At 64.2% G+C, this 56,266-nt stretch carries 55 protein-coding genes and 2 pseudogenes (2 of these 57 running past the window's edge); 47 read left to right on the forward strand and 10 right to left on the reverse strand.

The window, feature by feature from the left end:
• Window positions 1-107, reverse strand: the 5' end (the start) of a protein-coding gene (locus tag P6U27_RS17085; RefSeq protein WP_122403095.1) for a lyase. Its footprint begins 871 nt before the window's first position; the window shows 107 of its 978 coding nt (coding positions 1-107); the start codon lies at window positions 105-107; its stop codon lies beyond the left edge, outside the window.
• A 174-nt stretch (window positions 108-281) separates the two neighbouring features.
• Here P6U27_RS17085 and eno point away from each other — a divergent pair, with 174 nt between their 5' ends.
• From eno to P6U27_RS17170, 17 genes and pseudogenes are all read left to right on the forward strand, one after another.
• Window positions 282-1,565, forward strand: a complete 1,284-nt coding sequence (eno, locus tag P6U27_RS17090; protein WP_122406648.1) for a phosphopyruvate hydratase — start codon at window positions 282-284, stop codon at window positions 1,563-1,565.
• Between the two features lie 34 nt (window positions 1,566-1,599).
• Window positions 1,600-2,733: a zinc-binding dehydrogenase gene (locus P6U27_RS17095; protein ID WP_122403096.1), complete on the forward strand. Its 1,134-nt coding sequence runs from the start codon at window positions 1,600-1,602 to the stop codon at window positions 2,731-2,733.
• Window positions 2,734-2,849: 116 nt separating this feature from the next.
• On the forward strand, window positions 2,850-3,848 hold the full coding sequence (locus P6U27_RS17100; protein WP_122403097.1) for an MBL fold metallo-hydrolase: 999 nt from the start codon (window positions 2,850-2,852) through the stop codon (window positions 3,846-3,848).
• A gap of 197 nt (window positions 3,849-4,045) precedes the next feature.
• On the forward strand, window positions 4,046-4,597 hold the full coding sequence (locus P6U27_RS17105) for an NADPH-dependent FMN reductase (protein ID WP_122403098.1): 552 nt from the start codon (window positions 4,046-4,048) through the stop codon (window positions 4,595-4,597).
• A 96-nt stretch (window positions 4,598-4,693) separates the two neighbouring features.
• Window positions 4,694-5,011 carry a septum formation initiator family protein gene (locus tag P6U27_RS17110; RefSeq protein WP_122403099.1) on the forward strand — a complete coding sequence of 106 codons (318 nt, stop codon included), beginning with the start codon at window positions 4,694-4,696 and terminating at the stop codon, window positions 5,009-5,011.
• Between the two features lie 310 nt (window positions 5,012-5,321).
• Window positions 5,322-5,543, forward strand: a pseudogene (locus P6U27_RS17115) (sigma-54-dependent Fis family transcriptional regulator); the annotation flags it as partial.
• Window positions 5,541-5,615: a helix-turn-helix domain-containing protein gene (locus P6U27_RS17120; protein WP_407194452.1), complete on the forward strand. Its 75-nt coding sequence runs from the start codon at window positions 5,541-5,543 to the stop codon at window positions 5,613-5,615. The pseudogene P6U27_RS17115 and the gene P6U27_RS17120, both read left to right, overlap by 3 nt.
• Before the next feature lie 250 nt (window positions 5,616-5,865).
• Window positions 5,866-7,383 (forward strand): aldehyde dehydrogenase, encoded by a 1,518-nt coding sequence (adh, locus tag P6U27_RS17125; RefSeq protein WP_122403101.1) that lies wholly within the window; start codon window positions 5,866-5,868, stop codon window positions 7,381-7,383.
• A gap of 302 nt (window positions 7,384-7,685) precedes the next feature.
• Entirely contained in the window at window positions 7,686-8,708 is a 1,023-nt protein-coding gene (gene pdhA, locus P6U27_RS17130; protein ID WP_122403103.1) for a pyruvate dehydrogenase (acetyl-transferring) E1 component subunit alpha, read from the forward strand.
• Window positions 8,709-8,737: 29 nt separating this feature from the next.
• The gene (locus P6U27_RS17135; RefSeq protein ID WP_122403104.1) at window positions 8,738-10,129 is read left to right on the forward strand and encodes a pyruvate dehydrogenase complex E1 component subunit beta; all 1,392 of its coding nucleotides are present in this window, start codon (window positions 8,738-8,740) and stop codon (window positions 10,127-10,129) included.
• A 3-nt stretch (window positions 10,130-10,132) separates the two neighbouring features.
• The gene (locus tag P6U27_RS17140) at window positions 10,133-10,435 is read left to right on the forward strand and encodes a DUF5076 domain-containing protein (protein WP_122403105.1); all 303 of its coding nucleotides are present in this window, start codon (window positions 10,133-10,135) and stop codon (window positions 10,433-10,435) included.
• Between the two features lie 2 nt (window positions 10,436-10,437).
• Window positions 10,438-10,890 carry a nucleoside deaminase gene (locus P6U27_RS17145; protein ID WP_122403106.1) on the forward strand — a complete coding sequence of 151 codons (453 nt, stop codon included), beginning with the start codon at window positions 10,438-10,440 and terminating at the stop codon, window positions 10,888-10,890.
• A 62-nt stretch (window positions 10,891-10,952) separates the two neighbouring features.
• Window positions 10,953-12,308 carry a pyruvate dehydrogenase complex dihydrolipoamide acetyltransferase gene (locus P6U27_RS17150; protein ID WP_122403107.1) on the forward strand — a complete coding sequence of 452 codons (1,356 nt, stop codon included), beginning with the start codon at window positions 10,953-10,955 and terminating at the stop codon, window positions 12,306-12,308.
• A gap of 9 nt (window positions 12,309-12,317) precedes the next feature.
• Window positions 12,318-12,551, forward strand: coding sequence for a hypothetical protein (locus tag P6U27_RS17155; protein WP_027574345.1), 234 nt, complete (start codon window positions 12,318-12,320; stop codon window positions 12,549-12,551).
• Window positions 12,552-12,568: 17 nt separating this feature from the next.
• Window positions 12,569-13,990, forward strand: coding sequence for a dihydrolipoyl dehydrogenase (gene lpdA, locus P6U27_RS17160; protein WP_407194319.1), 1,422 nt, complete (start codon window positions 12,569-12,571; stop codon window positions 13,988-13,990).
• A 64-nt stretch (window positions 13,991-14,054) separates the two neighbouring features.
• Window positions 14,055-15,296 (forward strand): threonine synthase, encoded by a 1,242-nt coding sequence (locus P6U27_RS17165; RefSeq protein WP_122403109.1) that lies wholly within the window; start codon window positions 14,055-14,057, stop codon window positions 15,294-15,296.
• Window positions 15,297-15,495: 199 nt separating this feature from the next.
• A complete protein-coding gene (locus P6U27_RS17170; RefSeq protein WP_122403110.1) occupies window positions 15,496-16,467 on the forward strand; it encodes a tripartite tricarboxylate transporter substrate binding protein BugD in 972 nt (323 codons plus the stop codon).
• Between the two features lie 47 nt (window positions 16,468-16,514).
• On the opposite strand, the gene P6U27_RS17175 is transcribed toward P6U27_RS17170, so the two are convergent.
• The 3 genes from P6U27_RS17175 to P6U27_RS17185 form a co-directional block, all read right to left on the reverse strand.
• On the reverse strand, window positions 16,515-16,901 hold the full coding sequence (locus tag P6U27_RS17175) for a response regulator transcription factor (RefSeq protein ID WP_122403111.1): 387 nt from the start codon (window positions 16,899-16,901) through the stop codon (window positions 16,515-16,517).
• An 87-nt stretch (window positions 16,902-16,988) separates the two neighbouring features.
• Window positions 16,989-17,660, reverse strand: coding sequence for a response regulator transcription factor (locus P6U27_RS17180; protein ID WP_244607990.1), 672 nt, complete (start codon window positions 17,658-17,660; stop codon window positions 16,989-16,991).
• Complete coding sequence (locus tag P6U27_RS17185) at window positions 17,657-19,642, reverse strand: PAS domain S-box protein (RefSeq protein ID WP_122403112.1); 1,986 nt, start codon at window positions 19,640-19,642, stop codon at window positions 17,657-17,659. Before P6U27_RS17185 ends, P6U27_RS17180 begins: the two co-directional genes overlap by 4 nt.
• Window positions 19,643-20,186: 544 nt before the next feature.
• Here P6U27_RS17185 and P6U27_RS17190 point away from each other — a divergent pair.
• The 3 genes from P6U27_RS17190 (at window position 20,187) to P6U27_RS17200 (ending at window position 21,387) form a co-directional block, all read left to right on the forward strand.
• Window positions 20,187-20,396: a hypothetical protein gene (locus P6U27_RS17190; protein WP_244607991.1), complete on the forward strand. Its 210-nt coding sequence runs from the start codon at window positions 20,187-20,189 to the stop codon at window positions 20,394-20,396.
• A gap of 443 nt (window positions 20,397-20,839) precedes the next feature.
• Window positions 20,840-21,028 carry a hypothetical protein gene (locus P6U27_RS17195; RefSeq protein WP_122403114.1) on the forward strand — a complete coding sequence of 63 codons (189 nt, stop codon included), beginning with the start codon at window positions 20,840-20,842 and terminating at the stop codon, window positions 21,026-21,028.
• On the forward strand, window positions 21,025-21,387 hold the full coding sequence (locus P6U27_RS17200; RefSeq protein ID WP_122403115.1) for a hypothetical protein: 363 nt from the start codon (window positions 21,025-21,027) through the stop codon (window positions 21,385-21,387). The genes P6U27_RS17195 and P6U27_RS17200 overlap by 4 nt, the downstream gene beginning before the upstream one ends.
• Before the next feature lie 75 nt (window positions 21,388-21,462).
• Here the strand turns inward: P6U27_RS17200 and P6U27_RS17205 are convergent, their stop codons facing one another.
• The gene (locus P6U27_RS17205) at window positions 21,463-23,652 is read right to left on the reverse strand and encodes a lytic transglycosylase domain-containing protein (RefSeq protein ID WP_122403116.1); all 2,190 of its coding nucleotides are present in this window, start codon (window positions 23,650-23,652) and stop codon (window positions 21,463-21,465) included.
• 280 nt (window positions 23,653-23,932) lie between these two features.
• Between P6U27_RS17205 and P6U27_RS17210 the strand changes: the two genes are divergently transcribed.
• The 5 genes and pseudogenes from P6U27_RS17210 to P6U27_RS17230 form a co-directional block, all read left to right on the forward strand.
• On the forward strand, window positions 23,933-25,669 hold the full coding sequence (locus P6U27_RS17210) for an adenylate/guanylate cyclase domain-containing protein (protein ID WP_122403117.1): 1,737 nt from the start codon (window positions 23,933-23,935) through the stop codon (window positions 25,667-25,669).
• 122 nt (window positions 25,670-25,791) lie between these two features.
• A complete protein-coding gene (locus P6U27_RS17215) occupies window positions 25,792-25,968 on the forward strand; it encodes a hypothetical protein (protein ID WP_164937104.1) in 177 nt (58 codons plus the stop codon).
• 151 nt (window positions 25,969-26,119) lie between these two features.
• The gene (locus P6U27_RS17220) at window positions 26,120-26,332 is read left to right on the forward strand and encodes a hypothetical protein (protein ID WP_407194320.1); all 213 of its coding nucleotides are present in this window, start codon (window positions 26,120-26,122) and stop codon (window positions 26,330-26,332) included.
• 200 nt (window positions 26,333-26,532) lie between these two features.
• Entirely contained in the window at window positions 26,533-26,790 is a 258-nt protein-coding gene (locus P6U27_RS17225; RefSeq protein WP_122406651.1) for a hypothetical protein, read from the forward strand.
• Window positions 26,791-26,855: 65 nt separating this feature from the next.
• Window positions 26,856-27,188: pseudogene (locus P6U27_RS17230) on the forward strand (TonB-dependent receptor domain-containing protein); the annotation flags it as partial.
• A gap of 844 nt (window positions 27,189-28,032) precedes the next feature.
• Here P6U27_RS17230 and P6U27_RS17235 read toward each other — a convergent pair.
• Window positions 28,033-29,118, reverse strand: coding sequence for an IS4 family transposase (locus P6U27_RS17235; protein WP_407194321.1), 1,086 nt, complete (start codon window positions 29,116-29,118; stop codon window positions 28,033-28,035).
• 261 nt (window positions 29,119-29,379) lie between these two features.
• On the opposite strand from P6U27_RS17235, the gene P6U27_RS17240 reads away from it, so the two are divergent.
• From P6U27_RS17240 to P6U27_RS17255, 4 genes are all read left to right on the forward strand, one after another.
• Window positions 29,380-30,036 carry a transposase gene (locus tag P6U27_RS17240; RefSeq protein WP_407194453.1) on the forward strand — a complete coding sequence of 219 codons (657 nt, stop codon included), beginning with the start codon at window positions 29,380-29,382 and terminating at the stop codon, window positions 30,034-30,036.
• Window positions 29,997-30,338 carry a transposase gene (locus P6U27_RS17245; RefSeq protein WP_244608010.1) on the forward strand — a complete coding sequence of 114 codons (342 nt, stop codon included), beginning with the start codon at window positions 29,997-29,999 and terminating at the stop codon, window positions 30,336-30,338. The genes P6U27_RS17240 and P6U27_RS17245 overlap by 40 nt, the downstream gene beginning before the upstream one ends.
• A gap of 609 nt (window positions 30,339-30,947) precedes the next feature.
• Window positions 30,948-32,669: a dihydroxy-acid dehydratase gene (gene ilvD, locus P6U27_RS17250; RefSeq protein ID WP_122403120.1), complete on the forward strand. Its 1,722-nt coding sequence runs from the start codon at window positions 30,948-30,950 to the stop codon at window positions 32,667-32,669.
• Window positions 32,656-33,483 (forward strand): tetratricopeptide repeat protein, encoded by an 828-nt coding sequence (locus tag P6U27_RS17255; protein WP_122403121.1) that lies wholly within the window; start codon window positions 32,656-32,658, stop codon window positions 33,481-33,483. The genes ilvD and P6U27_RS17255 overlap by 14 nt, the downstream gene beginning before the upstream one ends.
• A gap of 18 nt (window positions 33,484-33,501) precedes the next feature.
• Here P6U27_RS17255 and xth read toward each other — a convergent pair whose 3' ends face one another.
• Window positions 33,502-34,299, reverse strand: a complete 798-nt coding sequence (xth, locus tag P6U27_RS17260) for an exodeoxyribonuclease III (RefSeq protein ID WP_122406652.1) — start codon at window positions 34,297-34,299, stop codon at window positions 33,502-33,504.
• Window positions 34,300-34,434: 135 nt separating this feature from the next.
• On the opposite strand from xth, the gene P6U27_RS17265 reads away from it, so the two are divergent.
• Window positions 34,435-36,759, forward strand: a complete 2,325-nt coding sequence (locus P6U27_RS17265; RefSeq protein WP_129145814.1) for an ATP-binding protein — start codon at window positions 34,435-34,437, stop codon at window positions 36,757-36,759.
• Between the two features lie 4 nt (window positions 36,760-36,763).
• Here P6U27_RS17265 and erpA read toward each other — a convergent pair whose 3' ends face one another.
• Complete coding sequence (erpA, locus tag P6U27_RS17270; RefSeq protein WP_024342679.1) at window positions 36,764-37,093, reverse strand: iron-sulfur cluster insertion protein ErpA; 330 nt, start codon at window positions 37,091-37,093, stop codon at window positions 36,764-36,766.
• 110 nt (window positions 37,094-37,203) lie between these two features.
• Between erpA and P6U27_RS17275 the strand changes: the two genes are divergently transcribed.
• The 12 genes from P6U27_RS17275 to surE all read left to right on the forward strand — a co-directional run bounded on the left by P6U27_RS17275 (window position 37,204) and on the right by surE (window position 49,223).
• Window positions 37,204-38,412: a deoxyguanosinetriphosphate triphosphohydrolase gene (locus P6U27_RS17275; RefSeq protein WP_122403123.1), complete on the forward strand. Its 1,209-nt coding sequence runs from the start codon at window positions 37,204-37,206 to the stop codon at window positions 38,410-38,412.
• Between the two features lie 9 nt (window positions 38,413-38,421).
• Window positions 38,422-40,212, forward strand: a complete 1,791-nt coding sequence (gene argS, locus P6U27_RS17280) for an arginine--tRNA ligase (RefSeq protein WP_160118823.1) — start codon at window positions 38,422-38,424, stop codon at window positions 40,210-40,212.
• A 140-nt stretch (window positions 40,213-40,352) separates the two neighbouring features.
• Complete coding sequence (locus P6U27_RS17285; protein WP_407194454.1) at window positions 40,353-41,903, forward strand: SPOR domain-containing protein; 1,551 nt, start codon at window positions 40,353-40,355, stop codon at window positions 41,901-41,903.
• Window positions 41,904-41,949: 46 nt separating this feature from the next.
• Entirely contained in the window at window positions 41,950-42,978 is a 1,029-nt protein-coding gene (gene nagZ, locus P6U27_RS17290; protein WP_129145816.1) for a beta-N-acetylhexosaminidase, read from the forward strand.
• Window positions 42,975-43,814, forward strand: a complete 840-nt coding sequence (locus P6U27_RS17295; RefSeq protein WP_028179491.1) for a ScpA family protein — start codon at window positions 42,975-42,977, stop codon at window positions 43,812-43,814. The genes nagZ and P6U27_RS17295 overlap by 4 nt, the downstream gene beginning before the upstream one ends.
• Window positions 43,815-43,835: 21 nt before the next feature.
• Complete coding sequence (gene scpB / locus P6U27_RS17300) at window positions 43,836-44,600, forward strand: SMC-Scp complex subunit ScpB (protein WP_162500266.1); 765 nt, start codon at window positions 43,836-43,838, stop codon at window positions 44,598-44,600.
• A gap of 165 nt (window positions 44,601-44,765) precedes the next feature.
• Window positions 44,766-44,999: a twin-arginine translocase TatA/TatE family subunit gene (locus tag P6U27_RS17305; RefSeq protein WP_018642198.1), complete on the forward strand. Its 234-nt coding sequence runs from the start codon at window positions 44,766-44,768 to the stop codon at window positions 44,997-44,999.
• A gap of 89 nt (window positions 45,000-45,088) precedes the next feature.
• On the forward strand, window positions 45,089-45,583 hold the full coding sequence (tatB, locus tag P6U27_RS17310) for a Sec-independent protein translocase protein TatB (protein ID WP_122403127.1): 495 nt from the start codon (window positions 45,089-45,091) through the stop codon (window positions 45,581-45,583).
• Window positions 45,580-46,392: a twin-arginine translocase subunit TatC gene (tatC, locus tag P6U27_RS17315; RefSeq protein ID WP_122403128.1), complete on the forward strand. Its 813-nt coding sequence runs from the start codon at window positions 45,580-45,582 to the stop codon at window positions 46,390-46,392. The genes tatB and tatC overlap by 4 nt, the downstream gene beginning before the upstream one ends.
• Window positions 46,393-46,591: 199 nt before the next feature.
• On the forward strand, window positions 46,592-47,923 hold the full coding sequence (gene serS, locus P6U27_RS17320) for a serine--tRNA ligase (protein ID WP_122406654.1): 1,332 nt from the start codon (window positions 46,592-46,594) through the stop codon (window positions 47,921-47,923).
• A 61-nt stretch (window positions 47,924-47,984) separates the two neighbouring features.
• The gene (locus P6U27_RS17325; protein WP_122403129.1) at window positions 47,985-48,347 is read left to right on the forward strand and encodes a hypothetical protein; all 363 of its coding nucleotides are present in this window, start codon (window positions 47,985-47,987) and stop codon (window positions 48,345-48,347) included.
• 108 nt (window positions 48,348-48,455) lie between these two features.
• The gene (gene surE / locus P6U27_RS17330) at window positions 48,456-49,223 is read left to right on the forward strand and encodes a 5'/3'-nucleotidase SurE (protein WP_162500267.1); all 768 of its coding nucleotides are present in this window, start codon (window positions 48,456-48,458) and stop codon (window positions 49,221-49,223) included.
• Window positions 49,224-49,225: 2 nt separating this feature from the next.
• Here the strand turns inward: surE and P6U27_RS17335 are convergent, their stop codons facing one another.
• On the reverse strand, window positions 49,226-49,597 hold the full coding sequence (locus tag P6U27_RS17335) for a response regulator (RefSeq protein WP_407194322.1): 372 nt from the start codon (window positions 49,595-49,597) through the stop codon (window positions 49,226-49,228).
• Window positions 49,598-49,827: 230 nt separating this feature from the next.
• On the opposite strand from P6U27_RS17335, the gene P6U27_RS17340 reads away from it, so the two are divergent.
• Window positions 49,828-50,478: a protein-L-isoaspartate(D-aspartate) O-methyltransferase gene (locus tag P6U27_RS17340; RefSeq protein ID WP_122406655.1), complete on the forward strand. Its 651-nt coding sequence runs from the start codon at window positions 49,828-49,830 to the stop codon at window positions 50,476-50,478.
• A 109-nt stretch (window positions 50,479-50,587) separates the two neighbouring features.
• Window positions 50,588-51,967 carry a peptidoglycan DD-metalloendopeptidase family protein gene (locus tag P6U27_RS17345; RefSeq protein ID WP_122403132.1) on the forward strand — a complete coding sequence of 460 codons (1,380 nt, stop codon included), beginning with the start codon at window positions 50,588-50,590 and terminating at the stop codon, window positions 51,965-51,967.
• Window positions 51,968-52,122: 155 nt separating this feature from the next.
• Here P6U27_RS17345 and P6U27_RS17350 read toward each other — a convergent pair whose 3' ends face one another.
• Entirely contained in the window at window positions 52,123-53,115 is a 993-nt protein-coding gene (locus P6U27_RS17350) for an ATP-binding protein (protein WP_122403133.1), read from the reverse strand.
• A 182-nt stretch (window positions 53,116-53,297) separates the two neighbouring features.
• Here P6U27_RS17350 and yajC point away from each other — a divergent pair, with 182 nt between their 5' ends.
• The 3 genes in view from yajC to secF are tightly spaced (at most 47 nt apart) and all read left to right on the forward strand, a layout consistent with a single transcriptional unit that may run on beyond the window.
• Entirely contained in the window at window positions 53,298-53,666 is a 369-nt protein-coding gene (yajC, locus tag P6U27_RS17355) for a preprotein translocase subunit YajC (protein WP_027576227.1), read from the forward strand.
• Window positions 53,667-53,713: 47 nt separating this feature from the next.
• A complete protein-coding gene (gene secD / locus P6U27_RS17360) occupies window positions 53,714-55,318 on the forward strand; it encodes a protein translocase subunit SecD (protein ID WP_122403134.1) in 1,605 nt (534 codons plus the stop codon).
• An 11-nt stretch (window positions 55,319-55,329) separates the two neighbouring features.
• A protein-coding gene (secF, locus tag P6U27_RS17365) for a protein translocase subunit SecF (protein ID WP_122406656.1) crosses the window boundary here: on the forward strand, window positions 55,330-56,266 show its 5' portion. 83 nt of this gene lie beyond the right edge of the window; 937 of the gene's 1,020 nt are visible here — the first part of the coding sequence; the start codon lies at window positions 55,330-55,332; its stop codon lies beyond the right edge, outside the window.

Here is a 56,266-nt window from a genome sequence, read left to right on the forward strand (position 1 = left end):
CCGGGGCTGATAGGATAATATTTTGTTCGGAACGGGGCTTCCTGCGCAAAACCTGGGCGGATCGCGAGCAGGGCGGCACTCGAAGCAAGAAACTGGCGGCGATTCATGGCGTTACCCCGACTGTTTCAGATTGAGGTTGGACGCGCGGACCAGATGCGGTCGAGCATAAGCTGAGCCGCTTCACGCGTCAGTCGAGGAGGCTCGTCCAAGCGTTCACATTTGCTTGCAGCCCGTGTAAGACCCGCGGCACCGATCAGCCCTAACGAACGGAAGTGGACATCATGACCGCCATCATCGACATCATCGGCCGCGAAATTCTCGATAGCCGGGGCAATCCCACCGTCGAGGTCGATGTCGTGCTGGAGGATGGTGCGCTCGGCCGCGCCGCGGTGCCGTCCGGCGCCTCCACCGGCGCGCACGAGGCGGTGGAACTGCGCGACGGCGACAAGGCCCGCTATCTCGGCAAGGGCGTGACCAAGGCGGTCGGCGCCGTCAACGGGGAGATCTTCGAGGCCCTGAGTGGCCTCGATGTCGAGCAGCAGGCCCAGATCGACCAGATCATGATCGACCTCGACGGCACGCCGAACAAGAGCCGGCTGGGCGCCAACGCCATCCTCGGCGTCTCGCTCGCCTGCGCCAAGGCGGCCGCGAACTCGCTCGACATGCCGCTCTACCGTTATGTCGGCGGCACCTCGGCGCGCCTCCTGCCGGTGCCGATGATGAACATCATCAATGGCGGCGTGCATGCCGACAATCCGATCGACTTCCAGGAGTTCATGATCCTTCCGGTCGGCGCATCCTCTTTCGCCGAAGGCCTGCGTTACGGCGCGGAGGTGTTCCACACGCTGAAGTCCGAATTGAAGAAGGCCGGCCACAACACCAATGTCGGCGACGAGGGCGGCTTTGCCCCGAACCTGCCGTCGGCCGACGCCGCGCTCGACTTCGTCATGAACGCGATCGGCAAGGCCGGCTTCAAGGCGGGCTCCGACATCGTGCTCGGCCTCGACTGCGCCTCGACCGAGTTCTTCAAGGACGGCAAGTATGCCTATGAAGGTGAGGGCAAGACTCGTTCGATCTCGGAGCAGGCGAAGTATCTTGCAGACTTGGTCGCGCGCTATCCGATCGTGACCATCGAGGACGGCATGTCGGAAGACGATATGGACGGCTGGAAGGAGCTTACCGACCTCATCGGCAAGAAGTGCCAGCTGGTCGGCGACGACCTGTTCGTCACCAACGTCAAGCGCCTCGCCGAAGGCATCAAGGCCGGGCGCGCCAACTCGATCCTGATCAAGGTCAACCAGATCGGCACGCTGACCGAGACGCTGGCCGCCGTCGAAATGGCGCACAAGGCCGGCTACACCTCGGTGATGTCGCACCGCTCCGGCGAGACCGAGGATTCCACCATCGCCGACCTCGCAGTCGCCACCAATTGCGGTCAGATCAAGACCGGCTCCCTTGCGCGCGCCGACCGCACCGCCAAATACAACCAGCTCCTGCGCATCGAGCAGCAGCTCGGCAAGCAGGCGCTCTACGGCGGCAAGACGGCACTGAAGGCGCTGGCATAAGCCGGCGCTTCAACACGGACAGGGGAGGATCGACATGAGCGACGGCAAGACCGGACTGCAGTTGCGTTCGCTGCTCAAAAAGAGTGGCGAGCTGGAATTGTCTCTCGTGAATGTCCCGACGCCGGAGCCGGCCGACGATGAGGTCGTGGTTCGCGTCGAAGCCTCCCCGATCAACCCCTCAGATCTCGGACTTCTGATCGGGCCGGCCGACATGTCGGCCGCCCAGGCCTCCGGCACGAAGGAGATGCCGGTCATCACCGCCAAGATGCCGGAGGCGGCGATGCGGATGATGGCGGCCAGGTTCGATCAGTCATTGCCGGTCGGCAACGAGGGCGCCGGTACGGTGATCCAGACCGGATCGTCCGATGCCGCGAAAGCGCTGATGGGCAAGACGGTGTCGATGATCGGCGGTGCGATGTACACGCAATATCGCGTGCTCAAGGTCCGCGATGTCATGGAGCTGCCGGCGGGCACCACGGCCGTGGACGGTGCGTCCTGGTTCGTCAATCCGCTGACTGCGCTCGGCATGACCGAGACGATGCGGCGGGAGAACCACAAGGCGCTCGTGCACACGGCCGCCGCCTCCAATCTCGGCCAGATGCTCAACAAGATCTGCATCAAGGACGGCATCGGCCTCGTCAACATCGTCAGGAGCAAGGAGCAGGCCGACATCCTGCATAAGATCGGCGCCAAATATGTCGTGGATTCCAGCGCGCCTGGTTTCATGGACGATCTCACCAATGCACTTGTCGAGACCGGCGCCACCATCGCCTTCGATGCCATCGGCGGCGGCAAGCTGGCGGGCCAGATCCTGACCGCGATGGAAATTGCAGCCAACAAGACTGCGAAGGAATACAGCCGATACGGCTCCAACGTGTACAAGCAGGTCTACATCTATGGCAGCCTCGACACGCGCCCGACGGAGCTGAGCCGCTCGTTCGGGCTGAGCTGGGGCGTGGGCGGCTGGCTGCTCACGCCGTTTCTTCAGAAGATCGGTCCGGCCGAGGTGGGCCGCCTGCGCCAGCGCGTGGCGTCCGAGCTGAAGACCACGTTCGCCAGCCACTACACCAAGGTGGTCTCGCTTGCCGAGGCGCTCGATCTCGCCAACGTCGCGGTGTACGCCAAACGCGCCACCGGCGAAAAATTCCTCATCAACCCAAACAAATAATGGTGACGGGCGACGGCACGTCACCGAAGGAAAGTCTTGCCTTCTGAGCGAGGCGGGAGATTATTCCGCCGCCATTTGAAGCGGAAAACCGCTAGGCGCTCAGAAGGGACATTTCCATGACCGATCTCAATCGTCGTCACCTGCTCGCAGGCGCCGCCGCCATGGGTGCGGCTGCCGTGACCGGGCTTCGCCCAACCGTTGCCAATGCCGCAGTGCCGCAAGCCGGCACGCAGGCCCCGGGCTTCTACCGCTACAAGGTTGGCAGCTTCGAATGCACTTCGATCAACGACGGCGCGCGCACCTTCCCGATGCCGGACAAGTTCGTCGTCAACGTGCCGAAGGAAGAAGCCGCAGCAGCCGGCGAGGCGGCCTACATGCCGAAGGGCATGGTCACGGTGCCGTTCAACCCGCAGCTCGTCAACACCGGCTCCAAGTTGGTGCTGATCGATACCGGCAACGGCGTCGCCAATCTCGAGCCGAGCAAGGGTGCGGTCGGCCGCACGCTGCAAAACCTGCAGGCCGCCGGTGTCGACCCCAAGAACGTCGATATCGTGCTGCTGTCGCATCTGCACCCTGACCACACCAACGGCATCCGTTTGGCCGACGGCGGGCTGGCCTTCCCGAATGCGGAGATCATGGTGCCGGGCAAGGACTGGGAGTTCTGGACCAGCGAGGACAACGCCGCCAAGGCCGAGTCCAATCCGATGATGAAGAACTACTTCGCCAACGTGAAGAAGACCTTTGCCGGCCTTGAATCCAAGGTCACCAAGTACGAGTGGGGCAAGGAGGTCGCGCCCGGCATCACCTCGATCGCGACGCCGGGTCACACGCCCGGCCACACCTCCTTCGCGGTCGCATCTGGCGATGCCAAGGTGCTGATTCAGTCCGACGTCACCAACATCCCGGAATTCTTCCTGCGCAATCCGGACTGGCACGTGATGTTCGACACCGATCCCGCGCTGGCGCAGGCGACGCGCCACAAGTTCTACGACATGGCGGCGGCGGAGAAGGCCACCGTGATCGGCTTCCACTTCACCTTCCCATCGGTCGGCCATGTCGAGAAGGACGGCGCCAAATATCGCCTGATCCCGTCGGCGTGGAATCCGACGATCTGACCGCGGTTGAACCCTGGTGCGAAAGGTCGGGCCGCCGCTTGGCGGCCCGATTGCTTCGGATCGCTTCCGCCGGAATGGGGACCAATTTCCAGAAACACAGCGTTTCCAAATCAAGCCAGTTCATGCACTTGCATCTATTGGCCCTGATGATTTAAGTGCTTTCGCGGCATTCCCGCTCAAGCTCTCAAGGACACTCAATGGCCTACAACATCGTCACGATCGCCGGCAGCCTGCGCAAGGACGGTTTCTCGCTCAAGATCGCCAATGCGCTCGCCAAGCTCGCGCCTGGCTCGCTCAAGCTCGAGGTGATCACGCCGGCGGGCATCTCGTTCTTCAACCAGGACCTCGAGGGCGCGCCGCCCGCGGACTGGCTCGCATTCCGCGAGAAGCTCCAGAAGTCGAACGGCGTCCTGTTCGTCACACCCGAGTACAACCGCTCGATCCCGGGCGCTCTCAAGAACGCCATCGACGTCGCCTCGCGGCCCTATGGCAAGAGCTCGTTGCTCGGCAAGCCGGTCGGCATCATCTCCAACTCGCCGGGGCCACTCGGCGGCGTCAGCGCGGCCAAGCATCTGCAGAACATCCTGCCGGGCATCTCCGGTCCGGTTCTCCAGCAGCCGGAAATCTATCTCAACGGCGTCGGCGACGCCTTCGATGCGGACGGCAACCTGACCAAGGATTCCCTCAAGACCGTGCTGCAGCAGTACATCGATGCTTTCGCCGCGCATGTGGCGAAGAATCAGGGCTGAGCACTCACTCTCTCCGTCAAGGCCGGGCTTGTCCCGGCCGTCCACGTTCTTGGGGCAATTAGCACTCCCTTAACCAACCTGTCCCATCTTCCCGGGATGGTCTCCCGCGCCCGCCTGAAATCGATCCTGACCGGTCTTGCCCTCTATGCGATGGCGGCGGCGATCGTCGGCTATTTCGGCGTCAACGCCTATACCGGCAAATACGGCCTCAACGCCCGCCAGGAGCTCGATCAGGAGATCATCGCACTGACCAGCGAGCTGGCCCAGCTCAAGCGTGAGCGCGCCAGGAGCGAGCAGCGGGTGTCGCTGCTGCGGTCCGAGAAGATCGACCCGGACATGCTGGACGAGCGGGCGCGCTTCCAGCTCGACTATGTCAATCCGCGCGATCTCGTTCGGATGATCCCGGCGAACTAAAGCGCGACGAGATTTGGATGAATCGTCATCGCGCTTTAGCTTGTTGTTTACGCATGATCTTTCCGGAAAACCGCTTCGCACTTTTCCTGATCATGTTTTAGCGTATCCGCAGCTTTCGAAACCGCCACCGAAAGCCGCTGAACCGATCCCGTGCTCTTTGCTCCTGCGAAGGTCGTAAGCCCGGAACCGGGCGGACGCCTTGACGGCAGCACGGTCGCTGGCACATGGCTTCTGTGGCGTCTGCCGAAGTTGACGCGGATCAACCGGGCAGCACCGGCACGTTCTAGACTGCCATCCGGAGGAAACAGTGATGAATGGGTCAATGCCCCGGCATCACGCGGCCCGCGTCGAGGCCGCCATCGCGTCTGGCCAGGCGGCTCGGTCCGCGCTCGTGGCCTCGTGGTGCCGTTCCTCCAGATTGCATCATCTTGATCCGGGCGGCCGCACCGCGCCGATGCGGCTGACCGAAGCCGAGCTGCGCCAGGCGCGCGAGCGCATCGCGCCGCTTCTGGCCGCCGCGCAAGGCGCGATGGCCGCCAAGGCTCTCGGCGTCAGCCGCGCCACATTGCACCGGAAGCTGAAGCGGTTCGAGCTGAACCACTGAGCCGCTGCTTCTCAGCCGCCATTGCGGTGTCGAGCCGGTGGCTCGAAACGCAGGTCTCGTGCCCCGGACGCAGCGCAGCGCGTCCGGGACACGATGGTGATGCCTAGCCCATCACTGTCGCAGAACTGCGACAGGTCCGCTCCGCGATCGCGTCCGCCCGGGCTGACAGAGAACGCCTCCCGCATCATCGTCGGCGCAAGTCGCGGGTCACGCGACGACAAGCGCAAACAGCAAACATCGGGAGTGATCAATGAACAAGGTGGAATTCCTCGGCGTCACCAAAGTTCCCTTTGCCGAACGCTACGACAATTTCATCGGCGGTAAATTCGTCGCGCCGATCTCGGGCAAGTATTTCGACAACGCCTCGCCGCTGACCGGCCAGGTCGTTTGCAAGATCGCGCGCTCCGACGCGCAGGACGTCGAGGCGGCGCTCGATGCGGCGCATGCCGCCAAGGCCGCCTGGGGCCGCACCAGCGTCGCCGAGCGCGCCGCGATCCTGAACAAGATCGCCGACCGGATGGAGGACAATCTCGAGCGTCTCGCCATCGCCGAGACCTGGGACAACGGCAAGCCGATCCGCGAGACCCGCGCCGCCGACCTGCCGCTCGCGATCGATCATTTCCGCTATTTCGCGGGCGTCGTGCGCGCCCAGGAAGGCTCGATCGGCGAGATCGACCACGACACCATCGCCTATCATTTCCACGAGCCGCTCGGCGTGGTCGGCCAGATCATTCCCTGGAACTTCCCGCTGCTGATGGCCTGCTGGAAGCTCGCGCCAGCGCTCGCTGCCGGCAATTGCGTCGTGCTCAAGCCCGCCGAGCAGACCCCGGCCTCGATCATGGTCTGGGCCGAGATCATCGCCGACCTGCTGCCGCCTGGCGTGCTCAACATCGTCAACGGTTTTGGCCTCGAGGCCGGCAAGCCGCTGGCGTCCAGCCCGCGCATCGCCAAGATCGCGTTCACCGGCGAGACCACGACGGGCCGGCTGATCATGCAATACGCCAGCCAGAACCTCATTCCGGTCACGCTGGAGCTCGGCGGCAAATCGCCGAACATCTTCTTCAAGGACGTCACGGCGGAAGACGACGACTTCTTCGACAAGGCGATCGAAGGCTTCGTCATGTTCGCGCTGAACCAGGGCGAGGTCTGCACCTGTCCGAGCCGGGCGCTGGTCCACGCCGATATCTATGACCGCTTCATGGAGCGGGCGCTGAAGCGCGTCGCCGCGATCAAGCAGGGCGATCCGCGCGATGCCACCACCATGATCGGCGCCCAGGCGTCTAGCGAGCAGCTATCCAAGATCCTCTCCTATATCGACATCGGCAAGCAGGAGGGCGCCAAGGTGCTCGCCGGTGGCGGACGCACCCAGCTCGGCGGCGATCTCGCCGGCGGCTTCTACGTTCAGCCGACCGTGTTCGAGGGCCACAACAAGATGCGCATCTTCCAGGAGGAGATCTTTGGTCCCGTGGTTTCGGTCACGACCTTCAAGACCGACGAGGAGGCACTCGCGATCGCCAATGACACACTCTACGGCTTAGGAGCCGGCGTCTGGAGCCGCGATGCCAATCGCTGCTACCGCTTCGGCCGGGAGATCCAGGCGGGTCGCGTGTGGACCAACTGCTACCATGCCTATCCCGCGCATGCGGCCTTCGGCGGCTACAAGCAGTCGGGCGTCGGGCGCGAGACCCACAAGATGATGCTCGACCACTACCAGCAGACCAAGAACCTCCTGGTCAGCTACAGCCCGAAGAAGCTCGGCTTCTTCTGATCGGGAATGCCGCACGCATGAGGCCGTCGTGCCCGGGCTTGTCCCGGGCATCCACGTCCTTCGTGCCGCGGGGCAAGGCGTGGATGGCCGGGACGAGCCCGGCCATGACGCTATCGAGGCGAATCCGCACGCGCACCCTGGCGCGCATAGATTTGTTGCCCGATCAGCGCCAAAGATTTTCCATTATTTCGATCACGTTGCAGTGCGGCATAATGAAAGTCGTGCGATGCCGCCGCGGTGCTTTCCAAGGGCGTTTGACTTGGGTTAGAGAGGGCGAAAGTTTTCTCTGACCCGGAATTCCTATGGCCGCACCCAAGAAAGCCGCCGCAAGCACTTCACAGGACAAGTCCGACGGCGGTTCGCCACCGGAATTCACCAGGGAGCAGGAGCTCAAGGCGCTCCGCGACATGCTCCTGATCCGGCGGTTTGAGGAAAAGGCCGGCCAGCTCTACGGCATGGGCGCGATCGGCGGCTTTTGCCACCTCTATATCGGCCAGGAGGCCGTGGTGGTCGGCATGCAGATGGCCCTGAAAGAGGGCGATCAGGTCATCACCGGCTATCGCGATCACGGCCACATGCTCGCCACCGGCATGGACGCCAACGGCGTCATGGCCGAGCTCACGGGCCGCCGCGGCGGCTATTCCAAGGGCAAGGGCGGCTCCATGCACATGTTCAGCAAGGAGAAGCACTTTTACGGCGGCCATGGCATCGTCGGCGCCCAGGTCTCGCTCGGCACCGGTCTTGCCTTCGCCAATCACTATCGCGGCAACGGCAATGTCAGCGTCACCTATTTCGGCGACGGCGCGGCCAACCAGGGCCAGGTCTATGAGAGCTTCAACATGGCGGAGCTCTGGAAGCTGCCGGTGATCTACGTCATCGAGAACAACCGCTACGCCATGGGCACCTCGGTCTCGCGCGCCTCGGCGCAGCAGGATTTCTCCAAGCGCGGCGTCTCCTTCAACATCCCCGGCAAGCAGGTCGACGGCATGGACGTCCGCGCCGTCAAGGCCGCGGGCGAGGAGGCGGCGGCCTGGTGCCGCGCCGGCAAGGGGCCCTACATCCTGGAGATGCAGACCTACCGCTATCGTGGCCACTCGATGTCCGATCCTGCAAAATATCGCACGCGCGAGGAGGTCGAGAAGGTCCGCCACGACCAGGATCCGATCGAGCAGGTGCGCAACCGCCTGTTGGCGGCCAAGGTCAGCGAGCAGGACCTGAAGGCGATCGACGCCGAGGTGCGCGACATCGTCAACGCCTCTGCCGATTTCGCCCAGCATGATCCCGAGCCGGACGCCGCCGAGCTCTGGACCGACGTTTACCGCTGAACGCGCGCAAGCTTTCTTTTGGAGAAGATATGCCAATTCAAGTGCTGATGCCCGCGTTGTCGCCCACGATGGAGAAGGGCAACCTCGCCAAATGGCTGAAGAAAGAGGGCGAGACGATCAAGTCCGGCGACGTCATCGCCGAGATCGAGACCGACAAGGCGACGATGGAGGTCGAGGCGACCGATGAGGGCACGCTCGGCAAGATCCTGATCCCCGAGGGCACCGCCGACGTCGCGGTGAACACGCCGATCGCGACCATCCTCGCCGACGGTGAGAGCGCTGCTGATCTTGCCAAGGCGCCGGCCCCCGCCAAGCAGGAGAAGGCTGCCGAGTCGGCGCCGCCTGCGGCGGCCAAGGCCGAAGTGCCGCAGCCCAAGGCTGCGCCGTCTGCACCGCAGGCCGTCGCCGAGCCCGATCCGGAAGTGCCTGCCGGCACCGAGATGGTGACGCAGACGATCCGCGAAGCGCTGCGCGACGCCATGGCCGAGGAGATGCGCCGCGATCCCGATGTGTTCGTGATGGGCGAAGAGGTCGCCGAATATCAGGGCGCCTATAAAGTCACCCAGGGATTGCTCCAGGAGTTCGGCGCCAGGCGCGTGATCGACACGCCGATCACCGAGCACGGTTTTGCCGGTGTCGGCGTCGGTGCCGCGATGACGGGCCTCAAGCCGATCGTCGAGTTCATGACCTTCAACTTCGCCATGCAGGCGATCGACCAGATCATCAACTCCGCGGCCAAGACGCTGTACATGTCCGGCGGCCAGATGGGCTGCTCGATCGTGTTCCGCGGGCCCAACGGTGCCGCCGCGCGCGTCGCCGCGCAGCACAGTCAGGACTACTCGGCCTGGTACTCGCATATTCCGGGCCTGAAGGTGATCGCGCCATATTCGGCCGCCGATGCCAAGGGTCTGCTCAAGGCTGCGATCCGCGATCCCAACCCGGTGATCTTCCTCGAGAACGAGGTGCTCTACGGTCACACCGGCGAAGTGCCCAAGCTCGACGATTACGTGATCCCGATCGGCAAGGCGCGCATCGTGCGTTCGGGCAGCCACGTCACCATCATTTCCTGGTCGAACGGCATGACCTATGCGCTGAAGGCGGCCGACGAGCTTGCCAAGGACGGCATCGAGGCCGAGGTGATCGACCTGCGCACGCTCCGTCCGATGGACACCGAGACCATCATCAACTCGGTGAAGAAGACCGGCCGCGCCGTCACCGTGGAAGAAGGCTGGGCGCAAAGCGGCGTCGGCGCCGAGATCGCCGCGCGCATCATGGAGAACGCCTTCGATTATCTGGATGCGCCGGTCGCGCGCGTCGCCGGCAAGGACGTGCCGATGCCCTATGCCGCGAACCTGGAGAAGCTCGCGCTGCCCTCGGCGGCGGAAGTCGTCGAGGCCGCCAAAGCCGTCTGCTATAGGTAGACCATGGCGGGCCCCAGGGAGCAGCCACTGCCGCCGGACGTCATGACCCGCGAAGACGCGGTCGAGATCCTGCGCGTGTTCGTGCTGGACGGCGGGCTGTCGATGGCGTTCCAACGCGCCTTCGAGGAGCCCGACATGTGGGGCCTCCTGCTGGTCGATCTTGCCCGCCACGCCGCGCGCGCCTATGCGCGCGAGAGTGAATACACCGAGGAGGACGCGCTGAATCGGATCCTCGACATGTTCCAGGCGGAGATCGAGCGTCCCACCGACACCGGCACCACGACGCCGCGCGGCAAGGGGCACTGACCGTGGCGATCGAATCCTATCATTACGATTTCATGCTGGAGGCGATTCGCGAAGCGGAGGCCTCGATCGCGCAAGGCGGCCTGCCGATCGGCGCGGTGCTGACGCGCGACAACAAGATCATCGCCCGCGGCCACAACAACCGTGTTCAGGAGAACAACGTGATCCTGCACGGCGAGATGAGCTGCCTGCGCGAGGCCGGTGCGATCAAATTCCACGATACCGTCATGTACACCACGCTGTCGCCATGCTCGATGTGCGCCGGCGCGCTGGCGCTGTTCAAGGTCAGGCTGGTGGTGATCGGCGAATCCGTCACTTTCCCCGGCTCCAAGGACATCCTCGACAAGTTCGGCATCCCCTGGATCGATCTTGCCGACGACCGCTCCATCACCATGATGAAGAATTGGCGTTCCATCCCAGCCAATGAGCGCCTGTGGCAGGGCGACATCGGCAACTAAACCTGGTCTGTTCGTCTCCGCTGTCGGAAACGACGTTTTGCAAAGTTCTTCTTGAGGTCAGCATGCCCATCAACATCCTGATGCCCGCTCTCTCGCCGACGATGGAGAAGGGCAACCTCGCCAAGTGGCTGAAGAAGGAGGGCGACAAGGTCAAATCCGGTGACGTCATCGCCGAGATCGAGACCGACAAGGCGACCATGGAGGTCGAGGCGATCGACGAGGGCACGATAGCCAAGATCCTGGTGCCCGAAGGCACGCAGGACGTCCCGGTCAACGACGTGATCGCGGTGCTTGCCGGCGAAGGCGAGGACGTGAAGGCCGCGGGCGCTGCGAAGCCGACCGCCTCGGCTGCACCTCCCAAGGCCGCTGAAGCACCTGCTGCGGCGCCGGCGCCGGCACCTGCTCCGGCCGCACCGAAGGCGGCGCCGGCACCGGCCGCCGCACCGGCCCCGCAGGCTGCAGCTGCCGCCGTGCAGGGCAATGGCCATGGCGGCCGTGTGTTCTCATCGCCGCTGGCGCGGCGTCTCGCCAAGGAAGCCGGCATCGACGTGGCGATGGTCACCGGTACCGGCCCGCACGGCCGCGTGGTCGCGCGCGACGTCGAGCAGGCCAAGTCCGGCAAGGGCCTCAAGGCACCCGCCGCGGCGCCGTCGGGTGCGCCCGCGATCGCGCCGACCATGTCGGACAAGCAGATCCTGTCGCTGTTCGAGCCGGGGTCCTACGACATCATCCCGCATGACGGCATGCGCCGGACGATTGCCCAGCGTCTGACCGCATCGATCCAGAACGTTCCGCACTTCTATCTCACCATCGACTGCGACATCGGCAAGCTGCTCGCTGCCCGCGAGGAGATCAACGCCGCCGCGCCGAAGGACAAGGAGAAGAAGCCGCTCTACAAGATCTCGGTCAACGACTTCGTCATCAAGGCGATGGCGGTCGCGCTGCAGAAGATCCCGAACTGCAATGTGAGCTGGACCGAAAGCGGCATGGTCAAGCATCACCATTCCGACGTCGGCGTTGCGGTCGCGATGCCCGGCGGCCTGATCACGCCGATCATCCGGAAAGCGGAGACCAAGACGCTCTCGACCATCTCCAACGAGATGAAGGATTTCGCCGCGCGCGCACGTTCCCGCAAATTGAAGCCCGAGGAATACCAGGGCGGCACCACCGCCGTCTCCAACCTCGGCATGTACGGCATCAGCCACTTCACGGCCGTGATCAATCCACCGCATGCGACGATCCTTGCGGTCGGCACCAGCGAGGAGCGCCCCGTGGTGCGCGGGGGCAAGATCGAGATCGCGAACATGATGAGCGTGACCTTGTCCTGCGATCACCGCGCCATCGACGGTGCCCTCGGCGCCGAGCTGATCGGTGCGTTCAAGCAGCTGATCGAAAACCCCGTGATGATGATGGTCTAGAGCCGCCGCATGACGACGCGCTGGCCCTGGATATCGATGCTGCTGTCGATCATCATCCTCGTCAGCCCGCTCGGCACCGGCGTTCTGCGCGACGCCTTCTTCAGCGGCGAGCTGCTCTCGCGCAGCATTGCCCAGCCGATCGTCTTCATCGGTCTTGCGATCCTGATCTCGATCTGCGTCATCGAATGGCTGGTCAGGTCGATCATTTCAAAACGCCGCTCCGGCGGTGCAACGACCTCTTGAGTTGAACGGGAGCCGACATGGCCGATACATCCTTCGACGTCATCATCATCGGCTCCGGTCCCGGCGGCTATGTCACCGCGATCCGCGCCGCGCAGCTCGGCCTCAAGACGGCAATCGTGGAAAAATCCTATCTCGGCGGCATCTGCCTGAATTGGGGCTGCATCCCGACCAAGGCGCTGCTGCGTTCGGCCGAGATCTACCACTACATGCAGCACGCCAAGGATTACGGCCTCTCGGCGGAGAAGGTCTCGTTCGATCCGAAGGCCGTGGTGCAGCGCTCGCGCGGCGTCTCCAAGCGGCTGAACGACGGCGTCGGCTTCCTGATGAAGAAGAACAAGGTCAGCGTGATCTGGGGCGCCGCCTCGATCGACGCGCCCGGCAAGGTCACCGTGAAGAAGTCCGATGTCGAGGGTCCGAAGGGGGCGCTGGGCGAGGGGACGTATCAGGCCAAGCACATCATCGTCGCGACCGGCGCCCGGCCGCGCGTGCTGCCCGGCCTTGAGCCTGACAAGAAGCTGGTCTGGACCTATTTCGAGGCGATGATCCCGGAGCGGATGCCGAAGTCGCTGCTGGTGGTCGGCTCCGGCGCGATCGGCATCGAGTTCGCTTCGTTCTTCCACACCATGGGTAGCGACGTCACCGTGGTCGAGGTGCTGCCGCAGATCCTCCCCGTCGAGGATGCCGAGATCGCAGGTCTTGCGCGCAAGCGCTTCGAGAAGCAGGGCATTAAGATCATGTCCTCGACCAAGGTGACCAAGCTCGAGAAGAAGGCCGACAGCGTCGTCGCCACCATCGACGACGGCAAGGGCAAGCCCGTGACGACCGAGTTCGAGCGCGTGATCTCGGCGGTTGGCGTCGTCGGCAACATCGAAAATCTGGGACTCGAAAAGCTCGGCGTCAAAACCGATCGCGGCATCATCGTGGTCGACGGCTACGGCAAAACCAACGTTCCCGGCATCTACGCCATCGGCGACGTCTCCGGTCCCCCGATGCTGGCCCACAAGGCCGAGCATGAGGGCGTGATCTGCGTCGAGGCGATCAAGGGCCTCAATCCGCATCCCATGGACAAGAACATGATCCCGGGCTGCACCTATTGTCATCCGCAGGTGGCCTCCATAGGCCTCACCGAAGCCAAGGCGAAGGAGAGTGGCCGCGAGATCCGCGTCGGCCGCTTCCCCTTCGTCGGCAATGGCAAGGCGATCGCGCTCGGCGAGGACCAGGGCCTCGTCAAGGTGATCTTCGACAAGAAGACCGGCCAGCTGCTCGGCGCCCACATGGTCGGCGCCGAGGTCACCGAGCTGATCCAGGGCTACGTGGTCGCCATGAACCTGGAGACGACGGAAGAAGAGCTGATGCACACGGTGTTCCCGCATCCGACCCTGTCGGAGATGATGAAGGAAGCCGTGCTGGATGCGTACGGACGGGTGTTGAATATTTGACCGAGCGCCACCGCCGTCGTTGCGAGCGAAGAGAGCTGTTTGCAGAATAAGAAGGAAATCACCCATGCACGACAACGACAACCTCACCATCGAACGCCCGACCTTCGTCACCCATCTCGAATGCGCGATGGAAGGCGATCATTACGCGGCCGACCAGGTCCACAACCTCTCCAAGGCCGGCAAGCCGCTGCTCGTGCGCTACGACCTCGCCGGCGTGAAGAAGGCGCTGACGAAAGACGCGCTTGCCCAGCGGCCCGGCGACATGTGGCGCTACCGCGAGCTGCTGCCGGTGCGCAAATGCAAGGACATCGTCTCGCTCGGCGAAGTCACGACGCCCTTGATCCGGTTGCCCAAGCTCGGCGCAAAACTCGGTGGCGGCGAGATCATCGTGAAGGACGAGGGACGGCTGCCGACCGGCTCGTTCAAGGCGCGTGGCCTGGTGATGGCGGTGTCGATGGGCAAGGCGCTCGGCATCAAGCACATGGCGATGCCGACCAACGGCAATGCCGGTGCGGCGCTGGCGGCCTATGCGACGAGCTGCGGCATCAAGACGACGATCTTCTGCCCGGCCGATACGCCCGAAGTGAATGTCAGCGAGATCGAGCTGCAGGGCGCGACCGTCTACCGCGTCAATGGCTATATCGACGATTGCGGCAAGATCGTCGGCGAGGGCAAGGCCAAGGTCGGCTGGTTCGACACCTCGACGCTGAAGGAGCCATACCGCATCGAGGGCAAGAAGACGATGGGCCTCGAGCTCGCCGAGCAGCTCGGCTGGGACGTGCCCGACGTGATCTTCTATCCAACCGGCGGCGGCACCGGCCTGATCGGCATGTGGAAGGCCTTCGACGAGCTCGAGAAGATCGGCTTCATCGGCTCAAAGCGCCCGCGCATGGTCGCGGTGCAGGCCTCCGGCTGCGCGCCGATGGTGCGGGCTTTCGAGGCCGGCACCGAGCATGCGACGCGCTGGGAGGACGCCCACACCATTGCGTCGGGCATCCGCGTGCCGCAGGCGATCGGCGATTTCCTGATCCTGCGTGCAGTCCGCGAGAGCAAAGGCTTTGCCATCGCAGTCGACGACGACAAGATCTCGTCGGCGCTGAGCGAGGTTGCTCGCGAGGAGGGGCTTTTGCTGTGCCCCGAGGGCGCGGCCACCTATGCCGCTTACAAGGAGAGCCTTGCCGATGGTCGCGTCAGCAAGACCGACCGCGTGATGCTGTTCAACTGTGCCACCGGTCTGAAATATCCGCTGCCGCCGGTCACCCGCACGCTCGATCGCCACAAGCCGATCGATTACTCGCAGTTCTGACTTGCCTCTTCCTCTCCCCGTTCTCACGGGGGCGCGACGAGTTTCGCTCGCGCTGGGAGGGTTGGGGTGAGGGGCCTGTCTCCGCGAATGAGATCTTCGTGAGATCTGAACCCCCTCATCCGAATTGCTTCGCTTCGACCTCGCCCCGCAAGCGGGGCGAGGGGAAGAAAAACAAAACGACATCGCTGGGGAGAAGACAATGAAGAAGGCCGTCTGGGCTGCACTGATTGCTGTTCTCGCTGTGACCGGTGCCGCGCGCGCCGATGACTATCCCTCCCGTCCCATCACCATCATCGTGCCCTTCGCGGCCGGTGGGCCTTCGGATGCCATGGCGCGGGTGCTTGCCGAGCGGATGCGGGTGACGTTGGGGCAGCCGGTGGTGATCGAGAACGTCACGGGCGCGGGCGGCTCGATCGGCGTCGGCCGCGCCGTGCAATCGCCGCCGGACGGCTACACCATCTCCTTCGGCCACCTCGGCACCCATGTGGCCAACGGTGCCGTCTACAAGCTCAAATACGACCTCGTCGCCGACCTCGAGCCGGTGGTGCTGCTGCCGAGCAATCCGATGATCGTGGTCAGCAAGAACGCGGTGCCCGCGACCTCGCTGAAGGAGCTGTTGGACTGGCTGAAATCACGACCGTCGCCGCCGACTGCCGGCACCGCCGGTGCAGGCTCCGGCAGCCACATCGCCGGGGTTTATTTCGAGAGCGTCTCCGGCATCAAGCTGCAATACGTGCCGTATCGCGGTACTGCGCCCGCGCTGAACGACCTTATCGCCGGCCAGATCGATATCATCGTCGACCAGACCTCCAACTCCATCAACCAGGTCCGCGCCGGCACCATCCGCGCCTACGCCATCACAGACGACAAGCGCCTGGCCTCGGCACCGGAGATCCCGACCGCGGCGGAGGCGGGCCTCAAAGGCTTCACCATGACGCTGTGGTCCGGCATGTGGGTGCCGAAGGGGACGCCGAAAGAGATCGTGGTCAAGCTCAACGCCGCGGCCGTGGAGGCGCTGAACGATCCCGCGGTGAGGAAGCAGCTCGAAAACCAGGGCCTGGAGATGACACCGAAGGATCAGCTCACGCCCGAAGCACTTGGCACTCGCCAGCAGGCCGAGATCGCAAAATGGTGGCCGATGATCAAGGCGGCGAATATCAAGGTGGATTGAGGCGCGCGTCGTCAGGTCATCCAAACTCGGCGCTGACGGCCAGGCGATCATTGCGTGGATTCGTCGCCTGCTGCCAGCGCCACCTCCAGGCATTTCATCAGATCCGACGCGTTGAACGGCTTGTCGAGAAAGCAGGTTGCCCCGGCTTTGTGTGCACGCACACGTACGCTCTCGTCCGGGAACGCCGTGATCAGGATGAAGGGCGTCGCGGATCCCTGCGCGCGCATCTGCGTCAGCAGATCGATTCCACTCGTCACCGGCATCTGCACGTCCGCAATCACGCACGAGGTGCCGTGCGAGTCGGCCGAAGCCAGAAATTCGTGGGCGGAAGCGAATGTGTGTACGTTGTAACCGCGTGACTTCAGCAGATTGTTGATCGCGGCCCGCACGTAGGGGTCATCATCAAGCACTGAAATGACCGAGGGGACTGACAAGACGTCTGCTCCTTTCCCGGGAATACGCTTGCCGTCGCTGCGGCCACATTCAGGGTGGGCCCGCCAGACACCATTGGAAACTCATACTTAGGTTTGTATGTCGGATTTGTTTGGCCGAATCCCGAGCGCCTCGCTCATTCTCACCAGGTCGGCCAGCGATTTCGCGCCCATTTTCCGCATGATCTGGCCGCGGTAAATTTTGACGGTGATTTCCGCCAAACCGAGCTGGGCGGCCACTTGCTTGTTCATCAGGCCGGACGTCACCAGCGACAATACGTCTCTTTCCCGCGAGGACAATGACTCGAAGCGCGATCTGACGGTCGAGACCGTCCTGTTGAGGTCGCGTCGCTTGCGGTCTCGCTCGATCGCGGCCTGGACCGCGTCCAGAATGTCCTGGTCGCGAACCGGCTTGGTGAGGAAGTCGATCGCGCCGCTCTTCATGGCCCGAACGGTCATCGGAATATCACCATGGCCGGTGATGAAGATGATCGGCGTGTGGATATTTGCCTTGGCAAGATCGGCCTGCAGGTCGAGACCGCTAACTCCCGGCAGGCGGATGTCGAGCACGAGGCAACTGGGGACGTCTGGCGGCTTGGCCTGCAGGAGTTGCGGCGCAGAGCCGAATGCTTCGACCTTGAGGCCCACCGATTCGAACAGGTTGGTGAGCGCGCGGCGCATGGACGCGTCGTCGTCGACGATGAAGACGATCGGCTGATCGCCATCCTCCCCGGGCGGCGAAGATTGCGCGCGCTCGGTCACGATGCGTCCTCGCGATGCAGCGGCAGGGTGATCTGAAAAGTCGCTCCGTGCTCCTGGTTCGGCATGGCGGAAAGTCGCCCGCCATGGGCCTCGATGATCGAGCGGCAGATCGACAGGCCCATGCCCATGCCGCTGGACTTCGTGGTGAAGAACGGCATGAACAGGCGGTCCATCGCCTGTTCGTCGATGCCGGCGCCGCAGTCGGATACGCTCACCAGCACCGCGCCATTGTCGTCGGTCGCTGAACGGATCGCCAGCTCGCGCGGGCGGTCATCGATGCCTTCCATGGCCTCGATCCCGTTCTTGATCAGGTTGATCAGGACCTGCTGCAATTGAATTCGATCGCCAAAGATCCTGGGCAGTGTCGACGACAGCTCCATGCGAACCGACACGGCGTGGCTGGCCATCTCGCGCTGAACGAGCGCCACAGCCTCGCGCACGACCGCGCCGGCGTCGAGCGGCGCCATCTCGATATCGGAACGCTTGGCGAGCGCCCGAACGTGACGGATCACGTCGCTGGCACGCTTGCCATCCTCGATGATCCACTCCACGGAGCGGCGGGCCGCCTTGAGGTCGGGTGGACTGCGCTGCAGCCAGGCGAGGCAGGCGTCGGCGTTTGCAATCACGGCGGCGAGCGGCTGATTGATTTCGTGGGCAATGGACGCGGTCAGCTCACCCAGTGTCGTGACGCGTGTGACATGGGCGAGCTCGGCCTGGGCCTTGCGCAGTGCGTCTTCGGCCTGATCGGCCCGGATGGCCGCGGTCACGTCGGTGCAGACGCCACGATAGCCCAGGAAAGTGCCGTCGGCGTCGAAGAACGGCTTGCCGCTGGTCCGGACGTAGATCGGCTGACCGTTGCGGTCTTTGCTGCGATATACCAAGTCGCGGAACGGGATATGGGCATCGAGCGCCGCCCGATGTTGTCGCCATTTTTCGGGTTCGAGATCTGCGTCCGGAGCGATGTCCCAACGCGTCAATCCAATCAGGCCGGCGGGGGCGGTGTTTGTATCGGAGTGTTCCGATATCCGAGTAACCCGATGGTCCGGCCCCGTTTCCCAGAACCAGTCGGAGGCGGTTTCGGCGTAATCGCGAAAGCGCTGCTCGCTGTCACGAAGGCGGCGCTCCGCCTCTTTGGTCGCCGTGATGTCGGTCACCGATCCGACGAATTCCAATTGACCGCTCGCATCTCGCGTGGCCCGAGCCACCGCTCGGACGTACTTGATGGAGCCGTCGGGCATCACGAGCCGGTATTCGTGATCGTAATCCTTTCCCTCTCGGGCGGCCCGAGCCGTAGTCTGTTGCACTGCGAGCCGGTCGTCCGGATGGATCCGCGCGAGCATGAACGAGATCTTTGGCTTGGTTCCCTCGTCGCATTGAAAGATGCGGTAGGTCTCCTTGGACCAGGTGATCTCGCGGGTTGCGGCCTTCCAGCCGAAACTGCCGGTGTGGCTCAATTCCTGCGCCTGGGCGAGATAAGCCTCGCTCTGTCGCAGCGCATTCTCCGCTTCCTTGCGCTCGGTGATGTTCTCGCAGGCGACCAGCACGATTGGCCCGCCATTCGCCCGCAGCATGGTCTTGGCGTTCTCGCGCACCCATAGCACCGAACCGTCCTTGCGAACCTTCCGGATTTCCCAGGTGTGTGACTGATCAACAGTCTCAAGGCACAGCGCGATGCACGCGCGGACAGTAGCGCGATCTTCCTCGAAGAAGACATCCAGCACCGATCGGCCGATCAACTCCGCGGGCGTATAGCCCAGCTGCGCGGCGCCAAACGTGTTCACGTTCATGACAGTTCCGGCCGGGTCGACCATGAAGTACATGACCGGGTTGTGCTCGAAGACTTGCTGCCACTGCTTGACCGCTTCCAACAGACCGGCGTCACCGGGCTCAACGCGCGGCTTGGCAGTAACAGTGTGCCTGACACAGCCGACGAGGTATTGCGCGGCTGACTTCCCGAACGCTACTGCCCGGCCCGGCTTCATCGCAGACGCTCCCGGCGCTCTCTGCGTGAACGCAAGTAGAGCACGTTGCCGCCGAAGGAGCAATTCCAGCCAAAGTCGGACGGGCGGTCGCGACGGTCGTTGGAGTGGACTGCTCACCACCTTGTCCATTGCGGCGCATCAAGCATGCCGCGCCGGGCAGATTTTTCGCGGTGACGCTGCAGCCCGCGGGCCGTGCGCCGTCTCGTTGAATGCGAGGGCGGAGGCGGTGCGAGAGTCCATCCGGGCAAGTACGGGACAAACCTAGGTATAGCTTCTCCAATCCTAGTCATGTCGGCGATTTACTTCCGTACAATTGAGCGCTTCGTGCCGGGCGGACTAGCCTCGTGACCATCGGGAATGTCGACCACCAATCGCAGCGGTCGTACGGGTAGCGGGCTCAGACCTACGGGGCCGAAGCCTCTCACCGACCTGCAGCGACCGGGCACGAGGCCGTTCATTTCTCGAGAGGCAGCTGCGATCGCGGCAATTTACGACCCATGCGAGGTCGAACTGACAAAAGCGAGAGCAACAGAGGGAGAGAACAATGTGCGATACATCGGTAATTCCTGCGCGTCGCCCATCGGAGTTCGAGCGCTGCTCTTCGGTCAACGGCTGTGCGGTGTGCGGCGGCAAGTTCGGCCTGATCCGCCACTATTCGTGGCGTACCGCGCTCTGCTCCAAGAAGTGCGTCGATCGCTTCCGCACACGCCGCGAACGTGACCGCCGGTGGTTGTTCCAGGCTCAGGTCGCCTAAGGCTGAATTGGAGAGCTGACGTCGTTCCGAAGGTCTGATCCGGGAGCCCGTGCGTTGAACCGCCCATGCAAGCTCTTGTGCTCGATGGCTCTCCTCGGCTCCATTGCGGCGGTCCAGGCACAGGAGACGGAACACGGCGCCGCTCATCGCCAGCACCCGCCCCAGGACCAGGCGCTGCACGAAAAATTCTACTCGACCTGGCACATGCCGGACAATCCGAGCCTCAGTTGTTGCAACAGCGCCGACTGTTATCCGACCGACATCAAATACGTCGACGGTCAGATCTATGCCCGGCGCCGGGAGGACGGGAGATACATTCTGGTCCCACCGCAAAAGGTGGAGCGAAACAGGGATAATCCGGACGGCCGAAACCATCTTTGCGCTCCACCACCCGCACTGTCTCCGCTCGACAGCGTTTACTGCTTTGCTTTGGGAGGTGCCACATGAGATTTGCGTTCGTCCTCGTGAACGGCCGGACCCCGTTCCGGCAGACCTGGTGCATGCAGTGCCGCGAGCCGATCAGCGGCGGCTATCTCCGCGAGATCGCGACCCGGCTGCCTTACTGCGACCATCAGTGCTATGCGCTGTTCTGCGAAGCGCTCGCGAAAGATGGCGTGAGAGCGGCGTCATGAAGTTCGTGGTGGTCAATCACGAGCCCCCGTTGCACGCGGCCACGTGCAGCACATGCTCGCGGTCGCTCCGCTCCAGCTATGTCCGGCATGCGCGGACGCAGCGCCGTTACTGTGACTACGATTGCTACCGGCGCGACGAGCTCGTCACGTTGTTGATGCAATGGTCGGTGCCTCGGCGGACCGAGCCGTCTGCCGGCAACGTCGAGCTCACAGCCGGCAACATGATCGAGACGTTGGCGGTCCTGAGTGCCGTCTGGTGCTGGAGCTGCACGATCAACGCCTGGACCTTCGCGAGAGCCTTGACCGGCGCATATTTGGACGGTCGCGATCTGATCACGATGGGAGGAGGTGACACCTAGCTGCGCGGCTGCACTCGCGTGGAAGCCGCAGCACCCTATCCTTGCAGGCGGTGCGTCCAGCCCCGGCGGCGCCGACTAGGGAGCGGGTGCTGCGGCAGCCGCGGGTGCCGTTACACCGGCCTCGTGCGTAACCACGCGCTGGTCGCTCTTGCCGGCGACCAAGCCGCTGCCCTCGAACCTTGCGCGGTAGACCTGCACGTTCTCCATCACGCGCTGGACGTAGTTGCGGGTCTCCGACAGCGGAATGCGCTCGACCCAGTCGACCGGATCGACATTGGGATCCCTGGGATCGCCGCGCGCCTGCACCCATTCGCGCACCCGGCCGCGGCCGGCATTGTAGCCGGCAAAGGCCATGATCTGGTTGCCGCGATATTCCGACAGAAGCGCGCTGAGCTCGGCCGCGCCCATCTGCGTGTTGTAGACGGGATCGGAGACCATCCTGTCCCAGTCATAGGTGAGGCCGAACCGTTTGGCGGTGTCGCGGCCGGCTTCCGGCGTCACCTGCATCAATCCGACGGCATTGGCCGGCGACTTGTCGCGCTGATTGAACGAGCTCTCGGTGCGCGCCACCGAATAGATCACGCTGGTCTCGATCGCGGGCGCGACCTGCTTGTGCTCGGGGATGCCGATGGTCGGGAAGGCGTAGTGGTCGAGCGCGAACCCGCGCGCCAGCGCCGATTTGCCGACCTCCAGCATCACGCGCGCATCGTTGCGCCGGCCGGCAAGCTCGGCGAGCGCTTCGAGCGCCACGACGTCGGTGCTCTCCTGGGCAAAATCCTCGGCGTAGTAGAACGCCACGTCGCGCTCGCCGATGGCGTAGAGCATGTCGGCCGCGCGCACGCGCTCGTCCGTTGGCTGCGTATCGGCCGAGGCCAGCACAGGCGAGGGCGGACGCAGCTCGATCCGGTCGAGGCCGAGCTTTGCGCGGGCGAGCTGGCCGTAATAGGCCGTCTGATAGCGCGCCGCCGCCCGATAGCTCATGCGCGCATCGGCCGTCGCGCCCATGGCCTCGGCGGCGCGGCCGCGCCAGTAATGGGCCCGCGACAGCGCGATCGGATTGACCGAACCTTCGTCGATCGCGGCGAAGTGCACCATCGCCGTCTTGGGATCGTCGAGATAGCGCAGCGCGATCCAGCCGCACATGAAGTGGTAGTCGATGCGGTAGACTTCCTTATCAGGCACCGCGGCGGTGCGCACCACATCATAAGCAGTCTTGAACTTGCCCTGGTCGAGCAGCTTGCGCGCGAGCAGGCGACGCTCGCGCCACCAGGCGTCGGTGTCCTGGGCCGCCAAGGTGTCGGGCGCGGCGGCGAGGATCACCTCGGCAGCGTCGTCGATGCGGTCCTTCTGGAGGTGCCATTGAGCGCGGCACAGCACGTAGCCGAGATCGCGGCGCGCGTCGGCGGAGACGTCATCGAGAAAGTCCTTGGTCTTGCTCGCCTTGCCGGTGACCGCCGCGCAGGCCTTGACGATCGCGAGCGCATCCTCACCGAGCCGTTTGGCCGCGCGCCTGGCGCCGGCATAGTCCTTGGCGCCGAGACGCTTGTCCATGCGGGCCCGATGATCGTCCGCCGTGAGGAGATCGCGGAACGCCTCGTAGGCGTCCTCCTCGCTGCGCTCCGATAATTCGTCCATGCGCCAGGCGTCGCGCACGAGCCGTGCAGCCCTGTCGGTCTCGCCTTCGGTGAGCAGCACGCGAGCGAGTGCGAACTTGCCCTTGGCGCTGGTCGGCCGGTCCATCGTGAACTTGTGCACGGTGGCGGCGTCAAGCTTCTCCTGCCACAGCCGCGCCTCCGCGCGCCGGCGCAAGAGCGCGCTGCTTGGCCAGTCCGGATTGGCGGCGAGGAAGGCGGCGTAACGCTTGAAATTCGCGGTGCTCTCGGAATGGCGCAGCATGAACCAGTCGGCGAGCTTCTGTCCGGCGGGGTCGGCGATGCGGTCGCGCGCTGCGCTCGCGTCATCCGTCTTGCCCTTGCGCGCGAGATCGATGGCATCCTTCAGCGCGGCGAGATCGCCGGTCAGCGGCGGCGCTGCCGGCTTGTCCGCGGGCTCGTCGACCGTCTTTTTCGGCTTGCGCTTGGCCTCGGCGTGCTTGCCGCGTCGCGCTTTGCCGTCGGAGGCATGGCGGTGCTTGCCGGCTTTCGCCTCATGCGCCTTCTTCGGCGCGGAGGATTTTTGACTGCTCTTCGCCGCCAGTTGAGTAGGAAGGAAGGCCATCGCGGCCACGGCAACGACACACGCGAGCGAGCGTAGGCACTGGTTCATTCGATGGTCCCCCTGCGAAACCACTACAAACCAAGGTCCGCGACGACATGCGGCTTGCGAATCAACGATGCATCAGCGTCGTGTCGCATCCTCAAGCTGTCGCAACAATGCGGCAAAATACGGATTGGAACTGGGGAACTTCCGAAATGGCGGAAGAGGGGTTGTGTCTTTAATCTTCGTTAACGATTGGGCGGGACGTCAGGACGGCGCAGATTGCGCGTGTTCCCACAGCTAAATCCGTGTATGAGTTCCCTCGCTCGTCCTTTTGGCCTCCGCGCCTATGCCGATTTTCAACCAGTCGATCCGGCGCAAGATCGTCGGCATCGCCCTCGGATTGATCGTCCTGATGCTGGTCACCTCGGTCCTGTCGATGGTGATGTCGAGCCAGGTCGGCGTCCTCCTGGCCGAGCTCACCAACCGTTACATCCCGGCCTACAGCCATCTGGCGCGTGCCAATATTCGCTCGCTCGAGCGGGGGCTGGCGTTGCGGCGGATGATCATGACCAGGATGGAGGCACCGTCGGACGAGGAGGCCTACGCGGCGCGCGTTCGCGATTTCGAGGTCTCGGACCGCAAGATCGAGGAGGAGGCGGAGGCCGCGCGCAAGCTGATCAACGCGATCATCGACGACCCCAGGACGTATTCCGACAATGCTGCGCTGGGGCGTATCGATATCCGCATCGAAACCGCCGTCGCTGAGTTGCGCCGCGACCTGAGTGAGGACCATGCGAAGCTCCTCAAGCAGGTCGACGCGAGGCAGATGACCGAGGCCCGCGGCACGCTGGAGCACATCGACGTGCTGCGCGACCAGTTCAACCGGAAGATCGATGCGATCCGCTCCGACATGCTGACGCAGGTCTTCTTCTCGACATCGCAGGTGATCAGCCGCCAGCATCAGGCGATCATCGTCTCGGGCATCGTGACCTTGCTCGCGGCGATCGTCGGATTTGTCTTTGCGCTGCTGGTGAGCAGCGGCATCACGCGCCCGGTACGGCTGCTGCTGGCCGGCACCCGCGAGGTCGAGGCGGGCCGGTTCGACAAGCCCATCACCGTCTCGACGCAGGACGAGATCGGCGAGCTCGCCGCGGCCTTCAACCGCATGATCGAGCAGCTGCGCCGCAACGAGCGTATCCGCGAGACCTTCGGTCGCTACATCGACCCGAAGGTGGTGCAGGGTCTGATCGACCGGCCGGAGGTCGCCATCGACGGTGAGCGCCGGGTGATGACCATCATGTTCTGCGACATGAGCGGCTTCACCTCGATGAGCGAGGGCATGACCCCGCGCGGCCTCGTCAAGGTGATGAACCACTATTTCACCGTGATGTCCGCTCCCATCAGGAGCAATCGCGGCGTCATCGACAAATATATCGGCGACGCCATCATGTCCTATTGGGGCCCGCCCTTCATCGAGGAGGACGAGCAGGCGCTGCTCGCCGGCCTTGCCGCCGTCGAGATGGCCGACCAGGTGCCCGCGCTGCAGAAGCAGCTGCCGGATCTGCTCGGCATCCGCGCCATGCCGGCGCCGTGCGATCTGCGCATCGGCATCGCTACCGGCGAGGTCCTGACCGGCAGCATCGGCTCCGAGCTGATGATGAGCTTCACCGTGATGGGCGACGCCGTGAATCTCGCCGCGCGGCTCGAGGCAGTCAACAAGGTCTACGGCACCCGCATCCTGATCTCGCAGCCGACTGCGGATGCGATTGGATCGCGGCTCGAATTGCGCGAGATCGATCGTCTGGCGGTCGCGGGTCAAAGCGCGCCGCAGGCGATCTTCGAGGTGATGGCGAAACCGGGCGCGCTTACCGATGCGCAAGTGAGCCTGCGCAGGCACTATGCCAAAGGTCTCGCCGCCTATCGTGCCCGGCGCTTCGACGAAGCCCGTGCCGCCTTCAACGCGGCACTCGAGGCGGTGCCTGGTGATGGCCCGTCGCGCGCGATGCTCGGCCGCATCACCCGGTTTGCGGCCAATCCGCCGGATGCCAATTGGGATGGCGCCTGGCGGCTGGAGCAGAAATAGCCACGCCTCCGGTCCGGCATGCCGGGCCGGAAAAAAAGATGCTAGTTCATAACGATGTTCGCCGTGACCTATTTCCCGGGCTTAGGTTTGACGTCCCTCAGGCGTCTTATGGGGACACGCCGATGACACATCTCGAGGACAGGCTCGAACGGTTCGAGACGCTCACCGCCGAATGCGAGCTGATTGCCAAGCTCGCCACCGACAGCACCAAGCGCGAGTTCTATTTGAGGCTCGCGGAGCAGTACCGCCAGCTGGCGGGAGATATGCGGCAAGCGATCGCGACCAGGGCTGCGGCCTAAGCCGTCTGCAATCCGTTCTTAACGTTTGGCGCGCATCCTTGAAGCATGCGGGCGTCGCTGAATCGGCGACGGCTCGTGGTGGGAAGGCCGGGGCTCGTTGCAATGCAGCGTGCCTCGCGAGTGTCGTTGCCATGCCTGATAGGGCAATCCCATGCGCCTCGTTGCAGTGGTCATATTTGCGCTCATGACGGCGGCCTGCGATCAGGAGCAGGACATCACCGGCACGACGAATTCGACCTGTCCGATGCGGAACTACAGTTACAATCCACGCGACATGAACCAGTGCGTCAGCGCCTGCAAGGCGTGCGACCGCGGCACGACGGTCACCTGCACGACCTCCTGGACCCTCAAGGGAGCTCGCTGAGCGGAACCACCTGCTTTGCAGGGATCGCAACCGCGCGAAGAGGTTGCTGAAGTCGCAGCGCCACTCGCCCACGAGACTTGACGCTTGCGGATGCGGGAACCGATAGCGACCCGAGGTCAAAGGCTGGCGGTGCTTGGACACCGGAACGATTCACATGAATTAATCATTGAATGGGGCGGGCAGGCGCGGAGTCCGATGGAATGGGTATGCTCGATCCAGGTCGATTTCTGGTGTCGTGCTCGCATTGCGATGCCTGGCCGATGGCGGCCAATGTGAAGCGGACGAGCTGGTCTGCGTCCCCGCACGAGGTCCGCTTTGTCTGCACGCGCTGCCGCCGCGAGGAGACCGCGATCGTCTCCGCGTCCGGCGAATTGACGCCTGTCAAACGCGTCGATGTCCCGCCACACGATGTCGCTGTCGCCTGGGCCCGGGCCCAGCGTTTGCGCGGGCGGACCTGAGCGGCCGGCGGCGCCTCGGGACGTCGGGGGCGGGCTGTGGATCAGAGCGGGCGGACTGCACTGTCAATCCGATCCTGTTCTACAACACCAATCTCGATCCGACCCGCCGTTATGGCTCGGAGACCAGTGTCTCCTATCGCATCAACGATGCAGTGCTGGTGCGTTCCGGCGTGGCCTATATGCGAGCTGTCTTCCGCGAAGGCAGCTGGGCAGGCAACGACTTGCCGCTGGTGTCGCGCTACACCGCAAGTGCAGGCGTCACCTGGAACATCTGGCAGAATTACCTTGTATTCGACGCCATCGCCCGCTTTTGGTGCGAGCGCCGCATGGACAACGATCAGGCGGGAACGCAGAAGCCAATCCCTGCGGATGGCACGATCGACCTCAAGCTCAGTGGTCGCTGCTCGTCGTCACCGGTGCCTGGCTCGTGAACCAGACGATCGGCTTCAGCGCGTTCTACGCCATCGTTGCCTGTATCGCTTCTCTGTCAACCCACGGGCGCGAAAATATTCCACTTTACCGAAATTCGGAATTGGCGTATGTATCGCCCATCCCGGCTCATTCTCGAGGGGCGATCATGGAGGTCGTCATTGTCGCGAGCCGGGCTTGCGGTGGACGCAGCAGCGTCGTGTACGAGATGTCAAGGGCAGGGCGGATTGCTCTCCGTGAGCCCGAGGCTTCGTGCGGACGAGCGGCGCTGTCAGGTTCGTCGCGTCAGCATTTCGGTGGCAACGTGCACAACGCCGTCGAACCCTGTGGCGCCAACGAGCCGTGCGTACGGCAAAACCGTGTGGTCCTGGCCGTCGTTGCTACGGTCAAGCGCTTGCGGATGCGGCAGTCGCGTCAACCGGCGCGGCTGCCGGTGAATTCCGCGAGCGTGAGGGAGGCCAGAAGGAATTCGGCTCCCGGGAGAGCGCGGCATAAGCCGTCCGACCATCGCGCAGGGAAGGCCGAGTGATTGGCACCACCTGTATGCTGCTGTGCGGTCTCCTTTGCGCGTGCTTTTCGCGCAGCAGACCGCGGGTGCGAGGTCAGCACCCGGTCTTCCCCATAGGCGTTAAGGTAGCGCGAGCATCGATTGATACGGACGTTTTCGAGGAGGCTCGCGCAGGTGCCGCCCAAGCGCTCGCTTTCTGCGGCGAAAGCAACGGATGGTTGGTTGTGGAATGATCGCTTGTAGCAAGGATGCAACGAGTTGTTGCAAAACACGCCAAGCGCCAGGTGCCGTCAGGCGGCCTGCGTTCAGCGGGGAGAGTCCTCGAAGTCGCGGGCAAGCGGCTCGAGCAGCAGGATGATCAAGAGGTGTGCCAGCAAGTAGGGCTTGGCGGAGCGCGGATCGGTTCCAGGTGGCGTCTTGAGACCAATCAGACTCTTCAGTCGCTTGAAGCCAAGTTCGATGCGCCATCGCAGTCGATAGAGCGCGAGTACATCCTTGGTGGAGAACTCGTCCCGCGCGAGCGACGTGACCAGAATGACCCAATCCGCGGCTTCCAGAGTTTCTTTGGAGATGACGCGGTTTTCGTCTTGTGCGTCGCGCCGGGCTTTACGGCGCGAAGCCGCGACTGCACCGGCGGGCTTCTTGACTGCGACCAGACGCATAGCCAGAGGCGCACCGTCCTTGCGTTTGATCCAAATCCTCCGATCGATCAGTCCGTGCGCCTTCGCCGCACGCAATTGGGCCATCAGATCGAACGCAAGGCCTTTGGCATCAAGCCAACGTGCGTTCTTCCAGCCCGCTCGGATCAAAACGTCTGCCCCGGCGTCGCGCACAGCGGCGATGCGGTCAGGTTGTAGATAAGCGCGGTCAGCAATGCGGATCTCGTTCTTGACCACCGGTATCCGGTCAAACGTTTCGCCTTCTTGCTGATCTGTCAGCTCGAAGTGACCAAAGCGCTCATATGGCAGATCGAATGCACTATGAACGCGCCAAAGCTCACTGTTCCTGCGCGCAGCCGGTCCTGCCTGAGGCACTGTCGTCGCATCGATAATGCGGATCAGGCGGCCTCGGCTCGCTTTCGGGGCTGCCGCAGCGAGCAAGCCCTCCACCAGCACTGCAAACCAATCGCCACATTGACGCAGGCGATAGAACAACGCCACGCTGCTGAGGTCGGCAAGGCCAACAGAAGCGGCCCACGCGGCTGTCGATCTCAACCCTCTTTCACCCAGACAATAGGCCAGCATCAGCCGAAGTAACGACACCGCATCTGGAATTTGGCGCCGCCGCACGAAAGCCTTCGTCTGGCGCGCACTTATTTCAAGCTGCGCAGCCCCGCCGAGCTGCGTAACCACTCTCGTCCAGTCCTCGTTCAGAAGCGATTCGTCTGCCATCCCGCCTTGGAATCACGTGTGATTCCAACACTCAAGAACAAACTTAACGCCTATGCGGCCTTCCCTGCGCCCTTGTGTCCCGAAATCTGCCAGAATGTGGCAACGGGCGGTTGGATCAGAACCGCCCGTTGCCGGAACTGAGCCCGTTGCGCCCAAAGGCGACAGAGCCTGCTAAAGAGCAAGGGACAGCTCCGGTGTCTTCCTGAACCCGAACAGTTGCAAGGGCTGCGAGCCCGTACCAGGCAAGGAAGGGAGTGGATGATGACACAAGACGATCTGGTTGTCGTCGGCATCGATGTCGCTAAAGACAAGATTGATGCGTGCATTCGGACCGTAACGGAGCGGAAGACTTGCCCAACAACCGCGGCGGGGCGACGGAGCTTGATTGCATGGCTTCGCAAGCATCAGGTCGGCAAGGCAGTGATGGAGGCAAGCGGCGGCTACGAGCGGGTATGGGCCAAGGCGTTGCGCCAAGCAGGGCTGGAAGTACGGATCGTCGATCCCAAACGGGTTCGCCACTTTGCGGAATCGGCGGGACGCCTTGCGAAAAATGACAAGATCGACGCGGAGATGATCTCCTGGTTCGCCGAGACATTCGGCGAGGCTCCCAGCCAAGTCGACAATCCCGCTCACGAGGAGATGAAGGCACTGGTGAAGGGACGCCAAGGCCTGCTTGACGTCAGGGCTCGCCTGGAAATGCAGAAGGAGCATGAGGCGCCGGCCCTTGTTCAGAGGCTCGCGCGCGTCTTCTTAAGAAGCTGGCTGACGAAATCGCCGCGCTCGAGACCGCGATCGCGGCGACGATCAAGACAACGCCGGACTTTGCCAAACGTGCCGAGATCATCCAGAGCGTACCAGGCTTTGCTGAGGGGACCGCAATGGCGCTGCTTGGAGGACTACCGGAGCTGGGGCAGGTGAGCGACGAAGTTGCCGCCGCGTTGATGGGCGTTGCTCCTTATGACGACGATAGCGGCAAACGTCGAGGTGAACGCTGCATCAAGGGTGGCCGCCGCTGGGTGCGAAATGCCCTCTACATGCCCTGTGTCGGTGCCGCAACGCTGAACAATCCGGTGTTCAAGGCCTTCTACGAACGGCTGATTGCCAAGGGCAAGCCGCCAAAGGTCGCGATCGTCGCCTGCATGCGCAAGCTGATCATCATCCTCAACACCATGATCGCGCGCGGCGAGACGTGGGATCCGAAGAAATACAGGGTGGCCTGACGAGCGCGCCTATCTCGCGCTCGGACCTCGGCCGAGCGCATGCAAAGCCAACAGACCGGTGAGCGGACGGGGTCAAGGCCGTCAGCCGCCGCAGGCGGGGGCGCGCCAGCGCCAGCCTTGAGGCCGGCCGATCGCCGGGCTACTTCGCCACAGTTGCTCTTGGACAAGAGCGGCGAGAGATGACGCAAAGCTCGGGCGAATTGAGCCGCGAGGACGCGAAGGCATGTCTGCGATTCGAAAGTGCTGAAGTTTATGAGGCGATTGCCGGTTGGTGCGCGCCTCCTTGGCCAAGCCTGGTGTGCTATTCCTTCCGAAAGATCCTGAGTTGTGGATTGCCATTGCTATTGCGGTATTTAGGTAGCGAGCTCCGTGTCTTCCCGGTAACGATTGTTCCTCTTGAGCAACACCCATCCCGGATTTAACCCTCACCGCCGGCGGTTCGCATGGCCGCCGCTTTTTGGCCACACCCGAACATGAATAAGATCACTCTAATGTTTTAAAGGGTAGCGGCGGCGGTCTTCGAAGGCGACGAGAAAATCCCAAGGTCGATTCAAATCTTGGCTCTGATTTTTCGGGTCTGAAAGGGTTGGCCGGGGAAGACTGGTTGCGATGAACGCCAAGACCGACAAGCAGAGGCTGCCGAGCCGTCACGTGACGGAAGGTCCTGCGCGCGCGCCGCATCGGTCCTATTTCTACGCCATGGGTCTGACGACCGAGCAGATCCACCAGCCCTTCGTCGGCGTCGCCTCGTGCTGGAATGAAGCCGCTCCCTGCAACATCGCTTTGATGCGCCAGGCCCAGGCGGTGAAGAAGGGCGTGGCATCGGCCGGCGGCACCCCGCGCGAATTCTGCACCATCACCGTCACCGACGGCATCGCCATGGGCCATGACGGCATGCGCTCGTCGCTGCCGTCACGCGAATGCATCGCCGATTCGGTCGAACTGACCGTGCGCGGCCACGCCTATGACGCGCTGGTCGGCCTTGCCGGCTGCGACAAGTCGCTGCCGGGCATGATGATGGCGATGGTCCGCCTCAACGTGCCCTCGATCTTCATCTATGGCGGCTCGATCCTGCCCGGCAACTTCCGCGGGCAGCAGGTCACCGTGCAGGACATGTTCGAGGCGGTCGGCAAGCACTCGGTCGGCGCCATGTCGGACGAGGACCTCGACGAGATCGAGCGCGTGGCCTGCCCGTCGGCGGGCGCCTGCGGCGCGCAGTTCACCGCCAACACCATGGCGACCGTCTCCGAGGCGATCGGACTCGCGCTGCCGTACTCGGCCGGTGCCCCGGCGCCTTACGAAATCCGTGATGCGTTCTGCATGACCGCGGGCGAGAAGGTGATGGACCTGATCGCGCAAAATATCCGGCCGCGCGACATCGTCACTCGCAAAGCTTTGGAAAACGCGGCTGCCGTGGTCGCGGCTTCCGGCGGCTCGACCAATGCTGCGCTGCACCTACCGGCGATCGCTCACGAGGCCGGCATCAAGTTCGACCTGTTCGACGTCGCCGAAATCTTCAAAAAGACACCATATGTCGCGGATTTGAAGCCGGGCGGCCGTTATGTCGCCAAAGACATGTTTGAAGTAGGTGGCATACCGCTTCTGATGAAGACGCTGCTCGACAACGGCTTCCTGCACGGTGATTGCCTTACCGTCACGGGCCGCACGATCGCCGAAAACCTCAAGAGCGTGAAGTGGAATCCGCACCAGGACGTGGTGCACCCGGCAGACAAACCCATCACCGTGACGGGCGGTGTGGTCGGTCTGAAGGGCAATTTGGCGCCAGAAGGTGCGATCGTGAAAGTCGCGGGAATGTCCAACCTCCAGTTCACCGGTCCGGCCAGGTGCTTCGACCGGGAGGAGGATGCGTTCGAGGCGGTCCAGAACCGCACCTACCGCGAAGGCGAAGTCATCGTGATCCGCTACGAGGGGCCGAAGGGCGGTCCCGGCATGCGGGAAATGCTCCAGACCACTGCGGCGCTGACCGGCCAGGGCATGGGCGGCAAGATCGCGCTCATCACCGACGGCCGCTTCTCCGGCGCCACCCGCGGCTTCTGCATCGGCCATGTCGGGCCGGAGGCGGCGGTCGGCGGCCCGATCGGGCTGCTCGAGGACGGCGACATCATCGAGATCGACGCGGTCGCCGGTACCCTTAACGTAAAATTGAGCGACGCCGAACTCGCTCAGCGCAAGACCAAATGGAGCGCTCGCGCGACTAACCACACGTCGGGTGCTCTCTGGAAATATGCTCAGCAGGTTGGACCAGCGGTCGGAGGGGCAGTGACCCATCCGGGCGGCGCGCACGAGAAACAGTGCTATGCGGACATCTAGGCGTGCCATAGTTGCGTTTATGTTGGGGGCGGCTGCGCTGGCCGCGCCGGCGTTCGCCTTCGACGGCGCGCCGGTCAATCCGAAGGACGCGACCATCCCGGTCGTGACCACCCTGCCGGGCGCTGCGGGTGCGGTGCGCGCCAAGGTTCCGCCGGCGGTCGCAGCCCAGGAAACCTCGCTGAGCGCACTGCAATATGCTGCCGAGGGTGGCCACCCCATCGCACAGTGGAAGCTCGGCCGCATGTACGCCAACGGCGACGGCGTCGCCCAGGACGATTTGCGTGCCTTCGAATATTTCAGCCGGATCGCCAATGCGCATGCCGAGGACAGCCCGTCGGCGCCGCAGGCGCAGATCGTGGCCAATGCCTTCGTCGCGCTCGGCCGCTACTATCTGGCCGGCATTCCGAATTCGAAGATCAAGGCCGATCCTGACCGCGCGCGGGAGATGTTCTCGTATGCCGCATCCTATTTCGGCAACGCGGACGCGCAGTACGACCTCGCCCGCCTGTACCTGAAGACCCCGGACGCCTCGCGCGAGGACTTCCGTTACGGTGCACGCTGGCTTGGCCTCGCCGCGCAGAAGGGCCAGCACCAGGCCCAGGCACTGCTCGGTCAGATGCTGTTCAACGGCGACCGCCTGCCGCGGCAGGCCGCGCGCGGCCTGATGTGGCTGACCCTGGCGCGCGACAGCGCAGGCGCCGAAGAGACCTGGATCAAGGAAAGCTACAACCGCGCCTTCGCCAAGGCCTCCGACGACGACCGCGCCATGTGCCTGCAAATGCTGGAACAGTGGGTGCAGGGCCGCCGGGAATAGCTCCACGATGAGGCGGCTTCACGCCGCCTCAAGATCCAGATCCGCCCACACCGGCACGTGGTCCGACGGCTTCTCCCAGCCGCGCACATAACTGTCGATGCCGACATTGGCGAGCCGGTCTGTGGCCTGCGGCGACAGCAAGAGATGGTCGATCCGAAGGCCCTGGTTCTTCTGCCAGGCCCCCGCCTGATAGTCCCAGAAGGTGTAGAGCCCGGGCTCGTCGGTCACGGCCCGCAGGGCGTCGGTCAGGCCGAGGCCGAGCAGGGACTGAAAGCTCTCCCGCGTCTCCGTCTTGAACAGGGCGTCCTCCGTCCAGGCGGCCGGATTGTGCACGTCGCGGGCATGCGGGATGACGTTGAAGTCGCCTGCGAGGATCAGCGGCTCCTCAGCCTTGAGGCGCTCTTTCGAGTAGTCAAGAAGCCGCGACATCCATTTGAGCTTGTAGGGATATTTGTCGGTCCCGACCGGGTTGCCATTGGGCAGGTAGAGACAGGCGATGCGCAGCACGCCAGACTTTAGCGTCACCACGCCCTCGAGGAAGCGCGCATGGGCGTCCTCGTCGTCGCCGGCGAGGCCCGACTTGGTCTCGTCGAACCTGAGCTTAGAGAGCAGCGCAACGCCGTTGAACGTCTTCTGCCCATGCGTGACGACATTGTAGCCGAGCGCCTCGATCTCCAGCCGCGGAAAGGCCTCGTCGACGCATTTGATCTCCTGCAGGCAGACGATGTCGGGCTGGCTCTCTCTCAGCCAGGTCAGGAGCAGATCGATCCGCTGCCGGACCGAGTTCACGTTCCAGGTGGCTACTCTGATGGGCATGTCGGCAGGCTCCGGACCAAGGGCCATGGTTAGAACAAACTGCAAACGCGCCCGTCAAGGACGCCGCAAAATCTCCCACAAAATTAACCCGGTCTAAGCGGGCGGTGGGCCATTGATCGTCAATAGGTTCCGCGGATGGGATGGCCGGACAAGTCGATGATACGAACTCAGCCGCGTGACGGCGTGATCGGCGCGTTCCTGTATTGGCTCGGCGGCTTCGAGATCGAGGACGGCCTGACCGCCGATCTCAGCGAACGGCAGATGCGGCGCATCCGCGCCAAGCAGATCGACGCCGTGACGCGGCTGATCCCGGTGACGATGGCGGTGACGATGCTGAACGTCGCCATCGTGCTGATCCTGCTCTGGGGCAGGGGCTGGAATGACTTCCTCGCCATCTGGGGCATGACGCTCGCGGCCACCGCCTCGCTCGCGGTGCGCGCGTGGCACAAGTCGCATCAGAGCCCACCCCAGGGAGCCTCGCCGCGCGTGGCGCGGCAAATGCTGCGGCAGGCATTTTTCGTCGCCGCGATCTGGAGCACGCTGCCGCTGGCCCTGTTCAGCCGCGCCGAGCCGACCAGTCAATTGATCCTGGCCTGCCTGATGGTCGGCATGATGTCGGGCGGCGCCTTCACGCTCTCGACCTTCCCGCGGGCGGGCCTCGTCTATCTCGCCACCATGACCGTCGCCTGCGCCGGCGCGCTGCTGCTCTGCGGCACCGGTCCGTATCTCGTGACCGCGGTGTTCCTGCTGCTGTTCGCGTTTTTCATGGCGCGCAACATCGTCTCGCAAGGCAATCTGTTCTTTGGCAACCTCAAGGCCCAGCTCGAACTCGAGCGCCAAACCGAGATCATCTCGCTGCTGCTGAAGGATTTTCAGGAGAATGCCGGCGACTGGCTGTGGCAGACCGATGCCGACGGGCATCTGATCGACGTGCCCCAACGCTTCGCGGATGTCGCGCAGCTGCCGCTACCGCTGCTCAGGGGCTCGCATTTCGCAGACGTGCTCGAGATGCTGTGCCCGGGGGACAAGAGCGCAGCCTACAACATCATCGGCCTGATGGAGCATGCCGAGCCGCTGCACGAGATGAACCTCAAGGTCGTGGCCGGCGGCGAGGCGCGGCTGTGGTCGCTCACGGCAAAGCCGGCCTATGATCGCGAGGGCCAGTTCCTCGGCTATCGCGGCTTCGGGCGCGACGTCACCGAGCGTTGGCGCGCGGAAAAGGCCGAGGCCGAGAGCCGCGCCAAGTCCGACTTCCTGGCGGTGATGAGCCACGAGATCCGCACGCCCATGAACGGCGTGCTCGGACTTGCCAGCATGCTGCTGGAGACAAAACTCGATCCGGAGCAGCGCGAGGCCGTCACCACGATCCGCGAGTCCGGCGACAATCTCCAGCGCATCCTCAACGACATCCTCGACCTGTCCAAGCTCGAGGCCGGCCGCTTCCAGTTCGAGGTGATCGACTTCGCCCCGCAGGCGCTGGTCGAGACGGTTGCGACCGTGGTGCGCGCGAGCGCCAAGGGCAAGGGGCTATCCGTCAAGGTCGAGCTCGATCCGACCCTGCCGCCGACGCTGCGCGGCGACGTCGCGCGCATCCGCCAGGTGTTGCTCAACCTCGCGTCCAACGCAGTGAAGTTCACCGACGAGGGCGAGGTGACGATATCAGTCATCTGCCGGGCGCGCCGCGACCTGCTGGCGACCGTCGAATGGACCGTGACCGACAGCGGCATCGGCATCGCCCCGGAAAAGCTCGGCCTGTTGTTCAGCGACTTCGCCCAGGCCGATGCCTCGATCAGCCGCCGCTTCGGCGGCACCGGCCTCGGCCTTGCGATCAGCAGGCGCATCATCGAGCAGATGGGCGGCACCATCGGCGTCACCTCGACGCCGGGCGAGGGCTCGACCTTCCGCTTCACGCTGGTGCTGCCCTGGAGCCATGCGCAGGCATCCGATCAGGCGGGCAGGCGCGACGAAGCCGACGATCTCAAAGCCCGGATCGCCGGCTTCGACCGGCCGCTGAAGGTGCTGGTCGCGGAGGACGATGCCGTGAACCGCATGGTCGTCAGCAAGATGCTGGGCTCCTTCGACGTCGAATTGAGCGTCGTCGCCGACGGCGCCGAGGCCGTCGCAGCGGCATCCCAGGACAATTACGATGTCGTGCTGATGGACGTGCGCATGCCCGATATGGACGGACTGGCCGCCACCCGGGCGATCCGGGCACAAGGCGGGCGGCTCTTGCCGATCATCGCCCTGACCGCCAACGCCTTCCCTGAGGACATCAAGATCTGCCGCGAAGCGGGCATGTCGGACTTCCTTGCCAAGCCGCTGCGCAAGCCCGCGCTGATCGCGGCACTCCTGCGCGCGCTGGACGGCCATCTCGCGTTCGAGGACGCGCCGCTTCAGCCGGAGCCGATGCCGGGCGACGTGGAGTGGACGGACGAGGAAAGGCAGATAACGGGCGCGTAAGCACTCAGACCGAGAAGCTCGTCCCGCAGCCGCAGGACGCTGTGGCATTGGGATTGTTGACGCGGAACGAGGCGCCGATCAGGTCATCGACGAAATCGACCTGCGATCCCGCCAGGAACGGTTGCGAGGCGGAATCGACCAGCACCACCGCATTGTCCTGCTCGATCACGAGATCGTCGTCGGTCCGCGCGCGGTCGATGTCGAACTTGTACTGGAAACCGGAGCAGCCGCCGCCCTCGACCGAGATGCGCAGCATCGCGCCAGAACCTTCGCCCTTGAGGATCTCCCCAATCCGGCGTGCGGCCCGGTCGCTGATGGTCACGGCAGTCGTCATCACTCGTCTCCGATAGTCCCGCAGTCATACCCAATTCATTTGGTATCCCGCGCCTGACATAGTTAAGTGCCACCATACGCAGAATCAAATGGATAGGGACTAAATTCGCCGTGTCCGTCGGAATGGCAGCCCCCCGCACGCCCTATGCCTGCGACCCCGATCGCAGCCGCGGCCGGCTGGTCGCCGAGCCCCCGAGCCGGACCCGCAGCCCGTTCCGGCGGGATTGCGACCGGGTGATCCATTCGACCGCGTTCCGCCGCCTGAAGTACAAGACCCAGGTGTTCGTGTTCCACGAGGGCGACCATTACCGCACCCGCCTGACCCATTCGCTGGAGGTGGCGCAACTCGCCCGCGCGCTGGCCCGCCAACTCGGCCTCGACGAGGACCTGACCGAGACGCTCGCGCTCGCCCACGATCTCGGCCACCCGCCGTTCGGCCATGCTGGCGAGCGGGCGTTGGACGCCTGCCTGAAGGAGTTCGGCGGCTTCGACCACAATGCCCAGGCGCTCCGCGTGGTGACTTCGCTCGAGCACCGCTATCCCGAGTTCGACGGACTCAACCTGACCTGGGAATCGCTGGAGGGCATCGTCAAGCATAACGGCCCGCTGACCGACCGCAGCGGCGGCCCGATCGGGCGCTACCGCGAGCACGGCGTTCCCGTGGGGATTGCCGACTACGTCAAGACCTATGACCTCGAATTGTGGAGCTTTGCCTCGCTGGAAGCGCAGGTCGCCGCGATCGCCGACGACATCGCCTATGACGCTCACGACATCGATGATGGCCTGCGCGCCGGCCTGTTCCACGTCGACGATCTCAAGGTGATGCCGCTGACTGCGGAGATCATCGCCGAGACTGCGGCGCATTATCCCGATCTGGAGGACGTCCGGCGCGGCGCCGAGCTGGTGCGCGAGCTGATCTCGCACCTGATCGGGGCGGTGTTTGCGGAGGCGCAGAAGAACCTCGCCGCCGTCAAGCCGCAATCGGCCCAGGACGTCCGCCAGCAGAGCCGGGCGCTGATCGCGTTTCCCGCCGAGGTCGCGGAGGAAGAGGCTGCCATCAAGACCTTCCTGTACCAGCACATGTACCGCCACGAGCGGGTGATGCGGGTGATGGGAGAGGCGGAGCAGATCCTGTTCGACCTGTTCGCAAAATACCTGAAATCCCCTGCCGAGCTGCCGCCGGAATGGCTGTTGGGGGCAGAGGCGGACAATGAGGGCGACCGGGCCCGCCGGATCGGCAATTTCATTGCCGGAATGACCGACCGTTTCGCCCTGACCGAGCACCAGCGGCTTTTTGACTCGACCCCGGATTTGCGTTAGGCGGCGCCCATGCCCCAGACATCCTCATCCCTGCATCTGTTCGCCGATGTGCTCGCACGCGTGCACGCCGCCTGCCGCGCGCTTGCGGCGGACGCCAGTTGGCCGGAGGGCATCGATTTCTCCCGCGTGGTGGTCGAGCCGCCGCGCGATGCCTCCCACGGCGACATGGCGACCAATGCTGCGATGGTGCTTGCGAAAGAGGCCAAGGCAAAGCCGCGCGATCTCGCCGAGCAGATCGCCGGGCGGCTGCGCACCGACGCGCTGATCGCCAAGGTCGACGTCGCCGGTCCCGGCTTCATCAATTTGACGCTGAAGCCCGCCGCCTGGGCTGAGGCGTTGCGGACGGTGCTGCGCGAGGCCGGCGACTACGGCCGCATCCGCAGCGGCGCCAAGGTCAATGTCGAATACGTCTCGGCCAATCCGACGGGGCCGATGCATGTCGGCCATTGCCGCGGCGCGGTGTTCGGCGACGCGCTGGCCAGCCTGCTCCAGTTCGCCGGTCACGACGTCACGCGAGAATATTACATCAACGATGCAGGTGCCCAGGTTGACGTGCTCGCACGTTCGGCGTTCCTAAGGTATCGCGAGGCGCTCGGCGAGGACATCGGTGCCGTTCCCGAAGGCCTCTATCCGGGCGACTACCTCAAGCCTGTGGGGCAGGCGCTGGCGAAAGAGCACGGCGACAGGCTCCTCGCGATGACCGAGGCCGAGTGGCTGCCGACCGTGCGCGCCAAGGCGATCGCGATGATGATGGATGAGATCAAGGACGATCTCGCCGCGCTCAATATCCGCCACGACGTGTTTTTCTCCGAGCGCTCGCTGATTGAAGGCGGCAACGACAAGGTTGCCGGGACCATCGACTTCCTGAAGGCCAAGGGCGACATCTACGAAGGCCGCCTGCCGCCACCGAAGGGCGCGCCGGTCGAGGATTGGGAAGACCGCGAGCAGCTGCTGTTCAAGGCAACCGCCTATGGCGACGACGTCGATCGGCCGCTGATCAAGTCGGACAATTCCTACACCTACTTCGCCTCCGACATCGCCTATCACAAGAACAAGTTCGACCGCGGTTTCGCCGAGATGATCGACGTGTGGGGCGCCGACCATGGCGGCTACATCAAGCGGATGCAGGCGGCGGTGAAGGCGACGACCTCGGGCAAGGGATCGCTCGACGTCAAGATCGTCCAGCTCGTGAAGTTGCTGCGCAATGGCGAGCCGGTCAAAATGTCCAAGCGGAGCGGGGACTTCGTCACCTTGCGTGAGGTGGTGGATGAGGTCGGCCAGGACGCCGTCCGCTTCATGATGCTCTACCGGAAGAACGATGCGGTGCTCGACTTCGACCTCGCCAAGGTCATGGAGCAGTCGCGCGACAATCCGGTGTTCTACGTCCAGTATGGCCACGCCCGCGGCCACTCGATCTTCCGCAACGCGCGGGCCGAGGTGTTTCCGGAACTGCCCGAAGATGCCGGCGAGCGCATTGCCTGGCTCGCTGAGTCGGCGGTCGAGCGGCTGTCGGATCCCGTGGAACTCGATCTTCTCAAGCGTCTCGCAATTTATCCGCGCATGCTGGAAGCGGCCGCCGCGGCCCACGAGCCGCACCGAATTGCCTTTTATCTCTATGATTTAGCCAGCGAATTTCATGCGCTTTGGACGAAAGGGCGCGATTTGCCCTATTTACGCTTCATTATCAATAATGATGCAGATCTTACAAAGGCGCGGCTGGCGATGGTTCAGGGCGTCGTCTCTGTTCTGGCATCGGGCCTCGCCATCCTCGGCGTCCATGCTCCGGACGAGATGCGGTAGTTTGGGGCGAACTACTTAAGAGGAATTCGGGGGTAACCGGCAGAAGCCGGATCGCTTAGACTTGGTTGAAAGCCTTGTGGGTCGAAGGCCGTGCCTTGGTCGAGGGGCGCGCGGCTTTCCCGAAGGGACGCATCATCACGATGGCCGAACGATATCAGGACAGACCGTTTCCTTCCGATGACTATGGTCGCGGCGGCGATCACTATGGGAAGGCGGAAAATGATCCCTTGGCCGAGCTTGCCCGTCTGATCGGACAGACTGATCCGTTCGCAGCGCAGGGGAAGTCGACTGCCCGCCCGCCGGCAGCGCCCGCCCAGAGCTATCATCAAGACGATTACCGCCAGGAAGATGGTCAGCAGGACTACGCCGAGCAGGCGCCGCCGCCGCCCGGGCCGCCCTCATGGATGCGGCGCGCGAACGTGCAGCCGCAGCCGGCACCGGAGCCTGACTATTCCGTCTCCGTCAGCCCGGTTCATCCGTTGCATCGCTATTCAGCCAAGGCTGCCGCGCCCGAGCCTGATGTTCAGCAGCCGCGGGCCTATCAGGATCAAGGTTATCAGGATCAGGCCTACCAGCAGCATAGCCAAGCTTACCAGGAGCAGGCTTATCAGGAGCCGTATGCGCAGCCTGATCCATCGCGCTACGACGATGCGCTCTACGGTCGCCTGAAGACAGGCGAACAGGATTATCAACGCGAGCCGGCTTATCCAGACGACCCTTACGCGTACCAAAGCGACTATCCCGAGGCCGAAGTCGAGGAGCCGAAGAAGCAGCGCGGTGGCATGATGACGGTCGCGGCGATTCTCGCACTTGCCGTCGTCGGCACCAGTGCGGCGTTCGCCTACAAGACCTATATCGGCTCGCCTCGCAGCGGCGAGCCGCCGATCATCAAGGCTGACAACACGCCGACCAAGATCGTGCCGGCTCCGACGGACTCCGCGGCCAAGGTACCGGATCGCATGGTCAGCGGTGACGGCACGGAAAAGATCGTGCCGCGCGAGGAGGCGCCCGTCGACGTCAACGCCAGGGCAGGCGGGCCCCGCGTGGTGTTCCCGCCGCTGAACCAGAATGCGAACCCGCCGTCGGTGGCGAGCGTGTCGCCCTCTACCGTGCCGCCGCCGAGCGCAGGGCCGACTCCGAGCAATGGCACGCTGCCGAACAATTTGCCGCGTCCGATCAGGACTGTGGCCGTGAAGGGCGATCAGACTGACAGCACCGTGCCGCAATCGGCCGCCGCCAAGCCGACGGCTACGGCGCCGAAGCCTATTGCCGCGCCCGCTGCACCGGCGGCGCCGCGCAATCCGCCGACCTCGGCCAATGCCAGCGTCAACCAGCCCCTGTCGCTCGCGCCGCAATCGGGAGCGACGGCCGAGCCTCCGCAGCGGATGGCTGCCACCAACCCGACGCAAATCGCGCCCAGCAGCAGCAGCGGCGGCGGCTACATCGTGCAGGTCTCCTCGCAGCAAAGTGAGGACAGCGCCGCCGCGTCCTATCGAGTGCTCCAGAGCAAGTACGGCAGCGTGCTCGGCTCCCGTTCGCCGGTGATCAAGCGGGTCGATCTGACCGACAAGGGCAAGGGGATCGTCTACCGCGCCTTCGCGGGTCCCTACGCTTCGGCCGAGGAGGCGACGCAGGCTTGCAACAGCCTCAAGTCCGCAGGCCTGTCTGCCTGCTTCGTCCAGAGGAATTAACGGCCGTTTCCTTGACCCCTTCGCGGGGCAGGGTTAATCGGCCGTCATGAGCACGCGGGCCTTCATTACCGGCGTATCCGGAACGGAACTGACCGCCGCCGAGCGGGAGTTTATCCGTGCCGAACGCCCATGGGGCTTCATTCTCTTCAAACGCAACATCGCGACGCCAGCGCAAGTTGCTGCATTGGTTGCGGAATTGCGGGCGGTGGCCAATGCGCCCGATGCTCCGGTCCTGATTGATCAGGAGGGCGGACGGGTGCAGCGCCTCGGCCCGCCGCACTGGCCGGTCTATCCGCCGGGGGCTGTATTCGCGAGTTTGTACGACACTGATTCGGCGCTCGGCCTTTCTGCCGCACGCCTCAGTGCCCGCCTGATCGCGGCCGATCTTGCCGAACTCGGCATCACCGTGGATTGCCTGCCGCTAGCTGACGTGCCGGTGCCGGGCGCTGACGCGGTCATCGGCAACCGGGCCTACGGGACCGAGCCGCGAAAGGTCGCGGCGATTGCCCGTGCGGTCACCGAGGGACTGGAGCAGGGCGGTGTGCTGCCGGTTCTCAAGCACATTCCCGGTCATGGCCGGGCAACCGCCGACACCCATTTCAAGCTGCCGACCGTCGATACGCCCCGGGACGAACTGGAACGCACCGATTTCGCGGCGTTCAGGCCGCTATCGGACCTGCCGATGGCCATGACTGCACATGTTGTGTTTAGCGTAGTCGACCCCGTCCATCCGGCGACGACATCTGCGACAATGATTGCTGACGTGATTCGCGGCGCAATCGGGTTCCAGGGTTTGTTAATGAGTGATGACGTGTCGATGAACGCGCTGTCGGGGAATATCGCCGAACGGACCCGCGCTATCTTCGCGGCCGGCTGCGATGTGGCCCTGCATTGCAACGGCAACATCGAGGAGATGCGCGACGTCGCCGGCCAGACACCGGAACTGTCCGGCAGAGCATTGGAGCGGGCGAATGCCGCGCTCGCCGCACGCAAGCCGCCGCAGCCATTCGACCGCGTGGCCGCGCGCGCCGAACTGGACGCATTGATCGCACGGGCAAACACGGCATCGGCATGACCGCAGAAATCCTATCGTTTGAAACCGGGCGGCCCGCAGAGCTCGCCGAGGGTGAGCCGGCGTTGGTGGTGGACGTCGAGGGCTATGAGGGTCCGCTCGATCTCTTGCTCGCGCTGGCGCGACAGCAGAAGGTCGACCTCGCCAAGATCTCGATTCTGGCGCTGGCCGACCAATATCTCCATTTCATCGAGGCCGCGCGAAAGATCCGGCTCGAGCTTGCCGCCGACTACCTGGTCATGGCGGCCTGGCTTGCCTTCCTGAAGTCGCGCCTGCTGCTGCCGGAGCCGCCGAGTGCGGAAGGTCCGAGCGCGGAGCAGATGGCGACGGCGCTCGCCAATCGCCTGCGCCGGCTGGAAGCCATTCGCGAAGCCGCCAACCGGCTCATGAACAGGCCGCAATTGCAGCGCGACATCTTCCCGCGCGGCGAGCCCGAGCAAATCGCCGAGATCAAGCACCCGAAATACACGGCGACGCTGTACGACCTGCTCACTGCCTATGCCGCGCAGCGCCAGTCGCGGGTGCTGGCGAGCGTGCATCTGGCCAAGCGCACGGTGTGGTCGCTTGCCGAAGCGCGGGCCACGTTGGAGCGGCTGGTCGGCAGCCTCAACGAACAGGATGACTGGGGCGTGCTCGACGACTTCCTGATCCGGCATGTCGCCGATCCGACGCAGCGCGCGACGGTGTTTGCCTCGAGCTTTGCCGCCGCGCTCGAATTGGTGCGCGAAGGTCAGCTCGAGCTGAACCAGAAAGAGGCATTTGCGCCGATCTATTTCCGGAAAGGGCGCCCAAAACCGGTCCCGGACGCAGCTCCTGCGCCTGATGCGCCGGTCGCTTAAGTGCAAGAAGGAGAATCTGCCATGGCAAGCCTGGCTGAAGTGCGGGTAGAAGAGGCCGAGCCGATGGAGAACGAATCCCAGGCACGTCCCGAAGAATTGCGGCTGCTGGAGGCGCTGCTGTTCGCCTCGAGTGAACCGCTGGATACCGCCACGCTGGCCAAGCGCATGCCCGAGGGCGTCGACGTCAAGGCCGCGCTCGAGCAATTGCGGGCCGATTATGCCTCACGTGGCGTGAACCTCGTCCGCGTCGCCAACAAATGGACGTTCCGCACCGCCGGCGATCTGGCCTGGCTGATGACACGGGAGAGCACCGAGACCCGCCGCCTGTCGCGCGCCGCGATCGAGGTGCTGGCGATCATCGCCTATCACCAGCCGGTGACGCGGGCCGAGATCGAGGAGATCCGCGGTGTTGTCACCTCAAAGGGCACGCTCGACGTGCTGCTGGAGACCGGCTGGATCAAGCCGCGCGGCCGTCGCAAGACGCCGGGCCGTCCGCTCACCTTCGGAACCACCGAGGAGTTCCTGTCGCAGTTCACGCTGGAACAGCTCGGCGACCTGCCGGGCCTGGAAGAGCTGAAGGGCACGGGTCTTCTGGATTCGCGCCTGCCCACCGGATTTAGCGTGCCTACGCCGTCCGATGACCCTGCTCTGCGCGAGGACGAGGATCCGCTGGAACCAGGCGAGGATCTCGATCTTGCGCTGGCGCCTGCGATCGAGCCCGAGACGCCTGAAGGCGGCAATGATGGCGGCGGCGAGGGTGGCAGCGAAAGCGGCAGCGAGGAGTGATGCCCGTTCGACGACGGGGCCCTGCGACCGGTTAACACTAGCAAAATTGCGTAGCGCCGACAGCGAATTGGCGCTGCCTTGGTCCTTGTTTTTGAGCCCTGCCAAGCCTAGGTTTCGGTGAAGATCGGCCGGGTCCCCGGCCATGCGCGTTTGGAGGGTTGCAGGATGGGTTCACTCAGCATTTGGCACTGGATCTTGGTGATCGCAGTGGTCCTGCTGCTGTTCGGCCGCGGCAAGATTTCGGATCTGATGGGCGACGTGGCGCAGGGCATCAAGGCGTTCAAGAAGGGCATGCAGGACGACGACAAGCCCGCCGAGAAGCCCGAGCCGGCCAAGTCGATCGAGCACAATGCTGCGCCGACCGCGGCACGATCCGACGTCGGCAGCAAGGCCGTCTGAGCCAGAGAGCACGCGAGACCCGGGTAGCGGCCCCGATCCTGCGCGCAAGGGATTGGGCCGGCTGCGGCTTCGCGTGAACGGAAGACCTCATGTTCGACATCGGGTGGAGTGAACTGGTCCTCATCGGGGTCGTGGCCCTGATCGCCATCGGCCCGAAAGAGCTGCCGGGCGTGCTGCGCATGGTCGGGCAGTGGATGGGCAAGGCGCGCAGGATGGCCGCCGAATTCCAGGGTCAGTTCCAGGAGGCGATGCGCGAGGCCGAGATGGCCGACCTCAAGAAGAGCTTTGACGAGGTCAAGGAGGCTGCCACGGGATTAAATCCGTTGACCTCGCTCCAGAAGGACGTCAGCGACGCGCTGCGCGTCGATGCGCTGGACAAGCCGGCAGAGACGCCTGCCACCACAGCTGTCGAGCCCCCTGTTAGCCCGACTACTCCGGAAGCGCCGACGCCCGCGACTTTTGTGGAGGCCGAGGCACATGCGGATGCGAACGAGCCGCTCGCGGTCACCCGCGAGATCGAACAGGCACCGGTCGCGCAGGACACCGCGCCACCCGAGGCGATCAAGGACGCCAAAGCGTCATGACCGACGCCGATATCGAGGCCAGCAAAGCCCCGCTGATGGACCACCTGATCGAGCTGCGCTCGCGGCTGATCAAGGCGCTGCTCGGCTTTGGCGTGGCCTTCATCTTCTGCTTCTTCTTCGCCAAGCAGATCTACAACGTGCTGGTCTGGCCGTTCGTGTGGGTCGCGGGGCCCGAGAACTCCAAGTTCATCTACACGGCGCTGCTGGAATATTTCATCACGCAGCTGAAGCTGGCGCTGTTCGGCGCCGGCTTCATCTCGTTCCCGATCGTCGCGACGCAGATCTACAAATTCGTTGCGCCCGGGCTCTACAAGCACGAGAAGCAGGCCTTCCTGCCGTATCTGGTCGCGACGCCGTTCTTCTTCGTGCTGGGCGCGATGCTGGTCTATTTCGTCGTGCTGCCGATGCTGATCCGATTCTCGCTCGGCATGCAGCAGGCCGGCAGCGATGAGACTGCGCAAATCCAGCTCTTGCCCAAGGTCGGCGAATATCTGTCGCTGATGATGTCGCTGATCTTCGCCTTCGGGATCGCCTTCCAGCTCCCGGTGATCCTGACGCTGCTCGGCCGCATCGGCATCATCACCTCGAAAATGCTGCGCGAGAAGCGCCGCTATTTCATCGTGATCGCCTTCGTGATCGCAGCCGTGCTGACGCCGCCCGACGTGCTCAGCCAGTGCTCGCTGGCGATCCCCTTGCTGGCGCTGTACGAGGGCTCGATCATCGCGGTGGCGATGGTGGAGAAGAAGGCTGCAGCCTCGGCGCAAGCCACCGGCACCGACGTATCGACGCCGGCCAACCCGGCGGAGTAGGGCCCCGCAACCCCTCCGCCGTCATTCCCCGCGAAAGCGGGGTATCCAGCACGCGGCAGCCCCTCGGAGAATCACCCCGGTCTCTGGAATACTGGATCGCCCGCTTTCGCGGGCGATGACAGAGTGCTAGGGAAGCCAGCCATTTGCGGGCCTGCAAATCGATGATTTGCAGGCCTGCAACAAGCCCAGGACCACGGCCATGCACGACATCAAATCGATCCGCGACAATCCGCAAGCCTTCGACGCCGGCATCGCACGGCGCGGATTGAACCCGATGTCGGCCTCGCTGCTGGCGATCGACGAGCGGCGGCGCGCGGCGATTCTGGCCTCGGAGCAGGCGCAGGCGCGGCGCAATGCTGCCTCCAAGGAAATCGGCGACGCCAAGAAAGCGAAGGACGAAGCGCGCGCGGCGAAGCTGATGGCTGAGGTCGCAGAGCTCAAGACCACGATGCCCGAGCTCGAAGCGGCCGCGAAAGCCGCCGACGAGGAGCTGACGAAAGAGCTGTCGGCGATCCCGAACATTCCGTTCGACGAAGTGCCCGATGGGGTCGACGAGCACGGCAACGTGCAGCACCACGTGTTCGGCAACAGGCGCAATTACGGCTTCGCGCCCAAGCTGCATGACGATCTCGGCACCGCGCTCGGCTATATGGATTTCGAGGCGGCGGCAAAGCTGTCCGGCGCGCGCTTCGTGGTGCTGAAGAAGGGGCTGGCGCGGCTCGAACGCGCGATCGGCCAGTTCATGCTCGATCTTCACACCACCGAGCATGGCTACACCGAGATCAATCCACCTCTGCTGGTGCGCAACGAGGTGATGTTCGGCACCGGGCAATTGCCGAAATTCGAGGACGATCAATTCTGGGCGATCAAGGGCGAGCTGCTCGCCTCGCCCGATCATGAGCGTTTGAGGACCGAACGCCTCGGCCTAATCCCAACCGCTGAGGTGTCGCTTACTAACCTCGTGCGCGAATCCATCCTCGACGAGAAGCAACTGCCGATGCGGCTGACTGCGCTGACGCCGTGCTTCCGTGCGGAGGCGGGTGCCGCAGGGCGTGACACCCGAGGTATGATCCGCCAGCACCAGTTCACCAAGGTCGAGCTGGTCTCGATCACGACGCCCGAGACAAGCAAGGACGAGCTGGAGCGGATGCTGTCCTGTGCGGAGCAGGTGTTGCAGAAGCTCGACCTGCATTATCGGGTGATGACGCTCTGCGCAGGTGATATGGGATTTTCGTCGCAGAAAACCTATGACATCGAGGTCTGGATGCCCGGGCAGGGCGATGGCGGCATGTTCCGCGAGATCTCGAGCTGCTCGGTCTGCGGCGATTTCCAGGCGCGACGCATGGATGCGCGCTCGCGCGGGCCCGACGGCAAGCCGCGCTTCGTGCACACGCTGAACGGCTCCGGCACAGCGGTCGGCCGCGCGTTGATCGCGGTGATGGAGACCTATCAGCAGGAGGACGGCTCGATCGCGGTCCCCAGCGTGCTCCAGCCCTATATGGGCGGGCTGAAGGTGATCGCGCGCGAGTAGGGTTGCGTAGATCGGGCGGCCGGCTATCCTGCCGGCGCCCGTCAACGCGAACTCACCGCTCATGGCCTTGCACCGCGATATCTTCTGGATCGGCCGACAATGGGCCGTGACGGGTGCGGGGATTCAGGCCATCGATCAGCGCCTCCGCGGCGTCCTCGACATCGAGATCGCGCGGCTCTGGGACGACGATCTCGTGCAGAGCCGGCGCTCCAAGCCCGGCGTCAATACTGCTGACTTCGACAAGGCGTTGACGGTGGCGCGCGAACGCTTTCCGCAGGCACCGGACTCTGACCCGTTCGTCGCTCAGCTCAAGGAGCTCGGCGTGATCGAAACTCCCGTCGAGAGTCCGGTCGTGCCGGCGATGCGGCTGCGTGCGGAAGGCCGCCTGGCGCGCTTCCTGCCGCAATGGCGTATCCGTCGCTGACACGACCAGATCGGGAACCTGACGGCGGACCGCAATCGTCCGGTTTGCCTGATCGGCCCTAGCCGGATAAGACGGCTCAGAACCGCTTTCAGGAATCGTAGCTCCCGCATGCGCATCCTCTGCACCAATGACGACGGCATCCACGCTCCCGGCCTCAAGGTCGTGGAGGAGATCGCGCGCGCCTTGTCCGACGACGTCTGGGTGGTGGCGCCCGAGCTCGACCAGTCCGGCGTGTCGCATTCGCTGTCGCTGAACGATCCACTGCGCCTGCGCGAGGTCGGCCCGCGGCACTTTGCCGTGCGCGGCACACCGACGGACTGCGTCATCATGGGGGCCCGCCACATCCTGGGTGCCAAGCTGCCCGATGTCGTGCTGTCCGGCGTCAACAAAGGTCGCAACGTCGCCGAAGACGTCGTCTATTCCGGCACCATTGCTGGCGCGTTGGAGGGCACCATCTTAGGGCTCCCATCATTCGCACTGTCGCAGGAGTTCAGTGTCGAAACCCGCGAACGGCCGCCGTGGGACACCGCGCGCAAATTCGGGCCCGATATCCTGCGCAAGGTAATCGCCGCCGGCGTTCCGAAGGACACCGTCATCAACATCAACTTCCCGTCCTGCGCGCCGGAGGATGTGCTGGGCATCCGCGTCACGCGGCAAGGCAAGCGCAATCTGGGCTTCCTCAGGATCGACGAGCGCAAGGACGGCCGCGGCAACCCTTATTTCTGGATCGGATTCGAACGCACCGCGATGCTCGACACGCCCGCCGACGGCACCGATCTCGCAGCGCTGCGCGAGCGCTACGTCTCAGTCACTCCGCTCAGGCTCGACCGCACCGACGAAGCGTTTTCGGAAGAGCTGAGCGCGATGCTGAAATAGAACTATCCGCCGCGAAGCGCGGCTTCGATGGTCTTGCCGAGCGCCTCGAGTTGAAACGGCTTTTGGAGCGCCGGCCGGTCGCGGTACTGTTCGGGCAAGCCGGAGGAGCCGTAGCCAGTGGCGAAGATGAACGGGCAACCCTTCGCCATGATGACATCGGCCACTGGCGAGATGACCCTGCCGTTGACATTGACATCCAGAATGGCGAGGTCGAACTCGGTGGATTGAGCAAGTCGCATGGCCTCGCTGATGTCGCCCGCCTCGGCGGCAACCTTGTAGCCGAGCTCCTCCAGCATGTCCGCGACCATCATTCTGATCATGACCTCGTCCTCGACGAGGAAAACAGAGCGGCCCGAAAGCCCTGTCGCAGTCATTGGTGAGTCCTTGCCCATTCTCGCGAACGTTCGCAGATAACGATAAGCGACGCAATGCGCGTTTCGGCGAACCCAAACCTGCAAATAGCCTAGCGCGTTGATAGCCCGGTTGTGGTCAGATGCTGCGCCGAAAGGCTATCATGAGTTCCTGAGCCGGAACAAGATTCGCGCCTCGGATTCTTGCGGTGCAGTACGGCAATCCGCCAGACGAGATCAACGAAGCAGCAGCAATGACCTCGCATCAGCACCCGCCGGAAAAGATGATGTTTCAGCTGACGCTGAGGCGTCGGGGCATCAGCGATCAGGCCGTGCTGCGGACAATGGAGGAAGTGCCGCGCGAGCTTTTCGTCGACGAGGCCGATCGCGACGGTGCGTATCGCGATAGCGCGCTGCCGATCGCGTGCGGGCAGACCATCAGCCAGCCTTTCGTCGTCGCCTACATGACCGAGCAGCTCCAGCTCCAGAAGCAGCACCGGGTGCTCGAAATCGGCACTGGCTCCGGCTACCAGGCTGCCGTGCTGTCGCGGCTCGCCGGCCAGGTGCTGACCGTCGAGCGCTATCGCAAGCTCGCCGACACGGCACGCGCCCGGCTCGAAAAGCTCGATTGTCACAATGTCGAGGTGATGCTTGGCGACGGTCTCAATCTGCCTCCCAACATCGGTCCGTTCGATCGCATCATCGTCACCGCCGCAATGGAGCAGATTCCGGAGAACCTGATCGGGCGGCTGGAGGTCGGGGGCATCCTGATCGCCCCCGTCGGCCCGCATCAGGGCGTGCAGACGTTGACCCGCCTGATCCGGACCGAAGCCGGGATCGAGCGCAAGGAACTCGTCGAGGTCCGCTTCGTGCCGGCACTGCCCGGCGTGGCGCGGGAGCTGTAGAATCCCGGATCGGCAGCGCCGCCAACATCTTATTGTGAGGGTTAAGCCGTTATTTACTCGACGCGTGTTTACTTAAAACACCAGTTCTGTTGCGTACGAGTGAGTAACCATGTCCGCTGTCGCCGAGTTGCTTTACTCGCGCCGCGTGCCGCAGGTCGCGGTGCTGGCGCTGATCTCCTTCAGCTTTGCAGGGTGCAGCGCCGACATGTCGTCGCGACTGTCCCAGACAAATTTCTCCAATCCCTTCGCTTCCGAACAGACGGGGTCGGTGCAGCAGGCGCCGCCGCCGCAGCGTGAGCTGCCGCAATATGCGCGGCCGCAGACACAGCCCGGTTACTACCAGTCGCAGCCCTTGCCGCCGCCGGCGGTGTCCGCGCCGCAATCCTATCCGGTTGCGGGAGGCGGCGGCGTATCCGGTGGCGGGCGCGGCGTCAGCTCCTATGCGCCTCCGGCACAGCCGCATCTCGAAACCACTGCCACGGTGCCGCCGCGCTCGGTTGCGGCCGCCCAGCCGGCCGGTGGGACCAAGATCATCGTCGGCACCAGCGATACGCTCGACGTGCTCGCCAAGCGCTATCACGTCACGCCGCAGGCGATCCTTGCCGCCAATGGCTACAAGGGCCCGCGGGCGCTCTCGCCCGGCCAGCAACTGATCATCCCCCATCCGGCGACGGCCGCAGCCCCCGCGTCGGCGCCCATCGCGGCGGCGCCCGCGGCGAAGCCGGTTGCTGCGGTTGCGGCACCGTCGAGCACCCACTTCGTCAATGCCGGCGACACGCTCGCCAGCATCGCCCGCAAGAACCACATCTCGGCGGCTGAACTCGCCCGTGCCAACGGCCTCGACCCGTCTGCAAAACTCAAGCTCGGCACCAAGCTGACCGTACCGGGCGCCAAGACCGCGGCCGTCGCGGCGCCGGCTGCCGCGGCTCCGGTCGGGGCTGCTCCAGTGGCCGGAACGCTCCAGCCCGTTGCGGCTGCTCCGGCGCCCGCCACCAAGATGGCCACGGCCGCCGCGCCCGTGCAGAGCGCACGCCTGGCTCAAGCCACGGCCAATGTCGATGAGAAGCCCGCCGAGACGCCGGGGAAGGCTGCGGAGGCCACCGGCGCGCTGCCGACCTTCCGTTGGCCGGTCCGTGGCAAGGTGGTCACGAGCTACGGTGCCAAGACGAATGGCAAGTCCAATGACGGCATCAATGTCGCGGTGCCCGAGGGGACGCCGGTCAAGGCGGCTGAAGACGGCGTCGTCGCCTATTCCGGCAACGAGCTGAAAGGTTACGGCAATCTGGTCCTGGTTCGGCACTCCAACGGCTACGTCACCGCATATGCCCATGCGAGTGAGCTGTTGGTGAAGCGCGGCGATACCATCAAGCGCGGCCAGGTCATTGCCAAGTCGGGTCAATCCGGGGAGGTGGCGTCGCCGCAGCTCCACTTCGAGATCCGCAAGGGATCGAACCCGGTTGACCCGCTTCAATTCCTGAATGGGGCGTGAAGCTTACGCACCGCTCCACACGAACGGTGTCGTCGCCCGGCCTGACCGGGCGACCCAGTATTCCAGAGATATTTAGTGTTGGCCGATAGGCCGCGGCGTACTGAATTCCCCGCTTTCGCGGGGAATGACCGTTATGGGCGGGGCAAGAGCTCCCGTTACCGCGCCGTCAGCTTCACGCCCAGCCGACCCGCAAGCTCCTGCACGAACTGCCACGCGACGCGGCCCGAGCGCGAGCCGCGTGTCGTGGACCATTCCAGCGCCTCGCGTTCCAGCGCCTCGTCGTCGATCTTGATGTCGAAATGGCTGCAATAACCGCGCACCATGGCGAGGTATTCGTCCTGGCTGCAGCGGTGAAAGCCGAGCCAGAGGCCGAAACGATCCGACAGTGAGACCTTCTCCTCGACCGCTTCGCCGGGATTGATCGCGGTCGACCGCTCGTTCTCGATCATCTCGCGCGCCAGCAGATGGCGGCGATTGGAGGTGGCGTAGAGGATGACGTTCTCGGGCCGGCCTTCGATGCCGCCTTCGAGCACGGCCTTGAGTGACTTGTAGGAGGCATCGTTGCCGTCGAAGGACAGGTCGTCGCAGAACACGATGAAGCGGAAGGAGGAGGCCCGCAGCTGCTCCATCAGCGCCGGCAGGCTTTCGATGTCCTCGCGGTGGATCTCGATCAGCTTGAGCTTGTCGGCGGGTTTGCGCTCCGCGTTGATGCTGGCATGCGCTGCCTTCACCAGCGACGACTTGCCCATGCCGCGGGCGCCCCAGAGCAGGGCGTTATTGGCCGGCAGGCCGTTGGCGAAACGCTCGGTATTCTCCATCAGGATGTCACGCATCCGGTCGACGCCCTTCAGGAGGAACAGCTCCACACGGCTGACCCGCGGTACGGCCGCAAGGCGCCCGTCCGGGTGCCAGACGTAGGCATCCGCCCGCTTGAACGACTCGGCCTCGACTGCCGGCCTGCCTTGGGCGGAGAGGTGCGCCGCAATGGTCTCCAGCGCGCGGACGATGCGTTCCTGAGAGACGTCTGGGGCTGTCTTGGTGATAGCCTTGGGGGCTGCCGTGGGGCGTTTTGCCGCGACGCGGGCGGGCTTCCTGGCAGGGGTGCGGGGGCCTTTGCCGGCCGGGCTTTTGCTTGGTTTTTTGGGCATGTCCGAAGTTCCTGAGAACGCAGCCTTATCGGGCCTCATGGCGCGCCGCAAGGTGGCCCAAAAGGGCGGTCTGGCAGCGTTGCAATTGGGGCAATGGCCGCTATAGTCCGCGCGAATTTGACCGAACCGGTCGCCTTTGAGGGCCTGACCGGCCTTCCCCCGTTCTCACGAGGATCGTCCGAATGCTGATTACCCCTGCGTATGCCCAGGCCGCGGGCGCCGGCGACACCAACAGCATGTTGATGTCGCTGCTGCCGTTCGCCCTGATCTTCGTGATCATGTACTTCCTGATTCTGCGTCCGCAGCAGAAGAAGGTCCGCGATCACGCCGAACTCGTGAAGAACATTCGACGCGGCGACACCGTCGTGACCTCGGGCGGCCTCGTCGGCAAGGTCACCAAGGTCGTCGATGACGATCAGATCGAGTTCGAGATTTCGGACGGCGTCCGCGTGCGGCAGATGCGCCAGATGATCTCGGGCGTGCGTGCCAAGGGCGAGCCAGCCAAAGAAAGCTCGAAGGAAAGCGCCAAGGACGACACCGCGGCGAAGTGAGCGCTTCACCGCGAGTCTCAAGTTTCCTGATCTGACAGGTCCAGTCGATGTTGTATTTCACGCGGTGGAAGGCGCTGGGGATTATCCTGACGGCGCTGATCGTGTGCCTCTGCGCGGTCCCCAACTTCTTCCCCGAGGCACAGGTCAAGACCTGGCCCGCCTGGGCGCAGCGTCGGCTCGTCCTCGGCCTCGACCTCCAGGGCGGCTCCTATCTGCTGCTCGAGGTCGATTCCAGCTACGTGAAGAAGGAGCGGCTCGACCAAATCCGCGACGACGTTCGCCGGACGTTGCGCGATGCCAAGATCGGCTTCACCGGCGGCGTCACGGTGCGCAACGACGCGGTCGAGGTTCGCATCACCAAGGAAGCCGATGCGCAGGCCGCACTCGCCAAGCTGCGGGAGCTGTCCCAGCCGCTGGGCGGCCTGATGGGATCCAGCGGTCAGCGCGACCTGGAGGTGGCTGATGCCGGCGGCGGCGTGATCCGCCTGTCCATCCCGCAGGCCGCGATGCTCGACCGCATGCGCAAGACCATCGAGCAGTCGATCCAGATCGTCGAACGCCGCGTCAACGAGCTCGGCACCGTCGAGCCCGTGATCCAGCGCCAGGGCAACGACCGCATCCTGGTGCAGGTCCCCGGCCTCCAGGACCCGACGCGCCTGAAGGAGCTGCTGGGCAAGACCGCGAAGATGGAATTCCGCATGGTCGACACCTCCGTGCCGCCTGATCAGGCGCAAGCGGGCAGGTTGCCGCCGGAATCCGAGCTGCTGATGAGCGCATCGCCGCCGCCGACGCCCTACGTGGTCAAGAAGCAGGTGCTGGTCGCTGGCGGTGACCTGACCGACGCCCAGGCGAGCTTCGACCAGCGCACGGGCGAACCGGTCGTCAGCTTCAAGTTCAACACCTCGGGCGCCCGCAAGTTCTCGCAGGCCACGACTGAGAACGTCGGACTGCCCTTCGCCATCGTGCTCGACAACAAGGTGATCTCGGCGCCCGTGATCCGCGAGCCGATCACCGGCGGCCAAGGCCAGATCTCCGGTAACTTCACCGTGCAATCGGCCAACGATCTCGCAATTCTCCTGCGCGCCGGCGCGCTGCCGGCGCCGCTCACGGTGGTCGAGGAACGCACCGTCGGTCCGGGCCTCGGCCAGGACTCGATCGAGAAGGGCGAGCTCGCCGCCTATGTCGGTTCGATCCTCGTCATCGTGTTCATGCTCGTAACCTATCGGCTGTTCGGGGTGTTCGCGAACATCGCGGTGGCCATCAACGTCGCCATGATCTTCGGCCTGTTGTCGCTGCTCAACGCCACGCTGACGCTGCCCGGCATCGCCGGCATCGTGCTCACCGTCGGCATCGCGGTCGACTCCAACGTGCTGATCTATGAGCGCATCCGCGAGGAGCTGCGCGGCGGACGCAACGCGATCTCGGCGATCGATGCCGGCTTCAAGCGCGCGCTCGCGACCATCCTCGATTCCAACATCACCACCTTCATTGCCGCCGCGGTGCTGTTCTACATCGGCACCGGCCCGGTGCGCGGCTTCGCCGTGACGCTCGGCATCGGCATCATCACCACGGTGTTCACCGCGTTCACGCTGACCCGGCTGATCGTGGCATGGTGGGTGCGGTGGCGGCGGCCGCAGAGCGTGCCGATCTAGGAGCCAAGACCGTGAATCACTACATTCTCATCGGGCTTGGCATCTTGATTGCCGTCCTCACCGTGGTCGCCGCGCTTGGCGTGCTACCGTCGCTGCGCATCGTCCCCGATGATACGCATTTCGACTTCACGCGCTTCCGCCGCATCAGCTTCCCGATCTCGGCGGCGCTGTCGATCGTCGCGATCACGCTGTTCTTCACCCATGGCCTGAACCTCGGTATCGACTTCAAGGGCGGCACGCTGTTGGAGGTGAAGGCGAGGTCAGGCACCGCCGACATCGCGGCGATGCGCACCAAGCTCGATGCCCTGGGTCTCGGCGAAATTCAGTTGCAGCAGTTCGGCGGCCCCGACAACGTGCTGATCCGCGTTGCGGAACAGCCGGGTGGCGACGCCGCACAGCAGGCGGCCCTGCAGAAGCTTCGAGGCGCGCTCGGCGACAGCGTCGACATTCAGCGCACCGAGGTGCTCGGTCCGCGTGTCGCTGGTGAGCTCCTGGCCTACGGCATGCTCGGCCTGATGCTCGCCATCGTTGGCATCCTGATCTATCTCTGGTTCCGTTTCGAATGGCAGTTCGCGCTCGGCGCGATGATCGCCAACGTGCACGACATCGTGCTGACGATCGGCTTCATGTCGATCAGCCAGGTCGATTTCGACCTGACCAGCATAGCCGCGCTCCTGACGATCCTCGGCTATTCGCTCAACGACACCGTCGTCATCTATGACCGTATCCGCGAAATGCTGCGGCGCTACAAGAAGATGCCGATGCCGCAGCTGCTCAACGAGTCCATCAACTCGACGCTGTCGCGCTCGATCATCACTCACTTCACAGTGACGCTGGCGCTGCTCGCTCTGCTGCTGTTCGGCGGCCACGCGATCCACAGCTTCACCGCGGTGATGATGTTCGGCGTGGTGCTGGTCGGCACCTACACCTCGATCTTCATTGCGGCGC

Source organism: Bradyrhizobium sp. STM 3566 (genome assembly GCF_045571445.1).
Lineage (GTDB): Bacteria > Pseudomonadota > Alphaproteobacteria > Rhizobiales > Xanthobacteraceae > Bradyrhizobium > Bradyrhizobium vignae.

Bases quoted from the DNA above. Each gene is read 5' to 3' on its own strand.
- P6U27_RS17220 (WP_407194320.1), top strand. From the start codon at position 26,120: ATGCGCCTCGTTGCAGTGGTCATATTTGCGCTCATGACGGCGGCCTGC.
- serS (WP_122406654.1), top strand. From the start codon at position 46,592: ATGCACGACATCAAATCGATCCGCGACAATCCGCAAGCCTTCGACGCC.
- P6U27_RS17255 (WP_122403121.1), top strand. From the start codon at position 32,656: ATGCGGACATCTAGGCGTGCCATAGTTGCGTTTATGTTGGGGGCGGCT.
- secD (WP_122403134.1), top strand. From the start codon at position 53,714: ATGTTGTATTTCACGCGGTGGAAGGCGCTGGGGATTATCCTGACGGCG.
- P6U27_RS17205 (WP_122403116.1), bottom strand. From the start codon at position 23,652: ATGAACCAGTGCCTACGCTCGCTCGCGTGTGTCGTTGCCGTGGCCGCG.
- P6U27_RS17140 (WP_122403105.1), top strand. From the start codon at position 10,133: ATGGCGGGCCCCAGGGAGCAGCCACTGCCGCCGGACGTCATGACCCGC.
- P6U27_RS17215 (WP_164937104.1), top strand. From the start codon at position 25,792: ATGACACATCTCGAGGACAGGCTCGAACGGTTCGAGACGCTCACCGCC.
- P6U27_RS17295 (WP_028179491.1), top strand. From the start codon at position 42,975: ATGACCGCAGAAATCCTATCGTTTGAAACCGGGCGGCCCGCAGAGCTC.
- P6U27_RS17340 (WP_122406655.1), top strand. From the start codon at position 49,828: ATGACCTCGCATCAGCACCCGCCGGAAAAGATGATGTTTCAGCTGACG.
- P6U27_RS17155 (WP_027574345.1), top strand. From the start codon at position 12,318: ATGACGACGCGCTGGCCCTGGATATCGATGCTGCTGTCGATCATCATC.
- argS (WP_160118823.1), top strand. From the start codon at position 38,422: ATGCCCCAGACATCCTCATCCCTGCATCTGTTCGCCGATGTGCTCGCA.
- P6U27_RS17150 (WP_122403107.1), top strand. From the start codon at position 10,953: ATGCCCATCAACATCCTGATGCCCGCTCTCTCGCCGACGATGGAGAAG.
- surE (WP_162500267.1), top strand. From the start codon at position 48,456: ATGCGCATCCTCTGCACCAATGACGACGGCATCCACGCTCCCGGCCTC.
- yajC (WP_027576227.1), top strand. From the start codon at position 53,298: ATGCTGATTACCCCTGCGTATGCCCAGGCCGCGGGCGCCGGCGACACC.
- P6U27_RS17110 (WP_122403099.1), top strand. From the start codon at position 4,694: ATGGTCTCCCGCGCCCGCCTGAAATCGATCCTGACCGGTCTTGCCCTC.
- P6U27_RS17195 (WP_122403114.1), top strand. From the start codon at position 20,840: ATGAGATTTGCGTTCGTCCTCGTGAACGGCCGGACCCCGTTCCGGCAG.
- P6U27_RS17235 (WP_407194321.1), bottom strand. From the start codon at position 29,118: ATGGCAGACGAATCGCTTCTGAACGAGGACTGGACGAGAGTGGTTACG.
- P6U27_RS17165 (WP_122403109.1), top strand. From the start codon at position 14,055: ATGCACGACAACGACAACCTCACCATCGAACGCCCGACCTTCGTCACC.
- P6U27_RS17245 (WP_244608010.1), top strand. From the start codon at position 29,997: ATGGCGCTGCTTGGAGGACTACCGGAGCTGGGGCAGGTGAGCGACGAA.
- P6U27_RS17200 (WP_122403115.1), top strand. From the start codon at position 21,025: ATGAAGTTCGTGGTGGTCAATCACGAGCCCCCGTTGCACGCGGCCACG.
- P6U27_RS17225 (WP_122406651.1), top strand. From the start codon at position 26,533: ATGGGTATGCTCGATCCAGGTCGATTTCTGGTGTCGTGCTCGCATTGC.
- P6U27_RS17350 (WP_122403133.1), bottom strand. From the start codon at position 53,115: ATGCCCAAAAAACCAAGCAAAAGCCCGGCCGGCAAAGGCCCCCGCACC.
- pdhA (WP_122403103.1), top strand. From the start codon at position 7,686: ATGGCCGCACCCAAGAAAGCCGCCGCAAGCACTTCACAGGACAAGTCC.
- adh (WP_122403101.1), top strand. From the start codon at position 5,866: ATGAACAAGGTGGAATTCCTCGGCGTCACCAAAGTTCCCTTTGCCGAA.
- P6U27_RS17285 (WP_407194454.1), top strand. From the start codon at position 40,353: ATGGCCGAACGATATCAGGACAGACCGTTTCCTTCCGATGACTATGGT.
- ilvD (WP_122403120.1), top strand. From the start codon at position 30,948: ATGAACGCCAAGACCGACAAGCAGAGGCTGCCGAGCCGTCACGTGACG.
- P6U27_RS17210 (WP_122403117.1), top strand. From the start codon at position 23,933: ATGCCGATTTTCAACCAGTCGATCCGGCGCAAGATCGTCGGCATCGCC.
- P6U27_RS17100 (WP_122403097.1), top strand. From the start codon at position 2,850: ATGACCGATCTCAATCGTCGTCACCTGCTCGCAGGCGCCGCCGCCATG.
- scpB (WP_162500266.1), top strand. From the start codon at position 43,836: ATGGCAAGCCTGGCTGAAGTGCGGGTAGAAGAGGCCGAGCCGATGGAG.
- P6U27_RS17190 (WP_244607991.1), top strand. From the start codon at position 20,187: ATGTGCGATACATCGGTAATTCCTGCGCGTCGCCCATCGGAGTTCGAG.
- P6U27_RS17265 (WP_129145814.1), top strand. From the start codon at position 34,435: ATGGGATGGCCGGACAAGTCGATGATACGAACTCAGCCGCGTGACGGC.
- erpA (WP_024342679.1), bottom strand. From the start codon at position 37,093: ATGACGACTGCCGTGACCATCAGCGACCGGGCCGCACGCCGGATTGGG.
- tatC (WP_122403128.1), top strand. From the start codon at position 45,580: ATGACCGACGCCGATATCGAGGCCAGCAAAGCCCCGCTGATGGACCAC.
- P6U27_RS17135 (WP_122403104.1), top strand. From the start codon at position 8,738: ATGCCAATTCAAGTGCTGATGCCCGCGTTGTCGCCCACGATGGAGAAG.
- P6U27_RS17305 (WP_018642198.1), top strand. From the start codon at position 44,766: ATGGGTTCACTCAGCATTTGGCACTGGATCTTGGTGATCGCAGTGGTC.
- P6U27_RS17240 (WP_407194453.1), top strand. From the start codon at position 29,380: ATGACACAAGACGATCTGGTTGTCGTCGGCATCGATGTCGCTAAAGAC.
- P6U27_RS17335 (WP_407194322.1), bottom strand. From the start codon at position 49,597: ATGACTGCGACAGGGCTTTCGGGCCGCTCTGTTTTCCTCGTCGAGGAC.
- nagZ (WP_129145816.1), top strand. From the start codon at position 41,950: ATGAGCACGCGGGCCTTCATTACCGGCGTATCCGGAACGGAACTGACC.
- P6U27_RS17170 (WP_122403110.1), top strand. From the start codon at position 15,496: ATGAAGAAGGCCGTCTGGGCTGCACTGATTGCTGTTCTCGCTGTGACC.
- eno (WP_122406648.1), top strand. From the start codon at position 282: ATGACCGCCATCATCGACATCATCGGCCGCGAAATTCTCGATAGCCGG.
- P6U27_RS17185 (WP_122403112.1), bottom strand. From the start codon at position 19,642: ATGAAGCCGGGCCGGGCAGTAGCGTTCGGGAAGTCAGCCGCGCAATAC.
- P6U27_RS17095 (WP_122403096.1), top strand. From the start codon at position 1,600: ATGAGCGACGGCAAGACCGGACTGCAGTTGCGTTCGCTGCTCAAAAAG.
- tatB (WP_122403127.1), top strand. From the start codon at position 45,089: ATGTTCGACATCGGGTGGAGTGAACTGGTCCTCATCGGGGTCGTGGCC.
- lpdA (WP_407194319.1), top strand. From the start codon at position 12,569: ATGGCCGATACATCCTTCGACGTCATCATCATCGGCTCCGGTCCCGGC.
- P6U27_RS17105 (WP_122403098.1), top strand. From the start codon at position 4,046: ATGGCCTACAACATCGTCACGATCGCCGGCAGCCTGCGCAAGGACGGT.
- P6U27_RS17325 (WP_122403129.1), top strand. From the start codon at position 47,985: ATGGCCTTGCACCGCGATATCTTCTGGATCGGCCGACAATGGGCCGTG.
- P6U27_RS17345 (WP_122403132.1), top strand. From the start codon at position 50,588: ATGTCCGCTGTCGCCGAGTTGCTTTACTCGCGCCGCGTGCCGCAGGTC.
- xth (WP_122406652.1), bottom strand. From the start codon at position 34,299: ATGCCCATCAGAGTAGCCACCTGGAACGTGAACTCGGTCCGGCAGCGG.